Source organism: Persephonella sp., assembly GCF_027023985.1.
Lineage (GTDB): Bacteria > Aquificota > Aquificia > Aquificales > Hydrogenothermaceae > Persephonella_A.
The window spans coordinates 1-56,172 of sequence record NZ_JALVTW010000035.1; the positions used below are offsets into that span (position 1 = coordinate 1).

Annotated in this window: 68 protein-coding genes (1 of these 68 only partly in view); 21 read left to right on the plus strand and 47 right to left on the minus strand. The window is 35.2% G+C overall.

Features of this window, described 5'->3' with window-relative positions:
- Nucleotides 1-285: 285 nt before the first annotated feature.
- Nucleotides 286-450 (plus strand): hypothetical protein, encoded by a 165-nt coding sequence (locus MVE07_RS09430; protein ID WP_297456798.1) that lies wholly within the window; start codon nt 286-288, stop codon nt 448-450.
- Here the strand turns inward: MVE07_RS09430 and MVE07_RS09435 are convergent.
- The 10 genes from MVE07_RS09435 to MVE07_RS09480 form a co-directional block, all read right to left on the minus strand.
- Nucleotides 447-788 carry an iron-sulfur cluster assembly accessory protein gene (locus tag MVE07_RS09435; RefSeq protein ID WP_029519799.1) on the minus strand — a complete coding sequence of 114 codons (342 nt, stop codon included), beginning with the start codon at nt 786-788 and terminating at the stop codon, nt 447-449. The two genes, MVE07_RS09430 and MVE07_RS09435, sit on opposite strands and share 4 nt — an antisense overlap.
- A 66-nt stretch (nt 789-854) precedes the next feature.
- Nucleotides 855-1,688 (minus strand): signal peptide peptidase SppA, encoded by an 834-nt coding sequence (gene sppA / locus MVE07_RS09440; RefSeq protein ID WP_297456805.1) that lies wholly within the window; start codon nt 1,686-1,688, stop codon nt 855-857.
- 10 nt (nt 1,689-1,698) lie between these two features.
- On the minus strand, nt 1,699-1,992 hold the full coding sequence (locus MVE07_RS09445; protein WP_297456808.1) for a ribosome-binding factor A: 294 nt from the start codon (nt 1,990-1,992) through the stop codon (nt 1,699-1,701).
- The gene (locus tag MVE07_RS09450) at nt 1,993-2,274 is read right to left on the minus strand and encodes a DUF503 domain-containing protein (RefSeq protein WP_297456810.1); all 282 of its coding nucleotides are present in this window, start codon (nt 2,272-2,274) and stop codon (nt 1,993-1,995) included.
- A gap of 55 nt (nt 2,275-2,329) precedes the next feature.
- Nucleotides 2,330-3,094 carry a 16S rRNA (adenine(1518)-N(6)/adenine(1519)-N(6))-dimethyltransferase RsmA gene (gene rsmA, locus MVE07_RS09455; protein ID WP_297456813.1) on the minus strand — a complete coding sequence of 255 codons (765 nt, stop codon included), beginning with the start codon at nt 3,092-3,094 and terminating at the stop codon, nt 2,330-2,332.
- The gene (gene galU, locus MVE07_RS09460) at nt 3,084-3,965 is read right to left on the minus strand and encodes a UTP--glucose-1-phosphate uridylyltransferase GalU (protein ID WP_297456816.1); all 882 of its coding nucleotides are present in this window, start codon (nt 3,963-3,965) and stop codon (nt 3,084-3,086) included. Before galU ends, rsmA begins: the two co-directional genes overlap by 11 nt.
- The gene (gene purC, locus MVE07_RS09465) at nt 3,958-4,677 is read right to left on the minus strand and encodes a phosphoribosylaminoimidazolesuccinocarboxamide synthase (RefSeq protein ID WP_297456819.1); all 720 of its coding nucleotides are present in this window, start codon (nt 4,675-4,677) and stop codon (nt 3,958-3,960) included. The genes galU and purC overlap by 8 nt, the downstream gene beginning before the upstream one ends.
- 10 nt (nt 4,678-4,687) lie before the next feature.
- Nucleotides 4,688-5,323, minus strand: coding sequence for a tetratricopeptide repeat protein (locus MVE07_RS09470; protein ID WP_297456822.1), 636 nt, complete (start codon nt 5,321-5,323; stop codon nt 4,688-4,690).
- A 29-nt stretch (nt 5,324-5,352) separates the two neighbouring features.
- A complete protein-coding gene (locus MVE07_RS09475) occupies nt 5,353-6,330 on the minus strand; it encodes a glycosyltransferase family 9 protein (protein WP_297456825.1) in 978 nt (325 codons plus the stop codon).
- 8 nt (nt 6,331-6,338) lie between these two features.
- The gene (locus tag MVE07_RS09480; protein ID WP_297456828.1) at nt 6,339-6,659 is read right to left on the minus strand and encodes a tetratricopeptide repeat protein; all 321 of its coding nucleotides are present in this window, start codon (nt 6,657-6,659) and stop codon (nt 6,339-6,341) included.
- 129 nt (nt 6,660-6,788) lie between these two features.
- Between MVE07_RS09480 and MVE07_RS09485 the strand changes: the two genes are divergently transcribed.
- Complete coding sequence (locus MVE07_RS09485) at nt 6,789-7,277, plus strand: DUF302 domain-containing protein (protein ID WP_297456831.1); 489 nt, start codon at nt 6,789-6,791, stop codon at nt 7,275-7,277.
- Nucleotides 7,278-7,304: 27 nt separating this feature from the next.
- Here the strand turns inward: MVE07_RS09485 and MVE07_RS09490 are convergent, their stop codons facing one another.
- The 11 genes from MVE07_RS09490 to MVE07_RS09540 form a co-directional block, all read right to left on the minus strand.
- Nucleotides 7,305-8,327 carry a thiamine pyrophosphate-dependent enzyme gene (locus MVE07_RS09490; protein ID WP_297456834.1) on the minus strand — a complete coding sequence of 341 codons (1,023 nt, stop codon included), beginning with the start codon at nt 8,325-8,327 and terminating at the stop codon, nt 7,305-7,307.
- A 2-nt stretch (nt 8,328-8,329) separates the two neighbouring features.
- Entirely contained in the window at nt 8,330-9,523 is a 1,194-nt protein-coding gene (gene porA, locus MVE07_RS09495) for a pyruvate ferredoxin oxidoreductase (protein WP_297456836.1), read from the minus strand.
- A 25-nt stretch (nt 9,524-9,548) separates the two neighbouring features.
- Nucleotides 9,549-9,866: a pyruvate synthase subunit PorD gene (porD, locus tag MVE07_RS09500; protein ID WP_297456839.1), complete on the minus strand. Its 318-nt coding sequence runs from the start codon at nt 9,864-9,866 to the stop codon at nt 9,549-9,551.
- A 69-nt stretch (nt 9,867-9,935) separates the two neighbouring features.
- A complete protein-coding gene (locus MVE07_RS09505; protein WP_297456842.1) occupies nt 9,936-10,535 on the minus strand; it encodes a 2-oxoacid:acceptor oxidoreductase family protein in 600 nt (199 codons plus the stop codon).
- 139 nt (nt 10,536-10,674) lie between these two features.
- Nucleotides 10,675-10,914: a hypothetical protein gene (locus tag MVE07_RS09510; RefSeq protein WP_297456845.1), complete on the minus strand. Its 240-nt coding sequence runs from the start codon at nt 10,912-10,914 to the stop codon at nt 10,675-10,677.
- Nucleotides 10,915-10,946: 32 nt separating this feature from the next.
- Nucleotides 10,947-11,267, minus strand: a complete 321-nt coding sequence (locus MVE07_RS09515; RefSeq protein ID WP_297456847.1) for a hypothetical protein — start codon at nt 11,265-11,267, stop codon at nt 10,947-10,949.
- Nucleotides 11,268-11,327: 60 nt separating this feature from the next.
- Nucleotides 11,328-11,930, minus strand: a complete 603-nt coding sequence (recR, locus tag MVE07_RS09520) for a recombination mediator RecR (protein ID WP_297456850.1) — start codon at nt 11,928-11,930, stop codon at nt 11,328-11,330.
- Complete coding sequence (locus MVE07_RS09525) at nt 11,930-12,262, minus strand: YbaB/EbfC family nucleoid-associated protein (protein ID WP_297456853.1); 333 nt, start codon at nt 12,260-12,262, stop codon at nt 11,930-11,932. Before MVE07_RS09525 ends, recR begins: the two co-directional genes overlap by 1 nt.
- The gene (dnaX, locus tag MVE07_RS09530; protein ID WP_297456856.1) at nt 12,263-13,705 is read right to left on the minus strand and encodes a DNA polymerase III subunit gamma/tau; all 1,443 of its coding nucleotides are present in this window, start codon (nt 13,703-13,705) and stop codon (nt 12,263-12,265) included.
- 67 nt (nt 13,706-13,772) lie between these two features.
- Complete coding sequence (locus MVE07_RS09535) at nt 13,773-14,171, minus strand: secondary thiamine-phosphate synthase enzyme YjbQ (RefSeq protein WP_297456859.1); 399 nt, start codon at nt 14,169-14,171, stop codon at nt 13,773-13,775.
- Nucleotides 14,168-14,848: a phosphoribosyltransferase family protein gene (locus MVE07_RS09540; RefSeq protein ID WP_297456862.1), complete on the minus strand. Its 681-nt coding sequence runs from the start codon at nt 14,846-14,848 to the stop codon at nt 14,168-14,170. Before MVE07_RS09540 ends, MVE07_RS09535 begins: the two co-directional genes overlap by 4 nt.
- Nucleotides 14,849-14,885: 37 nt before the next feature.
- Between MVE07_RS09540 and dtd the strand changes: the two genes are divergently transcribed.
- The gene (gene dtd, locus MVE07_RS09545) at nt 14,886-15,329 is read left to right on the plus strand and encodes a D-aminoacyl-tRNA deacylase (RefSeq protein ID WP_297456865.1); all 444 of its coding nucleotides are present in this window, start codon (nt 14,886-14,888) and stop codon (nt 15,327-15,329) included.
- Here the strand turns inward: dtd and MVE07_RS09550 are convergent.
- Both MVE07_RS09550 and der read right to left on the minus strand, forming a co-directional pair.
- Nucleotides 15,315-16,769, minus strand: a complete 1,455-nt coding sequence (locus tag MVE07_RS09550) for a trehalose-6-phosphate synthase (protein WP_297456868.1) — start codon at nt 16,767-16,769, stop codon at nt 15,315-15,317. The genes dtd and MVE07_RS09550 overlap by 15 nt on opposite strands.
- Nucleotides 16,770-16,778: 9 nt before the next feature.
- Complete coding sequence (gene der / locus MVE07_RS09555; protein ID WP_297456871.1) at nt 16,779-18,122, minus strand: ribosome biogenesis GTPase Der; 1,344 nt, start codon at nt 18,120-18,122, stop codon at nt 16,779-16,781.
- A 79-nt stretch (nt 18,123-18,201) separates the two neighbouring features.
- Between der and MVE07_RS09560 the strand changes: the two genes are divergently transcribed.
- Genes MVE07_RS09560 through murJ form a run of 3 tightly spaced genes read left to right on the plus strand, consistent with a single transcriptional unit; the run spans nt 18,202 to nt 20,491 of the window.
- Entirely contained in the window at nt 18,202-18,606 is a 405-nt protein-coding gene (locus tag MVE07_RS09560; protein WP_297456874.1) for a hypothetical protein, read from the plus strand.
- Nucleotides 18,603-18,989, plus strand: coding sequence for a septal ring lytic transglycosylase RlpA family protein (locus MVE07_RS09565; protein WP_297456877.1), 387 nt, complete (start codon nt 18,603-18,605; stop codon nt 18,987-18,989). The genes MVE07_RS09560 and MVE07_RS09565 overlap by 4 nt, the downstream gene beginning before the upstream one ends.
- Entirely contained in the window at nt 18,986-20,491 is a 1,506-nt protein-coding gene (gene murJ, locus MVE07_RS09570) for a murein biosynthesis integral membrane protein MurJ (protein WP_297456880.1), read from the plus strand. Before MVE07_RS09565 ends, murJ begins: the two co-directional genes overlap by 4 nt.
- On the opposite strand, the gene MVE07_RS09575 is transcribed toward murJ, so the two are convergent.
- The 8 genes from MVE07_RS09575 to hisIE all read right to left on the minus strand — a co-directional run bounded on the left by MVE07_RS09575 (nt 20,481) and on the right by hisIE (nt 25,730).
- The gene (locus MVE07_RS09575) at nt 20,481-21,158 is read right to left on the minus strand and encodes an alpha/beta fold hydrolase (protein WP_297456883.1); all 678 of its coding nucleotides are present in this window, start codon (nt 21,156-21,158) and stop codon (nt 20,481-20,483) included. The genes murJ and MVE07_RS09575 overlap by 11 nt on opposite strands.
- The gene (locus tag MVE07_RS09580) at nt 21,148-21,498 is read right to left on the minus strand and encodes a hypothetical protein (RefSeq protein ID WP_297456887.1); all 351 of its coding nucleotides are present in this window, start codon (nt 21,496-21,498) and stop codon (nt 21,148-21,150) included. Before MVE07_RS09580 ends, MVE07_RS09575 begins: the two co-directional genes overlap by 11 nt.
- Nucleotides 21,488-22,228 (minus strand): 6-carboxyhexanoate--CoA ligase, encoded by a 741-nt coding sequence (locus tag MVE07_RS09585; RefSeq protein WP_297456891.1) that lies wholly within the window; start codon nt 22,226-22,228, stop codon nt 21,488-21,490. The genes MVE07_RS09580 and MVE07_RS09585 overlap by 11 nt, the downstream gene beginning before the upstream one ends.
- Nucleotides 22,225-22,821, minus strand: coding sequence for a ribonuclease HII (locus tag MVE07_RS09590; RefSeq protein ID WP_297456894.1), 597 nt, complete (start codon nt 22,819-22,821; stop codon nt 22,225-22,227). The genes MVE07_RS09585 and MVE07_RS09590 overlap by 4 nt, the downstream gene beginning before the upstream one ends.
- Before the next feature lie 4 nt (nt 22,822-22,825).
- A complete protein-coding gene (gene rplS / locus MVE07_RS09595) occupies nt 22,826-23,224 on the minus strand; it encodes a 50S ribosomal protein L19 (RefSeq protein WP_297456897.1) in 399 nt (132 codons plus the stop codon).
- 84 nt (nt 23,225-23,308) lie between these two features.
- On the minus strand, nt 23,309-24,526 hold the full coding sequence (locus MVE07_RS09600; protein WP_297456900.1) for a class I SAM-dependent methyltransferase: 1,218 nt from the start codon (nt 24,524-24,526) through the stop codon (nt 23,309-23,311).
- Nucleotides 24,527-24,600: 74 nt separating this feature from the next.
- Complete coding sequence (locus MVE07_RS09605; RefSeq protein WP_297456902.1) at nt 24,601-25,086, minus strand: peroxiredoxin; 486 nt, start codon at nt 25,084-25,086, stop codon at nt 24,601-24,603.
- A 14-nt stretch (nt 25,087-25,100) separates the two neighbouring features.
- Nucleotides 25,101-25,730 (minus strand): bifunctional phosphoribosyl-AMP cyclohydrolase/phosphoribosyl-ATP diphosphatase HisIE, encoded by a 630-nt coding sequence (gene hisIE, locus MVE07_RS09610; protein WP_297456905.1) that lies wholly within the window; start codon nt 25,728-25,730, stop codon nt 25,101-25,103.
- A 68-nt stretch (nt 25,731-25,798) separates the two neighbouring features.
- Between hisIE and dxs the strand changes: the two genes are divergently transcribed.
- Nucleotides 25,799-27,697 carry a 1-deoxy-D-xylulose-5-phosphate synthase gene (gene dxs, locus MVE07_RS09615; protein WP_297456908.1) on the plus strand — a complete coding sequence of 633 codons (1,899 nt, stop codon included), beginning with the start codon at nt 25,799-25,801 and terminating at the stop codon, nt 27,695-27,697.
- A 1-nt stretch (nt 27,698) separates the two neighbouring features.
- On the opposite strand, the gene MVE07_RS09620 is transcribed toward dxs, so the two are convergent.
- Genes MVE07_RS09620 through MVE07_RS09640 form a run of 5 tightly spaced genes read right to left on the minus strand, consistent with a single transcriptional unit; the run spans nt 27,699 to nt 33,572 of the window.
- Nucleotides 27,699-28,913: a M20 family metallopeptidase gene (locus tag MVE07_RS09620; RefSeq protein ID WP_297456911.1), complete on the minus strand. Its 1,215-nt coding sequence runs from the start codon at nt 28,911-28,913 to the stop codon at nt 27,699-27,701.
- Nucleotides 28,914-28,964: 51 nt separating this feature from the next.
- Complete coding sequence (gene waaF / locus MVE07_RS09625; RefSeq protein WP_297456915.1) at nt 28,965-29,957, minus strand: lipopolysaccharide heptosyltransferase II; 993 nt, start codon at nt 29,955-29,957, stop codon at nt 28,965-28,967.
- The gene (locus tag MVE07_RS09630; protein WP_297456918.1) at nt 29,958-30,902 is read right to left on the minus strand and encodes an acetyl-CoA carboxylase carboxyltransferase subunit alpha; all 945 of its coding nucleotides are present in this window, start codon (nt 30,900-30,902) and stop codon (nt 29,958-29,960) included.
- A gap of 13 nt (nt 30,903-30,915) precedes the next feature.
- Complete coding sequence (locus tag MVE07_RS09635) at nt 30,916-31,917, minus strand: sodium:calcium antiporter (RefSeq protein WP_297456920.1); 1,002 nt, start codon at nt 31,915-31,917, stop codon at nt 30,916-30,918.
- Nucleotides 31,914-33,572, minus strand: coding sequence for a S1 RNA-binding domain-containing protein (locus MVE07_RS09640; RefSeq protein WP_297456923.1), 1,659 nt, complete (start codon nt 33,570-33,572; stop codon nt 31,914-31,916). The genes MVE07_RS09635 and MVE07_RS09640 overlap by 4 nt, the downstream gene beginning before the upstream one ends.
- 166 nt (nt 33,573-33,738) lie before the next feature.
- On the opposite strand from MVE07_RS09640, the gene MVE07_RS09645 reads away from it, so the two are divergent.
- On the plus strand, nt 33,739-34,062 hold the full coding sequence (locus MVE07_RS09645; protein WP_297456926.1) for a hypothetical protein: 324 nt from the start codon (nt 33,739-33,741) through the stop codon (nt 34,060-34,062).
- A 28-nt stretch (nt 34,063-34,090) separates the two neighbouring features.
- Here MVE07_RS09645 and MVE07_RS09650 read toward each other — a convergent pair whose 3' ends face one another.
- The 7 genes from MVE07_RS09650 to MVE07_RS09680 are packed head-to-tail and all read right to left on the minus strand — an operon-like array spanning nt 34,091 to nt 39,523.
- Nucleotides 34,091-34,792, minus strand: coding sequence for a flagellar motor protein MotB (locus MVE07_RS09650; RefSeq protein WP_297456929.1), 702 nt, complete (start codon nt 34,790-34,792; stop codon nt 34,091-34,093).
- 12 nt (nt 34,793-34,804) lie between these two features.
- Entirely contained in the window at nt 34,805-35,503 is a 699-nt protein-coding gene (locus MVE07_RS09655; protein WP_297456932.1) for a flagellar motor protein MotB, read from the minus strand.
- On the minus strand, nt 35,503-36,267 hold the full coding sequence (locus MVE07_RS09660; RefSeq protein ID WP_297456935.1) for a motility protein A: 765 nt from the start codon (nt 36,265-36,267) through the stop codon (nt 35,503-35,505). Before MVE07_RS09660 ends, MVE07_RS09655 begins: the two co-directional genes overlap by 1 nt.
- 11 nt (nt 36,268-36,278) lie before the next feature.
- Nucleotides 36,279-37,334 (minus strand): PilZ domain-containing protein, encoded by a 1,056-nt coding sequence (locus MVE07_RS09665; protein WP_297456939.1) that lies wholly within the window; start codon nt 37,332-37,334, stop codon nt 36,279-36,281.
- Between the two features lie 35 nt (nt 37,335-37,369).
- Nucleotides 37,370-38,224, minus strand: coding sequence for a 4-hydroxy-3-methylbut-2-enyl diphosphate reductase (gene ispH / locus MVE07_RS09670; RefSeq protein WP_297456942.1), 855 nt, complete (start codon nt 38,222-38,224; stop codon nt 37,370-37,372).
- A gap of 11 nt (nt 38,225-38,235) precedes the next feature.
- Nucleotides 38,236-38,841 carry a lysophospholipid acyltransferase family protein gene (locus MVE07_RS09675; RefSeq protein WP_297456945.1) on the minus strand — a complete coding sequence of 202 codons (606 nt, stop codon included), beginning with the start codon at nt 38,839-38,841 and terminating at the stop codon, nt 38,236-38,238.
- Nucleotides 38,842-38,884: 43 nt separating this feature from the next.
- Nucleotides 38,885-39,523 (minus strand): endonuclease, encoded by a 639-nt coding sequence (locus tag MVE07_RS09680; protein ID WP_297456948.1) that lies wholly within the window; start codon nt 39,521-39,523, stop codon nt 38,885-38,887.
- A 94-nt stretch (nt 39,524-39,617) separates the two neighbouring features.
- Here MVE07_RS09680 and MVE07_RS09685 point away from each other — a divergent pair, with 94 nt between their 5' ends.
- The 3 genes from MVE07_RS09685 to rdgB are packed head-to-tail and all read left to right on the plus strand — an operon-like array spanning nt 39,618 to nt 41,445.
- Entirely contained in the window at nt 39,618-40,370 is a 753-nt protein-coding gene (locus MVE07_RS09685) for a YebC/PmpR family DNA-binding transcriptional regulator (protein ID WP_297456951.1), read from the plus strand.
- The gene (gene ruvC, locus MVE07_RS09690; RefSeq protein WP_297456955.1) at nt 40,367-40,831 is read left to right on the plus strand and encodes a crossover junction endodeoxyribonuclease RuvC; all 465 of its coding nucleotides are present in this window, start codon (nt 40,367-40,369) and stop codon (nt 40,829-40,831) included. Before MVE07_RS09685 ends, ruvC begins: the two co-directional genes overlap by 4 nt.
- Nucleotides 40,828-41,445, plus strand: a complete 618-nt coding sequence (gene rdgB / locus MVE07_RS09695) for an RdgB/HAM1 family non-canonical purine NTP pyrophosphatase (RefSeq protein ID WP_297456958.1) — start codon at nt 40,828-40,830, stop codon at nt 41,443-41,445. The genes ruvC and rdgB overlap by 4 nt, the downstream gene beginning before the upstream one ends.
- Here the strand turns inward: rdgB and MVE07_RS09700 are convergent.
- From MVE07_RS09700 to MVE07_RS09710, 3 genes are read right to left on the minus strand one after another with little or no spacing between them, the layout of a single operon-like run.
- Entirely contained in the window at nt 41,442-42,863 is a 1,422-nt protein-coding gene (locus tag MVE07_RS09700) for an MBOAT family O-acyltransferase (RefSeq protein ID WP_297456960.1), read from the minus strand. The two genes, rdgB and MVE07_RS09700, sit on opposite strands and share 4 nt — an antisense overlap.
- The gene (locus MVE07_RS09705; protein ID WP_297456962.1) at nt 42,839-43,612 is read right to left on the minus strand and encodes a hypothetical protein; all 774 of its coding nucleotides are present in this window, start codon (nt 43,610-43,612) and stop codon (nt 42,839-42,841) included. Before MVE07_RS09705 ends, MVE07_RS09700 begins: the two co-directional genes overlap by 25 nt.
- Before the next feature lie 28 nt (nt 43,613-43,640).
- A complete protein-coding gene (locus MVE07_RS09710; RefSeq protein ID WP_297456965.1) occupies nt 43,641-44,369 on the minus strand; it encodes an SGNH/GDSL hydrolase family protein in 729 nt (242 codons plus the stop codon).
- A gap of 129 nt (nt 44,370-44,498) precedes the next feature.
- Between MVE07_RS09710 and rpmI the strand changes: the two genes are divergently transcribed.
- The 10 genes from rpmI (at nt 44,499) to MVE07_RS09760 (ending at nt 54,303) form a co-directional block, all read left to right on the plus strand.
- Nucleotides 44,499-44,705, plus strand: coding sequence for a 50S ribosomal protein L35 (gene rpmI / locus MVE07_RS09715; RefSeq protein ID WP_029519856.1), 207 nt, complete (start codon nt 44,499-44,501; stop codon nt 44,703-44,705).
- A 14-nt stretch (nt 44,706-44,719) separates the two neighbouring features.
- Entirely contained in the window at nt 44,720-45,076 is a 357-nt protein-coding gene (gene rplT / locus MVE07_RS09720; protein WP_029519857.1) for a 50S ribosomal protein L20, read from the plus strand.
- 31 nt (nt 45,077-45,107) lie between these two features.
- Nucleotides 45,108-46,124, plus strand: coding sequence for a phenylalanine--tRNA ligase subunit alpha (gene pheS / locus MVE07_RS09725; protein WP_345781551.1), 1,017 nt, complete (start codon nt 45,108-45,110; stop codon nt 46,122-46,124).
- Complete coding sequence (gene pheT / locus MVE07_RS09730; protein WP_297456974.1) at nt 46,121-48,535, plus strand: phenylalanine--tRNA ligase subunit beta; 2,415 nt, start codon at nt 46,121-46,123, stop codon at nt 48,533-48,535. Before pheS ends, pheT begins: the two co-directional genes overlap by 4 nt.
- A 255-nt stretch (nt 48,536-48,790) precedes the next feature.
- The gene (locus tag MVE07_RS09735) at nt 48,791-49,348 is read left to right on the plus strand and encodes a 5-formyltetrahydrofolate cyclo-ligase (RefSeq protein WP_297456977.1); all 558 of its coding nucleotides are present in this window, start codon (nt 48,791-48,793) and stop codon (nt 49,346-49,348) included.
- Nucleotides 49,345-51,006: a ribonuclease Y gene (gene rny / locus MVE07_RS09740; RefSeq protein ID WP_297456980.1), complete on the plus strand. Its 1,662-nt coding sequence runs from the start codon at nt 49,345-49,347 to the stop codon at nt 51,004-51,006. Before MVE07_RS09735 ends, rny begins: the two co-directional genes overlap by 4 nt.
- A 111-nt stretch (nt 51,007-51,117) precedes the next feature.
- Nucleotides 51,118-51,591 carry a hypothetical protein gene (locus MVE07_RS09745; protein ID WP_297456983.1) on the plus strand — a complete coding sequence of 158 codons (474 nt, stop codon included), beginning with the start codon at nt 51,118-51,120 and terminating at the stop codon, nt 51,589-51,591.
- Nucleotides 51,564-52,343, plus strand: a complete 780-nt coding sequence (locus MVE07_RS09750; protein WP_297456987.1) for a hypothetical protein — start codon at nt 51,564-51,566, stop codon at nt 52,341-52,343. Before MVE07_RS09745 ends, MVE07_RS09750 begins: the two co-directional genes overlap by 28 nt.
- 13 nt (nt 52,344-52,356) lie before the next feature.
- Nucleotides 52,357-53,130, plus strand: a complete 774-nt coding sequence (locus MVE07_RS09755) for a TIGR00282 family metallophosphoesterase (protein ID WP_297456990.1) — start codon at nt 52,357-52,359, stop codon at nt 53,128-53,130.
- Nucleotides 53,131-53,136: 6 nt separating this feature from the next.
- Nucleotides 53,137-54,303, plus strand: a complete 1,167-nt coding sequence (locus MVE07_RS09760) for an HDOD domain-containing protein (protein ID WP_297456993.1) — start codon at nt 53,137-53,139, stop codon at nt 54,301-54,303.
- Here MVE07_RS09760 and metH read toward each other — a convergent pair.
- On the minus strand, nt 54,300-56,172 hold the 3' portion of the coding sequence (gene metH / locus MVE07_RS09765; protein WP_297456996.1) for a methionine synthase. The gene runs 1,688 nt beyond the window's last position; the window shows 1,873 of its 3,561 coding nt (coding positions 1,689-3,561); its start codon lies off the right edge, out of view — the gene reads right to left on this strand; its stop codon occupies nt 54,300-54,302. The genes MVE07_RS09760 and metH overlap by 4 nt on opposite strands.

Here is a 56,172-nt window from a genome sequence, read left to right on the forward strand (position 1 = left end):
TTTAGTGGAGGGAAAAGTATTATCAAGGATTTTAGAGCCTTTTTTACCTGTTAGAATGCTTATAAACTTTTGGGGTATGTTTTGGATTATATCTCTTAAAGTTCTATCAAATTTTGCCATTTATCTAATCCTGACAATTCCTATAAAGTATCTGCTAATTTTACCATATAGCAAAAATTCAACATGAAATTTAAAAGGAAAAGGGAAATTTTATTATAAAAATCATACATCTATAGCTATATTAACTTTAGATTTAAGATTGAGATTTAATCTGGAGTTATTACCTTGGAATTAAAAGAACTGTTCGAATACTTAATAGTTGGAATATTTATAGCCGGTGCGTTATTTTTCCTGATAAAAAGAATTAGAAGAAATATAAAAAGGAGGCAATGTGCCTCCTGTCCTTTGTATGAACAATGTGAAAGAAAGGATAAAGTTCCTTTAAATTAGCAAGAGAATGAGTTACCGCATCCGCAAGAGCTTGCAGCGTTAGGATTCTTAATTGTGAATCCGCCACCCATAAAGTCCTGAACGTAATCTAAAACAGCTCCACCGATATATGGTGCTGAGAACTCATCAATAGCAATTTTTACGCCGTTTTCCAGCTCAACAACTTTGTCGTTTTCTTCTATAGCTTCATCAAATCCCATTGCATATTGGAATCCTGAACATCCACCTGGAACTACTCTTACTCTGAGGATTGGATTTTCTATTCCTTGTTCATCAGCTATTCTTTTAATTTCAGCAGCAGCTGCTTCTGTTACAGTAAAGTTTACAGTTGATTGCATGATATAAACCTCCATTTTGTTTTTTTACATATTATATTCTGGCAAGTGTTTTTATTATGATTGTTATCAGAATTTCATCAGATACATAAATTGTGGAACGGTAAGTATCTGGGAAAGCGAAATTTTTGAGTCTGTTAATTTCTGGAGAAAACCTTTTTCTTTCTTAAGAAATATAATATTTACCTTTTTTCCTTCTAATTTTGCCAGTTTCTTTGCCTCATTAATTGCATCCTGAATATTCCCCAGCTTATCTACTAATCCCAGCTTTTGAGCCTGTTTTCCTGAAAAAATTCTTCCATCTGCATATTTTTTTAGTTCTTCTTTTTTGATTGGTCTGTATTTAACAATAGCATCTAAGAACTGATCGTAAACATCTTTGATTGTTGCTTCAAGGAGTTTTTTCTGTTCCGGAGTAAGCTGGTGATTTGGATAGAGAATATCTTTGTTCTGACCGCTTTTTATGTTTTCTATTTTTATTCCTATTTTATTTAGGATTTGTGAAGCATCTACATGCTGGATAATCACACCTATGGAACCGGTTATTGTTCCGGGATTTGCATATATAACATTAGCAGGTGCACTTATATAATAACCTCCTGAAGCGGCTACATTTCCCATTGACACAACAACAGGCTTGGTTTTTCTGAGTTTTTCAATGGCAGTATATATCTCTTGTGCAGCACCTACTGCGCCACCGGGGCTATCAACCAGTAAAACTACAGCCTTGATTGAGGAATCTTTTTGGGCTTTATCTATATTGGAAACAGTATCCATATAACCGGATATTACTCCTTTTACCTCAATTACGGCAATTTTAGGCGAAGATTTATAGTTTAAATAAGATAAGAACCAGAAAACTCCCAGAAATATTAAAATTCCTATTATTATTTTCTTCTTCATATTTCCCCCGTTAGATAGTTGATGAAGGAACCGGTATAAATTTTAGCATTGGTATTTTTCTTATTTTTATTCTTTTACTGAGTAAATGTCCGATATAACCCTGCTTTTGATTTAGTTCTTCGGCAACTTTTTCAACATCCTTCAGGGCTGTTATATAAACATCAGATTTGCTTAAATCAGGTGCAGTTTCCACATTTGTAATGGTAATTAGATTATCTTGCAAGGGCATATCATATAGGAATACCTCACTTAATGCTTTTCTTATTGCTGCATTTACTTTTTCTGATTTGTGGCTTTTTTTCATTTAATATATCTCCTTATAAATATTTATATGAACTTCCGGAAAATTAATCTCTACAAAGTTTATTATATTTTGCATTACTTTTTCTACTTGTTTTTGGTCCGGAGCAACTGTTACAACTGCAACCTGTGCAGACTGCCATAAATCCTGATTTCCAACCTCTGATACTGAAACATTAAATTTAGCCTTTAATTTTTCTTTCATTGAACGGATTACCATCCTTTTTTCCTTTAATGAGGTAGCATGAGGAATATACATATCAAAAACGATACTTCCTATAAACATCTTCTCCCTGAAAAAAATTTTTTTGTGAATATATATATTTTAAGGAATTTTTCAATCAGGAATTTTTAAAAAGGTTTATAAAGTCTTCTACTGTTAACTCTTCAGCCCTTGCAGTCTCAGGGATATCTGCTTTTTTCAAAACCTCAACAGGCAATTTAGTCCTGAGCATCTTTCTACGGGCTGAAAAAAGATGAGAAACAAAATTTTTATACTCTTTTATTTTGTCGATAGGAGGGTTTTCTTTTGGGATAAGTTTTACAACTGCGGATGTTACTTTAGGTGGTGGTTTAAAAAATCTGGCAGGAACACTCATAACGTATTCCACATCAAAAAATGTCTGTATGAAAACAGATAAAAATGTGTATTGCTTGGTTTTTGGTTTTGCAATTAGTTTTTCTGCTACTTCTTTTTGTAGCATGAATACGCAAAGCTGGATAATATTAAGATAAAAAGGCATATTTACCAGAATAAGAGATGCCACATTATAGGGAAGATTTCCAACTACTTTGATTTTCTGACCTTCTGCCAGTTCAAAGAGATTAACATCAAAAAAGTCTTTTTTTATTAGCTGGAAATTTTCATATCCGGAAAATTTCTCCTCTATTATAGGATAGGCCTCAGGGTCTATTTCTATTCCGTAAAGTTTTTTAGGATTTCTTTTTAAAATTTCTTCTGTTAATTGCCCTGTGCCTACCCCTATTTCAACAATAATATCTTCCGGCTTGACATCTATCTCATCTACTATTTTTTGTATTACCCCTGATGCTATTAAAAGGTGCTGCCCGAACTTTTTCTTTGTTCGGAATCCTTTATCCTTCAAGCTCTTTTGCCTTTCTGAGTATTAACTCCTTTACAAAATCCCTTGTGTCTTCCCTTTCAAGTGCAAAATCAACGATAGCCTGAATATAACCGAATTTATTACCTGTATCGTGTCTTATTCCTTCTATATCCTTTGAATAGATAACCTCATCTTTTCTCAGGGTCATCAGGGCATCTGTAAGCTGGAGTTCACCGCCTTTTCCAAATGGTGTTCTTTTTAGGGCATCAAATATATTTGGAGTAAGAATATATCTACCTATAATTGCAGATGTAGACGGAGCTTCTTCCGGTTCCGGTTTTTCCACCAGATAATTAACCAGTCTTATATTTTCTTCTATAAATGTTCCTTCCACTATTCCGTATTTGTATGTTTCTTCCTTTGGAACTTCTGTTGTTCCTATAACAGATTTACCGAATTTTCTGTAAACATCTATTAATTGTTTTAATCCGGGATATTCATGGTTTATGATTAATTCATCCCCCAGTAAAACGGCAAATGGCTCATTACCTATAGCCGGTTCAGCGGTAAGTATAGCATGACCAAGTCCAAGCTGCTCTTTTTGTCTGATATATATGAAATTTGCAAGGTTTGATACTTCTCTAACAAGCTTAACAAGTTCTTCTTTTCCTGCTCTCTCAAGAGCTTCCTCAAGGTCTGGAGCATAATCAAAATGGTCTTCTATTGCTCTTTTGTGCCTACCTGTAACGAAGATTATAGTATCAATACCTGAAGCAACAGCTTCCTCAACTATATACTGGATTATAGGTTTATCCACAATAGGCATCATCTCCTTAGGAGTTGCCTTTGTGGCAGGTAAAAATCTTGTTCCAAATCCTGCAACAGGAATAACTGCTTTTTTTACTTCAAGCATCCTTCCCTTCTCCTTCTATTTTTTCAAGTATTTTTTTGTATCCTTCTATAAGGTCTCCAAGGTCAAATCTAAATCTATCTTTATCAAGGCTTTCTCCTGTTTTGGCATCCCAGAATCTACATGTATCAGGTGATATTTCATCTGCAAGAACTATCTCACCATCTTTTCTTCCAAATTCCAGTTTAAAATCAACAAGGATTATTCCCTGTTTTGCCATAAAATCTTTGATGATTTCATTTACTTTCAGGGCAAGTTCTTTCATCTTTTGAACTTCTTCAGGTTTTGCCAAATTCATAGCATATATGTGTTGTTCACATATTATCGGGTCGTGGAGTTCATCATTTTTTAGATAAAATTCAACCAAAGGTGGATTAAATTCAGTTTTTTCCGGAATACCAAGTCTTTTTACTATACTTCCTGCTGCAATATTTCTGACAACAACCTCAACAGGTATTATTTCAACTTTGTATATAAGCATCTCTCTATCTGAGAGCTGTTTTATAAAGTGTGTTGGGATACCTTTTTCGTTGAGAAGTTTAAAGAAAAAAGAAGCTATTGTGTTGTTAAGGACACCTTTTCCTTTTATTGTAGCTTTTTTAAGTGCATCAAAAGCTGTTGCAGAATCTTTGTAATAGGCTATTACTTTATCAGGCTCGTCTGTGGCATATATGATTTTCGCTTTTCCCTCATACAGTTTTTCTCTTTTTTCCATTAAAATCCTCCTATAAATTCTCTTTAGCTAAAAGTTTAAAGTAGTCATATTTTGAAAGCTGGAGAATTTCATTAAATATATTTTTTGCTTCTGAAGAATTACCTGTTTTTTGCAGCGTGAAAGCCTTTAGAGTAAGTGCTGAAATATAGTTATAATATCTCTGGTCTATTGTTTTGATTGTATTTAATGTTTTACCATACTCTTTGTTTTTGTAATACAGATATCCTTTATACTCTGTAAGTCCTGCGTTAAGCTGCTGAGAGTTAAGCCTTACCTGTAATTTGTTTATATCTTCAGGAGTTATTTTGTTCTTGTCTTTTTTGATAAGAAGGTCATAGGCAATTGCAACTTTAACAAATGGGGAATCTGGATACTCTTTTTTTATTTTATCTATAAGTTTTTGGGCTTCTTGATATTTCTTGTCCTGATAAAGTTTGCTGATTTGATAGGCTATTGATGAGGATTTATTAAGAATTTCCTGTTGATGATGTTTGTAATAGAAAAATGCAACTATCAGCAAAATAATTAAGACTATACCTGCAATAAAAAGTTTGATATTTTTCCTGACAAAGTCATAGAACATATAGACTTTATATTCAAACTCAATATCAACATCTTGTTCAAGGGGAAGTTTTTTCTTTTCCATGTTATCTCCGGAAAAATTTTTAATAATTATTATAACTTAATTAACTGTAAGGCTTTTTCTGTAATTTCAGCAGGGGCTATACCGGTAAGACAATCCACTGTCTCAAGTTTGCATTTTTTCTTTCCGTGTATATCACAGGGCTGACAGGGAAGGTTAAGGCACATATAATCCCCTTCTTCTTTTAATGGCGCAAATCCAAAATATGGATGTGTAGCACCATAAACCATAAGAACAGGAACTTGAACAGCCCTTGACATGTGAGCCACTGCACTATCATTGCTGATTGTAAGCTTTGCATGGGAAATGGCAGCAAGGCTTTCCCTGAGGGAAAGCCTTCCCCTTAAATCAATGGTGTTTTCAGGATAGATATTAGAGTCGCTTTCTTTGTCTTCTTTGCTACCAATCAGCACAACATTAAATCCTTTCTGTCCAAGTAATTTTGCAACTTTGTCGTAGTATGGATAAGATTTATTTTGATATCTGGCTCCTGCTCCGATAGCAACAAAACTTTCAGGGAGAATTTTTTTAACTTTTTCTTTTTCTTCTGGGGTCAAGATTATCTCTGGTTTTGGTATTTCAGATAGATTTATTCCCAGTTCCTTTAAGGGCTGGCTGTAAGCCTGTAGAACATTAAACTCATCTTTTATAAATTTTCTTAAAAATGGATTTGTGTATGCCCTTCTTTTTAATACATTTTTTGGATATTTTAAGACTCTGGCATTTAAGAACTTGGTTAACAAAAAAGACCTTAGATTTCTGTGGATATCAATAACCATGTCGTAGTTTTCAAGAGAAGAGGCAAACTGTTTTATCTGTGAAAGTGATTTAAGCTGATTTTTATCAGGAGATATTAGCCTATTAATCCTGTAATCCTTTTCAAACAAAGGTGCAAAAGGTTTAAGTGTAAGAAAATCAACGGTATATCCTGCTTTATAAAGAGGGTCAAGAATGCTACTAACTAATATCACATCTCCCAATGAAGAAAATCTGATTACCAGTATTCTCAAATTTTCCCCTAAAGCATGTTTTTCAGATTTTCTATTTCAGCCTGAAACTCTTCAACCATAGAGTCGTGATGGAATTTTTTAGCCTGTTCAATACCTTTTTGATAATATTCTATAGCTTTTTCAATATCTCCAATATTCAGGTAAGATTGTGCCATTAATCTATAAGCAGAACCTTCATCTTCATGGATATCCAGATATTTTTTTAGATATAAAATTGCCTCATCATATCTTTTCTCTTTAAATAATTCCAGCGCAAGCCCGTATAATCCAAGAGGATTATTCGGGTCTTTTTCTAAAGCCTTTTTTAAGATATTTATCCTATCTGACATGACTTCCTCCTTTACCAGAAATAGATATTATATGCCATTTCAAAACAATTTCATAAATATATTTTTGTATAGACAATACTTAATTATATTTCTATATTTAATATAAAAGATATAAAGGAGGTAATTGTTATGAGAGCTATTATAATAGCTATAGCTCTTTTGATAGGCTATAGCTATGCTTACGAAGATTTTGTCCAGTATGAAAAGGGTTATTACTATGTGGTAATCAAGAAGGGCTCTTTCAAGGTGATAAATGCTAAATTGCAGGAGGAAATTACCAATCATGGATGGGATGTAATTCATACTATCAATGTTGACCAAACTGTAAAATCAAAAGTCCCTTACAAAACTCATCTGCTTTGCAAAGCCAAATATCTAAAACAGGGTGTTCAATATTTTAAACCTATCGGTGTTATTATCCCCTGTAAGATGGCAATATTTGTGGATGGGAATAATGTTGTGATTATGGTTGAGGATGTTATGGAACTTGCCAGAATTTATGCTCCGGGAAATAAAAAATTTGAAGGATTCTTGAATCAGGTTAAAGATGAGATGATAGATATTCTCAACAGAACTGCTGCCAGATTTATGAGTAGTAAATATACTCCTTATGAATAATAAAAGGGGGCAAAAGCCCCCTTGATTTTAATCTTCTGGAACTTTGAATAATTCTTCGTAGTCAATACCTTCTTCTTCTGCAAGTTTCTTAGACATTTCTTCAAGGTGAAGAAGGAGGTTCCATTTTTCATCAACTTCTTTCTGGATTCTTTCCAGAACTTCAGGATATTTAAGAACGTGTTTCCATCTTGGCTGAGCTGCAATGTATTCTTCGATTGGTTTTGGTTTTTTAGGTTTGATATTTACTTTCCAATATTTTCCGTTTATTACTTCAAATACAGGCCAGTATCTTGTTTCAACGGCCAGTTTTGCTATTCTCATTGTATCTTCCGGAGCAAATCTCCATGAGAGTGTGCAAGGTTCAAGAACATTTATAAACTTAAATCCTTCCATAGACATTGCTTTTTTGGTTTTTCTTGTAAGGTCTCTGAATATGTGTGGAGAAGCTTGTGCCACATAAGGAATTCCATGAGCAGCCATTATCATTGTAAGGTCTTTTCTTGGTTCCTGTTTTCCTACACGTTCCTTTCCTACAGGTGTTGTTTTTGTATAAGCTCCTATAGGTGTTGCAGAAGATCTTTGATATCCTGTGTTTTGATATCCTTCGTTGTTATAGCAAACGTAGAGAACATTATGTCCTCTTTCTGCTGTAGCAGATAAAGCCTGAAAACCGATATCGTAAGTTCCACCATCTCCACCGAAAGCCACCACGTGTATTTTCTTATCCTCAGGAATAACTCCTTTTTTCTTGAGAACTTTGTAAGCAGCTTCAACACCAGCTGCAACTGTTGCAGTTGATTGGAAGTTTACGTGTATCCACGGAACATTCCAGGATGTAACAGGATAAACACCTGTTGTAACCTCAAGACATCCTGTTGCATTTGCAACAATAACAGGTTCATTTATTGCAAGTAAAACTTCATTAACAATTGGTGGAATACCACAACCAATACACATTCTATGACCAGGTGCGAGAGGTTGATGACCACCAAAAGTCTCTCTATGGGAAGCTAATTCTGATAATAATGCTATAGGTCTCTTTTTTGCCATGATTACTCCCTCACTTGTAAGTATTCTACAAAGGTGTCTCTTGTATCAATGCCTTTCTCAAGGCGTTCAAGTCTATCAAATGCTTTCATAAATTCTTCTTCGTGGATTTCCCTTCCGCCGAGTCCATAGATAAAGTTATGAACCAGTGGATTATTTTCTGTCCACATAAGAGAAGTAACTATATCTTTGAATAATGGTCCTCCGATTCCATCAAAAGAATCTGCCCTGTCTAAAACAACTACTCCTTTAGCTTTAGAAAGTGCCTGTGCTACTTCTTTTGCAGGGAAAGGTCTGTAAAGTCTGATTTTTATTGCACCTACTTTTTTACCCTGCTCTCTTAATCTATCAACAGCATCTTTCAGCGTTCCAAAAGATGAACCCATTGATATTCCGATATATTCGGCATCGTCTGTTTTGTATTCCTCTATAAAGTCATAATGTTTTCCTGTGATTTCTCCAAATTCCGTAAACACTTCTTTAACAATGTCATACACCTTTAAGAAGTCATGATGCTGCTGATATTTACATTCTGTATAGTAGTCAGGTTGAGCAGTTGCACCGTAAGTAACCGGTTTTTCCACATCTAAAAGTGGATATGGAATTCTGTGTATATCAGAAGGTCCGACAAAGTTTTTAACTGTTTCGTCATCTAAGATTTCTACATCTTCTATAGAGTGAGAAACGATATACCCGTCATAATTAACAATTATTGGGAACATTGCCTTTTCAGATATTTTCACAGACATAATAATGTTATGGTAAGCTTCCTGTGCATTTTCTGAGAAAAGGGAAATCCAACCTGTATCCCTGGTTAACATAGTATCGCCATGGTCACAGTGAATAGAAAGTGGCGCAGATAATGCCCTGTTAACATCTAAAAGAACAATAGGAACCCTCATTCCAGAAGCAACATAAAGATTTTCTATCATGTAAGCAATTCCGGGACCTGCAGAAGCTGTTATTGTTCTTGCACCTGCTGCTGCTGCACCTATACAGGTTGCCATTGCAGAGTGTTCACCATCAACGGCGATTAACTCTGTATCAACCTCTCCATTTGCAACATACTCAGCAAAGAAGCCCATTAGTTCTGTTTGTGGAGATATTGGATAGACTGCTGCAACATCAAAATTTATCTGTCTCATAGCCTCTGCAGCAGCCTGATTACCTGTTAAAGCAACTACTTTTGTTTGAGCCATATTTTAAACCTCCAAAATTTTAAACTTATAGTTGTTCTTCAAGCTCTTTAAGCTTAATTTCCATTTCTGGAACCATCTCAAGAGCATTATATGGACATTCAACTGCACATATTCCGCAACCTTTGCAATAATCAAAATCAGTCTCAAATCTTTCTTGTGGAGATACAGGAATAGAATCGTCTGGACAGAAAATCCAGCATATAAGGCAGTGTGTGCATTTGTCATAATTCAGGACAGGTCTGAGCATTCTCCAGGAACCTGTATGGTTAATTTTACTTGAACCAGGTTCGGTAACTATTGAACCAATTGGTATTTCATTCCATGGTTTAAGTTCATAGCTCATTTATATAATCCTCCTTTTACTTTGATTATACATTTATTCTATTTTCAAACAGCGTTTGATTTTATGAGATTATTCAGCTTTATAAACTTCTTCATATCCTCTTTCAAGTGCTTTAAGGTTTTGAGGAAGCAGTGCTCTAAGTTTAGAAGAGGCTTCAAATGCTTCTGTGATTTCCTGTTTTAAAGCATCAAGGTCAACAATTCCTGTTGCTTTAGCAACTGCCCCAAGCATAGCTGTGTTTGGAATATTTCTTCCAAATTCCTCTAAAGCTATTTTTGAAGCATCAACAATCCATAGCTCGTTATTTGGAATATCAAGGATTTTTCGGACTTTGTCTGCAGGGAAGTTTGTGTTTACAATAAAAACTGTATTTTCATCTGTTCCGGCCTTGATAACATCTTTTATCGTAAACATAAGAGATGGGTCTGTGATAATTACTATTTCAGGGTGTTCTACAGGGGCTCTTGTATTTATATATTGGTCACTTATTCTTGTTGAAACTTTAACAGGAGTTCCTGACCTTTCAAGTCCAAATTCAGGCATCGCCTGTCCGTGTTTTCCTCTGATAATCGCTGCTGAAGCAAGCATTTTTGCCGCTGTAACTGTTCCTTGACCACCTCTACCGTGCCAGCGGATTTCTCTCATAGACTTATCTGTAGCGGTTGCCATTGCGTTGACCTCCTAAATTTTATAACGCTGTTATATAAATAATAACATAATGACATATATAAAACAAAAAAGATAAGGGAATAAAATACAAGTTAAATATAGAAGGATTAAAATAGAGGGGGAGTATGCGCAGAGTTATTTAGTTTTGTTTATAGTGCCAGTTAATATAAGGGATTAAATCTTCTTCTAAAATTTCCTGTATAACAGAATTTATTTTGTCATGAAGTTTCCAATTTCTTTTTTTATAAACATAAATATTTAAGCCTATATCAGCTCCTTCCCTTGCTTCTGCAATATCTACTTTTACAGGCAGGTTATATTTATTAAGAGCCTTTTGTATTTCTTGAATAATTTCTACGGTTGTCTTTTCTTTAATCATTTTTTAAAACCTCAAATAATCTTTCTACAAGATTAATATATACTTCTACTTCCTCTTTTTCTATAGAGTTCATAATCAGCTAATCTTCTTAGCTCATAAAAATCCCTTAATCTTTTTCTATCTTCCTTATTTAAGGTGATATCTTCCTCAAAAAGGGCTTTGAAAAAGCATTTAAGTATTCCTTTGTGTGCCCATCTACCAGATGGAGGGTCACCGCACACAGAAACCATTATAGAATATGCAGAGTAATATAATCTTGCCAGACTATCTCTGTATAGTTTATTTTCATATAAAATTTTCCCGGCAATAAAATGTTCCTTTGCTTTTGATTTCCACTTTTTGTTTTGACTCAAAATCTTATTTCCTGTTTGTTTAACTTTAAAAGATATCGTCCTTTTTATGAAGAAAGTTGATTAAAGGGGAGTTTTATGTTCAAGGGCTTTGGATAGTGTGAAATCATCTGCGTTTTCAAGGACGGCTCCAAATGGGAGTCCATATCCTATTCTGAATATGGTGATGTTTTTATCTTTGAGAAGATTATAGATATATGAAGCCGTTGCTTCACCTTCTACCGTTGGGTTTGTCGCCAGTATAACCTCTTTTACTGGTAGTTTATCTACCCTTTCTATAAGGCTATCAATATTTAAATCTTCCGGTGTTATTTCTTCAAGGGGAGATAGTCTTCCACCTATCACATGATAAAGTCCATTGAATTTTCCTGTTCTTTCTATTGCAAATGCATCAAAGCTTTCTTCCACCACACATATAACCGATCTGTCCCTGTCTTCATTTTTGCATATTGGACAAAGCTCATCTTCCGTATAAATACCACACTCTCTGCAAGGGTGAACTTTTTCCAGAAGTTGCATAAATGTTTTTATAAGGTCTAAAGCTTCTCCACGGGGCATGTTCAAAATATTCACAGCAAGTCTCTGGGCAGACTTCTCCCCGTAGCCTGGAAGTCTGGATATTTCTTCTACTACTTTTGAAAGTGTTTCAGGAATTATATTTTCCATTAGAGTAAGTTATTCAACCCCGGAATATTCCCAAGCATTCCTGCAGCTTGAGATAGCTTTTCTGTCATAACTTCTTTTGCCCTTGCATTTGCTTCATTTATTGCTGCAACAAGTAAATCCTGCAGTATTTCATGGTTGTCTTCTGTTAAGAGGGATTTATCTATAAAAACATCCTTTGCTTCTCCAAGACCATTAACTACTATCTTTACCATTCCACCGCCAACTTCAACAATAATCTCTTCATTTCTCAGTTCCTCTTTTGCCTTGGCCATATTTTCCTGCATTGTTTTCATCATCTTCATCATATCGCCTAAATTTCCTAAATTAAACATTTACTCCTCCTTATAGCTAATTAGTTTTCCTTGAAACAAATCCAGCACCTTGTCTACTGATTCATCTCTCTTTTTGCTCTTTTTTTTCTCAGGCTTTATCTCAATCTCTTGTATTTCCACAGTTTTTGGGAAATATTTCTGTATTATATCTAATTTGCTTTTTAAAAGATCTGCTATTGTTTTTTCAACCAATATCACAAATTTATCGTTTTCTTCTTTTATGCTGGCGTTTTTCAGTGCTCCTGATACTATTCCACCTGCTTCTTTGCCTATTTTTAAAATTGCCTTTTGAATATCAAACTTTTCTTCTTTAGGTTTTGTTTGCTGGGTTTCCTTTGTCTGCGGTGTTGTTTGAACAGAAATTCCTTTTTCCAGCAGTTCTTTTATTGGAATAAGATTTTTCATAAATTTAAGCTTTAAAACTGCAAGCTGATAGATATCCTTTTTCTCTGTAAAATTTCTTGCTTCAAGGTATGTCTTTTTGAATATATCAAGTGTATAAATCAGAAGTTCTGTATCGTCTTCTGAGAATATATCATCTTTTTGTCCCAGTGCAATGGATACCATTGCTTTATGGAGTTTTTCCATTATTTGCTGCCAGAATACATTCAGGTCATATCCTTCGCTGTCAAGGGTTTCTATGGTTTTCAGCATATCTTTTAAAGATTTTTCTTTAAGATCTGTTAAAAATTTATTGACTATATTCTCTGGAATTACGCCAAGTAGTTGTCTAGTAGTTTCTACTTTAACAGAACCATTGCCGTATATAACAGCCTGGTCTAATATGCTTGCTGCATCTCTGACTCCACCTTCGCTTGCCTCTGCTATCAGATAAAGTGCTTCCTCCTCATAAGGTATATTTTCATTTTCTAAAATCCATTTCAGGTATTCCTTAATCTGCTCCTTTGTCGGTGGCTTAAAGATAAAAGTCTGACATCTGGAACGGATTGTATCCGGTATTTTGTGAAGTTCAGTTGTCGCCAGTATAAAAATATTATTAGATGGTGGTTCTTCCAATGTTTTCAAAAGTGCATTAAAGGCCTCTCTGGTAAGCATATGGGCTTCATCTATTATATAAACCTTGTATCTGCCTTTTATGGGGGCATAAGAAACATTATCTCTTAGTGCTCTAATATCATCTATTCCACGGTTTGAGGCTGCATCTATTTCATACATATCAGGGAAAGAGCCTTTTTCTATTTCCTGACAGTTTTCACATACTCCGCAAGGTTCAGGGGTTATTCCCTTTTCACAGTTGAGGCATTTTGTAATTATTCTGGCTATGGTTGTTTTTCCAAGTCCACGGGAACCGGCGAATATATATGCATGGGATATTCTATCCAGCTTTATAGCATTTTCCAGAGTCTTTTTAACAGTTTCCTGTCCTACAACCTGACTGAAGTTTTTAGGTCTGTATTTCCGTGCAAAAGATTGGTAAGCCATAAAAATGCTCCATTTTTCAAATATTTATAAAATATTTTATGTCAATTTAATGTTTTATTGGGAAAAATCAACCTTCCATGATTTTTACAATAACTTTTCTGGTTCTGGGACCATCAAACTCAGCAAAGAATATACCCTGCCATGTTCCAAGCATAAGCCTGCCGTCTTTTATTGGAATAAATGTATTTGTGCCTACTAAAACAGATTTGATATGGGCAGCTGCATTTCCTTCTATATGTTTGTAGTTATTTTCCCATGGAATTAATTTTTCAAGGGTCTGTTCAATATCCCATTTTACATCTGGGTCTGCATTTTCATTAATAAAAATCCCTGCTGTTGTATGTGGCACATATAGATAACATATTCCTTCTTGAACTCCGCTTTCATCAACTACTTCCTGAACTTCGTCTGTTATGTCTTCAAAATGTGTTCTTTTCTGGGTTACAACTTCAAGAAATTTAATCATTCTTTCTCCTCCTTTAGATAGTATAAAACATCTTCATTAGTAAGGTCATACCAGTTTTTGTAAGCATCTGCAACAGCATAAGGATAAAAATCCCGATAGTTTAGGCAAACAATAGCATCTACTTCAGGAAGAAGTTTATCCACTGCAGATTTTGAGCAGGTAGGCACCGCTACTATTATTTTTTTGGGATTTTTCCTTTTAACCATTTGTATAGCTGTAAACATTGTATATCCGGAGGCAAGACCGTCATCTACTATAACAACCGTTTTTCCTGTTAAGTTTGGAAATGGTCTGTTTTTTCTGAAAATCTCGTTTCTGTGTTTTAGTGTCTGAATAGTCTTTTCTTTCTGTTTTTCTATTATCTCATCTGTAAGACCTGTATACTGAACAGCCTCTTTATTTAGAATATAATCCCCTTCAATGCTTACAGCACCGAACCCTGCCTCGGTATTCCATGGGTAAGTAATTTTTTTAACAAGAATCAAATCAAAGGGGATTTTTAATTTCTGGGAGATTTTTTTACCTACTGGAACTCCACCTGATGGAATTGCAACAACAATACTATTTTTATCAACCAAATCTTTTAAAAATTCTGCCAGTCTTTCCCCTGCCTCATCCCTATCCTCAAAAACAAATACCTTATTTTTAAGATTTTCATCCTGAATAAGTTTTCCCATACAATAAATATATAAACCAAAAGTAGAGAGGTTCAAATTGAAGGCTGTTATACAAAGAGTGAATAAATCATGGGTTGAGGTTGATGGTAGAATAGTAGGCAGCATAGATAAAGGTTTGAATATACTTCTCGGTGTTGAGAAAGGAGATACAGAAGAGGACATAAAGAAAATGATTAATAAGATTCCTTACCTCAGGATTTTCGAGGATGAAAATGGAAAGATGAATTTATCCCTAATTGATATAAACGGTAAAGCTCTTGTAATCTCCCAATTCACTCTGGCAGGAAATATAAAAAAAGGTAGAAGACCTTCTTTTGATACTGCAGAAGAACCTGAAAAGGCTAAAAAACTTTATGAAAAATTTGTTGAGGAACTGGGAAAAATTGTTCCTGTTGAAACCGGCATCTTTGCAGCACATATGAAGGTTTTTATTGAAAATGATGGTCCCGTAACATTTATAGTGGATTCACGGCAGTTGTAGTATTTCGTGGAGTGGAAAGTCTTCCTCAAGGACAGGGAAATCCTCTATTTTCCTGTCAAAAGCCGCTTCCAAGAATGCATTACTCCACCAGTTTATATCATATTTTTGGATATGTTTTCTTAAGTTTTTCATTCTTTTGGATTTCTGGTTATCTTTCATTGTCAAAGCTTTATACAGGGTATAAGCTGTTCCCTCAAGGTCATAAGGATTTATAAGTAAGGCATCTTTATATAGCTCTGTGGCAGCCCCTGCAAACTCACTCAAGAGTAATACCCCGTTTTCATCAATATTTGCCGCTGCATACTCTTTTCCAACAAGATTCATACCGTCTTTTATCGGATTAACCCAGCACACATCTGAATATCTGTAATAGGCGATTAGTTTCTCAAAATCCAGTCTACCTGCGATATACCTGACAGGTGTCCATCTATCTGTCCCGAATTTTCCGTTAATCTCACTTACAAGATGTTCAAATTCAATCTTTAGCTGGTCGTATTCCGGAAGTTTTTTGATATTAGGGGCTACTGCCTGAACAAGCTGGACTTTGCAGTGAAATTCCGGATATTTTTCAAGGAAAAGTTTAAATGCTCTAAGCTTATGTATCAGACCTTTTGTATAATCAAGTCTATCTATTCCCAGTATAAGTTTTCTTTTTTTATCCAGAGATTTTACCTGTTTTGCAAAGGAGTTATACTTTTCAAAATCAATACTTATAGGGAATACCCCTACCTTAATGGTTTTACCTTTGTATTTTATCTGGGTTATTGGCTCTTTTACTTTAATCTGGATACCGTCTATAAGCTCATCAAGGCAGTCAAGGAAATTTTTCCTGTCTATGTATGTATGAAATCCAATAAGGTCGTAATGGAGCAGTCCTTCAAGCAGTTCTATTCGCCATGGGATTTTGAAAAACAGTTCAGGATTTGGAAATGGAATATGAAGGAAAAAGCCTGTTTTGTTTTTGACCCCTGATTCTTTTAGATATTCCGGCAGCAAGAAAAAGTGGTAATCATGCACCCAGATTAAATCGTTTTTGCTGACTAATTTTTTTATATAATTTGCAAACTTTTTATTGACTTTTTTATAGGCCTGCCAGTATTCCGGCTCAAATCTGGTATAAGCGGGAAATGTATGGAAAAGCGGCCATATAATTCCATTGGAAAAACCATCAAAGAAGTTTTTCCTTTCTTCTTCTGTAAGGGAAACAGGATAAAGGGCAAATCCTTCCTTTTTCCCTGTTTCAAGGATTAATTGTTTCAACTCTTTGTTTATCTGATTGGTTCCTGCCCAGCCAAGCCATATTGCCTGTCTTTTGTAAAGTGCCTGTTTTAATGCTGTAACCAGTCCTCCGGGACTTACCTTAACTGAATACTGTTTATCCTTTTTTTCAACATGAATAGGCAGTATCGCCGAAACAACAAACAGCCGCTCTTTTTCCATTTCCACCTCTTATTCTCTATCTCTACCTCTAAATATTAATTTAATAGGTGCTTTTTCAAAGCCAAGTATTTCTCTAAGGTTATTTTCCAGAAATCTGACATAATGTTCTTTGAAGCCTTCCGGATAGTTTACGAACATAAGGAAGCAAGGGGGTTTCCCTTCAAGCTGTGTTGCATAGTAAATCTTGAGAGGCTTTCCTCTATATGCCGGTGGTTGTCTGAGGGATAAGATTTGCTGTAGTGCCCTGTTAAGCTGCCCTGTTCCAACCCTTTTCCATGCCTGATTATAAACCTCAACTATTTCTTGAAGCAGCTGTTTTATTCCTCTTTTCTGCTTTGCTGAGGTTAAAACTATCGGAGCATAAGGCAGAAAATATAATCTCTCTCTAACCTGATTTTTTATTCTGTTTAAAACTTCTTTTCGCTGAGGGAGTGTATCAATTTTGTTTATTACGATAATAGCTGGTTTTGAATACTTTTGTATAAGATGGGCTATTTTAGTGTCCTGCTCTGTTGCTCCTTCTTTTGCATCTATAACATGAACAACAACATCTGCTCTTTTTAATGCCTCAAGGGTCCTTCCTACGCTGAAAAATTCTATTCCGTAATCAACTTTGGACTTTTTTCTTAGTCCTGCTGTGTCAAGGAAAAGAAATTTATGTCCATTCCATTCAAAAAGGGTGTCAATAACATCTCTTGTTGTTCCGGGAATGTTTGATACTACTGCCCTTTCCTCTCCTAAAATTGCATTTAATAGTGAAGATTTTCCGGCATTTGGTTTTCCTACAATAGCAACTTTTATGACCTCATCTTTTTCTTTTTTCTCTTGTTTTATTTCCTCTTTGGCAGCTTCTACTTCATAATCAGGTATATGTTTCACAACCTCATCAAGCAAATCTCCAACGCCGTATTTCTGGATAGATGAAACAGGAAAAACCTTATCAAATCCAAGCTCATAAAATTCATAAATCCTGTCCTCATGAGAAGGGTCATCAATTTTGTTTACCGCTACCAAAACAGGTTTTTTTGTTTTGTGGAGTATTTTTGCTATATCTTTGTCTGTCGGTGTTAAGCCTTCTTTCCCATCAACAACAAATATAAACAGGTCAGATAAATCAAGCTCTTTTTCAATCTGTTTTCTAATATAAGGTGCAAATTTATCCTCATCTCCTTCTATGTATCCGCCTGTATCAACAACTTCAAAAGGCACACCAAGCCATTCGGTTTTTGCAACAACTCTATCCCGGGTTACACCGGGGATATCTTCCACTATTGCCTTTCTTTTTCCTATTATCCTGTTAAAAAGGGAAGACTTACCGACATTAGGTCTTCCGACAATGGCTACTCTAAACATTTTTTCTCCTTGATTAGATTAGATTTTTGTATAAAATTTTTAAAAGATATTAAATATTCTATAACTAAAGGGGTATAAAATGTTAAAAAAAGTAGTTCCAGTTTTTTTAATCTTTAGCACATTCTCTTTTGCTGCCCTATCAGCAGGGAAGATAGAATTTAAGCCAGAAAAAACAATTTTCAAGAAATCAGAAAAAGTTTGCTTTTTTCTGAAAAATGACTCAGACCAGAAGATATATCTTCCTTCATCTGCTCCATGGGCAGTATTCAAAGATAAAAAATATGAAAAAGTTGTTTATTCTCCAATTGCAACACAATCAATAGTGGAAATTAAACCATCAGAAGAAAAGAAATGGTGCTGGAATCAGAAGGATTTCAAAAATGAGCAGGTTCCATCTGGAGAATATACAATCAGATTAACAGCATTTCAAAACGGTAAAAAAATATTTTTAAGTTCTTCTGTGCAGATTAAAAACTCACAATGAGGATTTTTTTATTAGGTTTAGCCCTTATCTTTCTGTTTTCCTGTGCAGAAAAGAAGCATTACCATTATCATAGTAAATGCCCTTCTACGTTTAAAGGACTGGCCTCCTATTATGGCAAAAAATTCCATGGCAGAAGAACCGCCAGTGGTGAGATTTATAATATGTATAAATACACTGCAGCCCATAGATATCTGCCCTTTGGGACAATATTACTGGTAAAAAATTTAAAAAATGGTAGAACGGTAAAAGTTAGGATTAATGATAGGGGACCCTTTGTAAGAGGAAGGGTTATTGACCTGTCCTATGCTGCTGCCAAAAAATTAAGAATGCTAAGGGCAGGGGTTGTTCCCGTAATCGTTAGAGTTCTAAGGTGCGGCAGGTGAAAAAAACACATTTTGTTAAAGGAACCCTTTTATTTTCTTCTGCAACCTTTATAAGCAGGATTTTAGGCTATCTCAGGGATGCCACCATAGCTTATGTTTTCGGGGCAAATCCTTTAACAGATGCCTTTTTTGTAGCATGGAGAATTCCCAATACCCTCAGGCAGCTTGTTGCAGAAGGTAGCTTTAATGCTGCTTTTATTCCTATTTATACTCAGCTAAACAAAAATGACCCTGAATATGCAAAAAAATTTGCTTCTTCAATGTTTTCCTTTTATACACTTATACTGGCAGCTATTACCGTTATTTCTATTGTTTTTGCAAAATATATTGTCGTTCTTATTGCACCGGGGCTTGCTGAAAAGGGGACTTTAGACACAGCTGCATCACTTTTAAAAATTGTTTTTCCTTATCTGGTGCTTGTTGGATGGGTTTCATTTTTTATGGCCTTGTTGAATACAAGGGATAGATTTTTTATCCCTGCTGTATCTCCGGCATTACTTAATTTATCCTTTATATTTTTTGCGCTGCTATTATCTGATAGATATGGCATATATGCCCTTGCTTATGGGGCAATTGTAGGTGGCGTTTTGCAGGTAGTTCTCCAGATACCACTGCTAATAAAAGAAAAGATGATGCCTTCTGTATCATTTGAATTTTTACCTGAAATTAAAGAAACTATAAAAAGACTTGCTCCTGCTTTTGCATCCTTTGGTGTCAGTCAGTTTGGATTTGTGGTTGATACCATTATTGCATCATTTTTGATTGGCGGTGCAATATCCTATCTTTATTATGCAAATAGAATTTTCCAGCTTCCTATTGGGCTGTTTGCAATAGGGCTGGGTAATGCTTTGCTTGTTTCTTTGTCAAGGCATTTTTCCGAGGAAAATATAAAGGAATTTAACAAGGATTTAAATAACGGTCTTAGATTTGCATTTTTTATATCAATCCCTGCAGTGGTAGGAATGATAGTTCTGGGACAGGAAATTATAAAAATTCTGTTTGAAAGGGGTGCATTTTCCCAAAAAGATGGTCTGTGGACTTATTATGCCCTTGTTGGATACTCAATAGGGCTGGTAGGATATGCTGCGTCAAGGCCGCTAAAAAGTGCATTCTTTGCTATGGGCAATACAAAAATTCCCCTTTATTCAACTATTGTAGGTGTTCTGGTCAGTATTATTCTTGCAATTATTTTTGGTTTTATTCTTAACTGGGGAGTGTTTGGTCTTGCATTTGCTTCATCAATTGGCGGAATAATGAGTTTTGTTTATTTATATCTAATCTCAAAATTTGAAATTGATAAAAAGGAAGTTTTTGAAACCATTTTAAAATCTGTTTTGTCTGCTGTTTTGATGGCAGCTGCCGTGTTTGGTGTAAAATTTTTAGCAGAAAATCTGTATATTCAGGTTTTTGGTGGAATAACCATTGCAATTATAGTTTATTTTGGTGTGGCCTATCTGCTAAAGGAAAATTCTGTTTTAATGCTTAAAAAACTCAGGAAATAATATTTTTTATCAAATCTTGTGTATTCTTTTCCAAAAATGGTGCATGGTTAGAATTTGTCAGATAAAGCTGAGAGTTTTTAATCTGCTGTGAGGCAAAAACGCTACCCTGATAATTGATTATTTTGTCTTTTTTGCCGTGGATTAAATAAGCTGGGATAGGAATATCCTTCATTTTTTGTGTCAAATCCAGCTCTATAAATTCCCGCAACAGTTTAATACTGCCTTCTTTCTCCGGCAATGGAATATCTCTAAATGTATCCCCTGCAGCTGTTTTACGAAAGTTGTAAATCGTATCCGAGAAATCAACCTTTAGTGCGACCATAAAGGCCTTTACAAAAACAGGATTGTGTCCCAGATTTTTGTCTTTGAATTTAGGAGAAAATCCGATTAAGACAAGCTTTTTCAAATTTGATGGTTTTTTTAACGCTGTTAAAACGGATATTGAAGCACCCAGTGACCAGCCTATTAAAACAACTTCTTCCTGTGATTTTTGTATCTGATGGTATATATCCTCTGAAAAATTTTCCATTATGTTTTGGCCTGTGTAGTCTTTATTCTGACCGTGGAATGGAAGGTCTATAAACTGGCTATCTGGGATATCAAAAAACCCTTTCCATATCTGAGAGGAAAAGCTCCAGCCGTGGATAAATATCTTTTTAATCTTCAAACTCCTTAAATATTCTTTTTAACTCATTTTGCCAAAATTTTAGTTTTTCTTCATCATTTTTAAATTTTATGTTGTAAAGCTTTTGGGCAAATTTAAAAAATCCCTCAGATGGAATACCTGATTTTTTACTTACAACAAGGCTACCTATCATTGCTTTTCCATCTTTTACATAGCTTTTGCATAGTTTGTGAAGATATTTTGACAGAACTATGCCCATTAATTTTCCTGATGGAATTTTTTTGTCAGAAGTTTGATTTATCTGTTTTGCAAGCTCACTGTAGGTTATTGTTTTTTTATTTTTTGCACAATCAATCAAAATTTTTTCAATTTTATTTAACATCTTTGATTAAAACCGGAGTTTCCTGCAAAAATTTATAAAGACTATCTATATCAACCTGATTTTTTACAAAATATATCCTGCCGCCTTTTGTGTTTCCTTTTTCTTTCAGGGGGGTAAATCTGTAATATTTTTCCTTTGTCGCTACATAGCCGGTCAGATAATCAGGCTCATCTGATATACAGTATTCTGCAACTATATCAGGATGAAGCATATTTTTCGTGGCTAAGGCTAAAGCATCTGCTGTTCTTTCTGTCCAGCCTTTTTGTAAAAGTTTCTGAACTACCTTTTCCCTGTCCATGAAATCCACATCTGTTGTCCTCACTCCCCTGAAACTATCTTTTTCTATTCTTTCTCCTTCTAAATTTACTATCATGGCTCCACGCATATTACTGCCGTCAGGTGCAGCTCCAGAGTGTATTAGAGTGATAAGTTGTTTGAGCTTTTTTTCAGATAATCCTGTTACTTCCTTTAAGAGCCGAATAGCCTTTTGGTTAGCCTCAATATAATCATCAAACTGTAGTTCTTCTATTGGCAGTGTTTTTTCTACTATTAAAGGTTTTTCTTTTACAGACTGGATTTTTATATTTATATCATCGTGTTCTTTTGAAGCAACACGATTATATAAATTGGACAGGGTTTGCTCAATTTTTTCTTCAGGAACTATCCTTTCGGCTCCTGAAACATGCTTTCCCTCTAAGGAAGCCCTAAGTTTTATACTAAAAAGTTTCATAGCTCAAGATGATGTTGAATTCCCAGATTAAAACTTCTTCTATGTATTGGAGTTAAACCGTATTTTTGGATTTCCTGTTTATGTAGCTTTGTTGGATAGCCTTTGTGTTTTTCAAAGGAATGGGGAAAGACCTTCCCAAACTCTTCCATTATTTTATCTCTTGTAACCTTTGCTATTATTGAAGCTGCTGCAACAGACAGGCTTTTTTCATCAGCTTTTTTTACGGAAATATGGGGATATGGTTCAAATCTAACATAATCGGTAATTAAAAAATCATAATCTGTTTTAAGGTCTTCAAGGGCTCTTTCCATTGCCAGTTTTGTGGCATTGTAGATATTAATTTTGTCTATTATATTGCTGTCAACTATGCCTATGCCAATTGCTATGGCTTTTTGTTTAATTTCTTCTATCAGATTTTCCCTTTGTTTAGGGGTGAGTTTCTTTGAGTCTTTGAAAATAAAAGGTTTTATATCAGGTGGAAAAATAACAGCGGCAGCAACTACGGGGCCTGCCAGAGGGCCCCTACCTGCCTCATCTATTCCTACAACTTTTGAATAACCTTTTTCCCAAAGGCTTTTTTCAATTTCAAGCATTAACCTACTGATTTTCTTTAGCAGCAGCAGATTCTTCTGCTCTTTTTCTGAGTTCCCACTCTTTGATTTCTCTAATCTTAGCAGCTTTACCTCTTCTTTCTCTGAGGTAGTAGAGTTTAGCCCTTCTAACTTTACCTCTTTTGGAGAGTTCAATTTTTTCTATTGATGGACATGCAAATGGGAATGTTCTTTCAATTCCTACACCATAAGATTCTTTTCTTACAGTAAAGCTTTTTCCTGTTCCACTTCCTTTAATTCTAATTACAACACCTTCAAAAACCTGAATTCTCTCTTTGTTTCTTTCTTTAACTTTTACATGAACTTTTACTGTGTCACCAACTCTAAATTCAGGAATGTCCTGCGGGATGTATTTTTGCTCTATTTCTCTGATTAACTGGTGCATTTCTTCCTCCTCAAGCTAATTTAGCAAAACAATAGTTTACTATAATGTTTAAAAAAAATAAAGTATCCTTAAAGTAAGCCGTTATTAATTATGTTGAAGATCAAATTTTTCTTGGGCTAAAGGAATAAATTTCCTTTCTATCACTGGATAATCGTTGACTACGCCTTTTGACAATAAGATTTGGAACACATAATTTGAACCCACCCAAAAAGAAACAGCAGAAGCTATAAGGTATAAATCCCACATTCTGATAAATTTTTCATCAAACATTTCCCGAATTTTATCTATGTTTTTCCAGAAATTTTCCCTCCATTTTTTCAATGTATAGTAGTAATGCATACGCCAGTTATCAAAATCCACAAGAAAATACTTAAACTGAAATGAACATAAAGAATCCATTATTTCACTAATTGAAGGTAGATAACCTCCCGGGAATATATATTTCCTTATCCATCTGCTCTGGGTATCTGTGTGCATTTTACCTATTGTGTGAAGGAGAAATAATCCACCCTTATCAAGCACTTGATATACCTTATCGAAAAAGTCACGGTAATGTTCCCTTCCCACATGTTCAAACATTCCTACAGAAACGACCTTGGTAAACTTTTTGTTTAAGTCAGGAAGCTGGGTATAATGCATAAGATATACTTCAACTCTATCTTCTAAATTCCTATTTTTAATTTCTTCTTTCACATGCTTATATTGATTTTCTGAAAGGGTTATTCCAACTGCTTTTAAACCATATCTTTCTGCACTTTCCAGTATAATTGAGCCCCATCCACAACCAATATCAAGTAAAGTATCATTTTCATTTAATTGAAGTTTGTCATATATTATTTTTCTTTTTAATTTTTGAGCATCTTCAAGACTCATATCGGGACTTTCAAAAAAGGCACAGGAGTAAGTCATACTATCATCAAGAAATAGTTTATAAAAGTCATCTCCAATATCATAATGATACTGGATATTTTCTTTATCCCGGGAAACGCTCCATCTAAATATATTTTTAATTAATGTGGTGGCTTTATTTTTCTCCATCTGATTTGCAAGATAAAATCCTCTTTTTAGTATTTCTTCCAAATCTCCCTCTATTTCTATATCACCATTCATATAACCTTCCCCAAATCCCATTTCAATATCTTTTAATACATTATTAAGAGCAGTTTCTGTTTTGAATTTAATAAGGTAGTCTGGCTTTGAAGACGATATTATTTTTCCGGATGGTAATTGAATACCGATGATTTTATCTTGATTTTGATTGATTTGGGAAAGGAATTTTTCTATTATCTTTTCTTTAATCAATGGGAGCCCCTCCGGGAGAAAGATACAATAAAAATATATGCGCTGTAATTTTATTTTCCAGAGGGGCTAAATATTTATTTATTTAACAATTTATCCAGTTCTTCTACTACTTTTGCAACATGACCTTTGGCCTTAACATTTCTCCATTTTTTGACTATTGTTCCATCAGGGGCAATTATGTATGTGGAGCGAATAACACCTTTTGTTACCTTGCCATACATTTTTTTCTCGCCATAGGCATCATAAGCTTCTAAAACTTTTTTATCTGGGTCTGAAAGGAGATAAAAGTTCAGATTATACTTCTCTTTAAATTTTTTGTGGCTGTTCATACTATCCGGGCTAACTCCTGCAACAACTGCTTTGTCTCCAATTACATTAAGATTATCCCTGAAATCGCAAGCTTCTGTGGTGCAACCTGGAGTATTATCCTTCGGATAAAAATATAAAATGAGATATTTACCTTCAGAAAGTAAGTCTTTAAGGCAGATTTCCTTTTCTTCACCTTCAGGCGTTAATCCCTGCAGACAAAAATCTGGTGCTTTATCTCCTTCTTTTAACATTGTTTTCCTCCTTTTTATTTATATCTTCTTAGTAACTCTTCCTGAATATCTTCTAATTTTATTCCTGTATCGGCAAGTGCAATAATCAAATGAAAAATAAGGTCTGCAGTTTCATAGACAATTTCGTCTTTATCTTTATTTTTCAGGGCTATTACAGTTTCTATAGCTTCCTCTCCTACTTTTTGGATAATTTTGTCTGAACCTTTTTCAAATAATTTTGCAACATAAGAGCCTTCAGGTTTTGTTGTTTTTCTTTCTAGGACTTTTTCATATAAAGCGTGGAATATCTCATAGGCATCAGGTTTTTCTTCTTTTTTCAGGTTTATATCCCTGTAAAAACAGCTTTCTTCCCCTGTATGACAGGCCACTCCGTAATCTTTTACAAGATATAAAACACTATCTTCATCACAATCTATTTTTATTTTTACTACTTTTTGCTTATTTCCAGAGGTTTCTCCCTTTACCCATAGTTCCTGTCTGGAACGGGAATAGTATGTGGCATAACCGGTTTCAATGGTTTTTTCTATAGCTTCTTTATTGGCATAGGCCTGCATAAGAACCTTTCCTGTGTAATAGCTCTGGGTTACAACAGGCACAAGTCCATGGGAGTTGAATTTTATTTTTTCCAGAATAGATTTATCCAATAGAATTACCTCTTAATAATTTGTTATATAATTAAGAAATTATACTTAAATTAAGTGGGAAAGAAAAAATGTTAAGTAAATATAAAGTTTTAAATAAAATAAATGATTATAAAGACCTGAAAAATCTTTCTGATGAAGAGATAAAATCTCTAATAGAAGAAATCAGGGATTATATCATTGAGGTAACCTCCAGAAATGGTGGTCATATTGGGCCTTCCCTTGGTGTCGTTGAGTTAACAGTAGCACTTCTAAAGGTATTTAACCCTGAGATGGATAGAATCGTCTGGGATATAGGTCATCAGGCCTATTCATGGAAAATCCTAACAGGTAGAAAAGAGCAATTTAAAACACTCAGACAGTATAAAGGCATTTCAGGATTTCTAAAAAGGACTGAAAGTCCCTACGACCATTTTGGTGCAGGACACAGTAGCACCTCAATCTCTGCTGCCCTTGGAATGAGAATGGCAAAAGACCTGAAAAAAGAGGAAGGCTGGAGTATTGCCGTTATCGGTGATGGTGCAATGACAGCCGGTCAAGCTTTTGAAGGTCTAAATAATGCAGGATGGTTAGACCCAAGCAAGTTTATCGTCATTCTTAATGATAATCAGATGTCTATATCTCCAAACGTCGGGGCAATTTATACATATTTCAACAGAATAATAACAAATGAAGTATTCCAGAAATCAAGACAAAAACTAAAAGATGTAATAAAGAAAGTTTTTGGTGAACAAGGTGCAAAGGTTGCAAGGAAGTTTGAAGAATACATAAAAGGGCTTTTTGCCCCAGGTGTCATATTTGAGGAACTTGGTTTCACATACGTGGGACCTGTTGATGGACACAATGTTTTTGAACTAGAAAAAACACTGGAAAATATCAAAAAAATGAGAGGTCCTATAATTCTGCATATACTCACCCAAAAAGGAAAAGGATATAAACCTGCAGAAGAAAACCCAACTCCATTTCATGGAATATCTCCTTTTGACAAAATAACAGGAACACCAATTAAGAAAGTCGGTGCTCCACCTTCCTGGAGTAAAGTTTTTGGTAAGGCTCTGACAGAGATTGCAGAAAAGGATGAGAAGGTTGTAGCAATTACGCCGGCTATGAAAGAAGGCTCAGGGCTTACCGAATTTGCAGATAGATTTCCGGATAGATTTTTTGATGTTGGTATAGCTGAACAGCATGCTGCCACATTTGCTGCAGGACTTGCAGCAGAAGGAATGAAACCTGTTCTATCTTATTATTCAACATTTCTACAAAGGGGATATGACCAGGTTATCCATGATATTGCCCTTCAACATTTACCTGTTGTAATTGCAATTGATAGGGCAGGACTGGTAGGAGAAGATGGACCAACACACCATGGAGTTTATGATATAGCATTTTTAAGGGCTATTCCTGATATCGTTATATCTGCCCCTAAAGACCAACAAGAGTTAAGAAATCTCCTTTATACTGCAATAAACTCTGGCAAAACATTTGCCATAAGATATCCCCGAGGTTCAGCTATAGGAGAAAAAGCAGAAGGATTTGAGGAAATTCCTATAGGTAGTTGGGAAGTTTTAGATGAAGGAAAAGATATAGCTATCCTTGCTGTTGGTAAGTATGTAGAAAAAGCTAAAGAAACCAAAAATCAGCTTAAAAAATATGGAATAAATCCGACTATTGTTAATGCAAGATTTATTAGACCTCTGGATAAAAAACTCCTAAATGAAATTCTAAGCGCCCATCATTTTGTTATAACTATGGAAGATGGAACTGTAAATGGTGGTTTTGGAAGTGCTATAGCCGAGTATATTCTGGATAATAGATACTCCAACGAACTGCTGAGATTTGGTATTCCTGATAGATTTGTTCAACACGGAAAGATAGACAAATTAGAAGAGGAACTGGGACTGTTACCGTCCCAAATGGTTGTTAAAATCATGGACTTTATAAAAGGAGAAAACTACAAAGTAGTAGGTTAAATTAGGAGTGCTCTTCAACCCATTTGTATGCCAGATAAGCCATTACTGATACGCCTATAGGTAGGACATCCTCATCTATATCAAACAGTGGACTGTGGAGAGGTGCTGTTATTCCTTTTTCCTCATTTCTAATTCCAATTCTGATAAATGTTCCTGGAACTTTCATAAGATATTCAGCAAAATCTTCGCCACCCATACTTGGATTTTCCAGCTCAACCACATTTTCTTCTCCAAGTAAATCCTTCATCATACCAAGGGCAAATTTTGTTGTTTTCTCATCATTTATTACAGGTGGAGTTCCATGTTGATAATCAAATTCATAAGCAGCTCCATAGGCAAGGGTTACACCCCAGATAGTATGCTCCATCCATTTTGGTATCTGATCTCTAAGCTCAAGGCTAAGAGTTCTAACTGTTCCTCCCATCTCAATTTCATCGGGAATAATGTTATCTGCATATCCGCCTTTTATCCTTCCGATAGTTAAAACTGCCGGATGCAGCGGATCAACTTTTCTGCTAACTATATGATGGAGGGAGTTTATAACCTGTGCTCCTACAAGAACAGGGTCAACTCCAAGGTGTGGTCTGGAGGCATGGGCACCTTTCCCTTTAATTTTTATATGGAATATATCGGAGGAAGCCATCATATGACCTATCTTTGTTCCCACTTTTCCTGCAGGAAGTTCAGGGAACATGTGGGCTCCAAAAATAGCTGATACTTTCGGATTATCTAAAACTCCTGCTTCTACTAATTTTTTTGCTCCATCACAATCATGTCTTTCTTCACAGGGCTGGAATATAAGTTTTACATTCCCCTGAAGATGTTCCTTTAATTCAGTTAAAACCTTGGCAGCCCCTAATAAGATGGTAGTATGAGCATCATGGCCACAGGAATGCATAACATTTGGAACTTTTGAGGCATAGGGTTTTCCTGTTTTTTCCTGCATAGGCAGGGCATCCATATCAGCCCTAAGGGCTACGGTTATATCATGTTTTCCTTTAATAAGACCGACAACTGCTGTAGTTCCACCGAAATTTTCTATTACTTCATCAACTCCAAATTCTCTTAGTTTTTCTGCAACAAATTTTGCTGTTTTATGCTCTTGTGCAGAAAGTTCAGGATACATATGTATATGTCTTCTCCACTGGATAAGTTCATCTTTTATCTGGTTTGATAATTTTTTGATTTCTTCTCTGGCGTCAATATGAATAGACATTAGACCCTCCTGTGATATAGTTATAAATACAATATATTGCTATTAATTATTTTATTCCATGAGATTTTTCAGGCCATTTAAAACCATATCAGGAGTTATATCTTGCATGCACTCAAATGTGCCTGTTGGACATTCGTTGTGACCATGAAGTCCGCAAGGTCTACATTTTAGGCCTTTAACTTCAACAACAATACCGTTTCTGTATGGATAAAACCCAAAATCTGTTATTGTGGGACCATATATATCAACCACAGGGGTATTAAATGCAACTGCCATATGAACAGGTGCCGAATCATTTGATATAAGGGCTTTTGCATGTTTTATCAGAGAAAAACTTTCCCTTAAATTTGTTTTGCCAACGAGATTTAAAGGTTTATTTTTCAAAAGAGATATTATTTTTTGAGTAAAAGGTAAATCCTCTTCTCCACCAATCAGCACAATATTTTCATTTTCCATAAGAGCTTTTATTACTTCCCTGAAACCCTCTACCGTCCATCTTTTTGTATTCCATTTTGAACCGGGAGCTATTAGGATATAGTCTTTATCTTTTAATCCATATTTTTGATAACTTTTATCTTCCTCTTCAGTTAAAAACAGTTCCGGGATTTTATGGAGTTTATCCTCAGAATATTCAGGAAAAACCTTAAGCAAAGATAGATTTCTGTCTATCTCATGGGTTCCATCAAATCTATGGGGAATCGTTTTTGAGTATAAAAAAGAGAAGCCTGCTTTATCAAAGCCTACCCTGAACGGAATTCCTGATAAAAACAGAGAATAAGCTGCCCTATGGGAACGATGGGGAGATATTGCTATATCAAATTTTTCCTTTCTTAATCTTTTGATTAAAGAAAAGGTTGAATCTTTTGATTTATCAAAAATAATAAGCTCATCTACATACGGATTATTCTTTAAGACTTGTTTCCCAAATGGTTTTGCAATTACATAAAGTTTGCTATCAGGAAAGAGATTTTTTATTGAATGGAATAGGGGAGTAGAAAGGATTAAATCCCCCAAAAAAGCTGTCTGCCAGACTACTATCTTCATTTATTTTTCTATAAACCTGCCCATTGAGTAGAATTTGGATTGTCTTTCCTCTACAAGCTGGTCAGGTGGAATATCTATTATTTCTCTTAATGCTTTTCTAAGTGCTCTTTTTAAAAGTCTGTATGTTTTTTTAGGTTGCAGGTGTGCTCCTCCCGGTGGCTCAGGAACTATACAGTCTATAATTCCGAGCTCTTTTAAATGTTTTGCGGTTATTTTCAGATTTTCTGCTGCTTCAGGGGCTTTTTCCTGTGATTTAAACAGAATTGCTGCACATCCTTCAGGGGATATTACAGAGTATATAGAGTTTTCAAGCATCAGTATTCTATCCCCAACACCAAGGGCAAGTGCTCCACCGCTTCCGCCTTCTCCAATAACAGTAGCAACAATAGGAACTCTTAAACCACCCATTGTCATTATACTTTCTGCAATAGCCTGTGATTGTCCTCTTTCTTCTGCTCCAATTCCCGGGTATGCTCCTGGTGTATCTATAAATGTAAAAACAGGACGGCCAAATTTTTCTGCCAGTTTCATAATTCTTATAGCTTTTCTATATCCTTCTGGGTGTGGCATACCAAAATTTCTTTCTATTTTTTCCTTTGTATCTTTCCCTTTCTCATGACCTATAACAGCAACAGGTATCCCTTCAAAAAATGCAAATCCTGCAATTATAGCTTTGTCATCTCCAAATCTTCTATCCCCGTGCAGTTCAACAAAATCTGTAAATAGATTATTTATATAATCACTGGTATGTGGCCTTTTTGGGTGCCTTGCCAGTTGAACTCTTTCCCATGCAGAAAGCTCTTCTATTCTATTTCTTGTAAGCTTTCTAAATTCTTTTCTTGCCTGTATTAATTCTTTTAATTTTTCTTTATTTCCTTTCTTAACTTCCTTTCTTAAAAGCTCTATTCTTTCTGATAAAGACTGTATATCTTTGTTTCCTTCCATACTCCCAAGCCCTTTAAAAATTTTGTTTTATTACCAAAAAGATATAAATAATATAAAACATTCCTCCCAGTGTAAGCCCAAAGGGAATTAATTTCTTTTCGACATAAGATGTTACCAATGCAATAAATCCTGCCATAATTGTGAAAATTCCTGACACAAAAGCAAGCCCTGTAATGTCCCATTGTGTAAAAACAACCCCTATAGAAACCGGTATTGTGCTCTGGAAAACCATTGCTCCGCTTATATTACCAACAGCGAGGGTGTCTTTCCCCCGTAAAATCCATAAAACACTGTTTATTTTTTCAGGCAGTTCTGTTGCTATAGGTGCCACAAGCAGTGAAAAAATAAGCGCAGGAAAACCAATTGCAATACTTATATTTTCAAGACCTTTTATAAAAATGTTTGCCCCTGTAATCATAATAATAAGGGATACAATTACTTGCAGAAGTATTATTAATATAGAAGGCTCCGGATTTTTGGGTGCAAAATATAGATGTTCCACTTCTTCCATTTCTTGACTTTCGCCTTTAAGCGTAAGGAAAACATACAAAATATAAATTCCTAATAAAAATAATGCTGTAAAAATCCTTAATAAATGGTCTTCAAAAGGCACTATAAATAAAGCTACTGAATATGCGAAAAGGAAGAATACAAGGTCTCTTCTAAAGCCTATTGTTTCTATATTTATCTCAAGGCTTCTTTTTTTCAGAAGAAAATATCCTATTAGGACGGTTATTCCAACAAGTGGAAATGCCAGAGTTGATAGCATAAACGGTGCTCCGAGTATTGCCCCGACACCTATATCATGTCCGTGATTATGACCAAAAAAGAATATAGCTATTATAGGCAAAATAGTCTCCGGTAGAGCCGTTCCAATTGCAGCCAGAATACTGCCTGTAAAATTCTGGGATAGATTAAGCTTGTCCCCTAAAGCCTCTACGCCGTTTGTAAAAAGCTCTGCAGATATCAGAATAAATACAAGACCTGCTATAAAAAGCAGTATATCTATAATCACTTATTTTTCAGCTCCTTAAGTTTGTCTTTAAGTAGTTCTCCAAGGGTTCCAAGTCCTTCTCCGGAAGGCTTAACCTTATTCAGAACCTCTTCTAATTCTTTTTTCTCTTTGTCTTTTTCCAGTGCTTTTATACTAAGGATTATATCCTTGCCTTTAATTTTAATTATTTTAGCCTCAATTTCCTGTCCTTTGGATAATTTATCACTTGGAATTTCTATTTTTTCTTTTGATATCTGATTTACAGGGATAAATCCTTCTACTTCATCTGCAAGCTCAACAAATGCTCCCCTATCTATCAGTTTGATTACTTTTCCTTTTACCACATCTCCAACTTTATGGGTCTTCAGGAATATTTCCCACGGATTTTCTTTAAATTGTTTTAGGCCGAGTTTTATTCTATTTCCTTCTCTGCCGAGGACTTTAAACTTTTTGATATTTTTACCTTTTAAAACGGTAGAAATATTTTTAACTTTTGGGTTCCATGTGGCATCTATGAGATGGAGAACACCTTCCAGTTCATTTCCAAGGTCTATAATTGCCATTTTTGTTTTGATTTCTTTAATCTTTCCTTCTATTTCTGAACCTTCAGGATTTTCTTCAAGGAATTTATCAACAGGATGAGGCTGTGCCTGTTTTATACTAAGTTTGAGTTTTCTATTATCCCTGTCTAACTCAATAATCTTTGCTTGAACTTTTTGTCCAGGCTTGAATTTTTCTTTATATGCAAGGGGTTTTATATGGTCTGTTTCCATTTTATAGATAAATCCTTCTAAATCCCCGACTTTTACGACAAGTCCGTAATCATTTATTTCTTTAACAACTGCTTCAACTACATCTCCAACTTCTTTATCAAATTCTATCCATGGATTTGGTTCAAGGTCTCTTTTAGAGAAAACAACCTTTTGGTTTTCCCTGTCTATGCTTTTTACTTTAACTTCTATTTCGTCGCCAACAGACAGCTCATCCTGTAATTTTTTGTTTTTGTCCCAAGAATATAAAGCCTGTGGCAAGAAGCCAAAAACCACATTTTCAAGGGATAAAACTGCTCCTTTATCTGTGATTTTTACAACTTTTCCACGAACAACCTGTCCTTCTTGGAGAAGGTCAAATATTTCTTTTCTTTTTTTCTCCTCTTCTTCCTGAATAACCTGTTTTCTGGAAACAACTATGTTAGGAGTTTTTCCTATTTTTTCAAATTTCAGGACATATACATCAAATTCTGCAGGTGGAAATTCTTCCCCTTTTTTCAGTCCTGATTCTGAAAATGGTAGATAAGCCCTTACTCCTCCGAGGTCTAACAGGAAACCTTTTGTGGCTTTCTTAATTAGTTTTGCTTTTATTTTAGAGTTTGTATTAAATGCGTTCTCAACATTTTGTAACGCCTGCTGATATAGGATTGGTTTTCTTGATATTACTGCATAACCTTCTTTATTTCTTTTGCCCAGGTATACGGCTTCTATCTCGTCCCCTTCTTGTAATCCCTGAACTTCGGAGGGATCTATAACAACTTCAGTTTTTTGTCCAATATCAACAAATGCAACATCATCCTGAATTTTTACAATTTTTCCTTTTATTACTTCACCTTTTGAATAATGGTGAATATTGGCTGATTCTTCTTCAAGAAGTTTTTCAAATTCTGACTGGAAATTTTCCATAATTTAAGACCTCTAATTTGATATTAATAGCTAAACTAAAATTTTATCATTTTTTTAGTTAACTATGAAATACGATTTAAATCTAAGATGAACTACAAAATCAAAATTTGTCTATAGATTGATGGTGATTTATAATATTATTAGCAATAATTATAGGAAGATGACTATGAAGAAATACCTCTTATTACTACTAACTATTATCTACTTAATTCCTGGAATGGCGAATGCGAATTGTGCAGAAGGAGATATTTGTATAATATCAAAGGAATGTATTGGATTTGTAAACAAAAACTTAATTACCGACGATTCCAATAGACAAAAGGAGCTTGTGGAACAGAAATTAGCCAGAAAATTTAAACCTGGAGAACTTGTAAAAGTTTTATCAACTAATTTTTTCTGGTATAGAACATTTGTAGAACCTCTTGAGCCAAAAACAAAAAACAAAATCAAATATTGGATAGATAGTAGATGTTTAATACCAAATAAATAACCTAAAATCTTTACTAAATTTGAAAGGACTATTTTTGTAAACTCTTACTTTCCTTCATCAAATCATCTCGCTGGGTTTTGACTTTTATTATGATTTCAACTCTGTCGTTCCGTCTTCTCAAAAGTGGATGGTTCCATGTATATAAGGGCTTTGTATTCCCATATCCTGTGGCTGATATTTTTTTTGGGTCTACGCCATTTTTGATTAGAAACTCAGCCACGTTTACAGCCCGCTCAATTGAAAGTTTCCATGGGTCAACACCTTTTGGAACTTCAATATCTGTATGTCCTTCCACTAATATTTCTGTTTCATTCTTAGATAAACCTTTTAAAACCTTTGCTATTTGCTTTAAAGCTTTTTTAGCTTCATTTGTAAGCTCAGCACTTCCTGGTTTGAAAACAACATCATTAAACAAACGGACTATAACATAATCCTCAATTACTTCTATCTGGTATGCATGAACAGGTAAAACTCTTTTAATTCTCTCTTTAAGGGATAAAGCCATATCCTTAGGAAGTAAACTTATTGGAGGTAGCAAAGCTGTTGTTTTTGTATATTGAAGAACTCTTTCACCCTGAAAATACCACAGGAATTTCATTAATTTTTTTATATCAAGGACAGACATTGAATACAAAAGAATAAAGAATGTCAGCAGCAGAGACATTAAATCACTAAAACTTATTAGCCAAGCCGGTGCACTGGGACATTCCTCTTTTTTCTTTCTTGCCATTTTTAATCCTTTTTATGAAGCATTTATAACAAATTCAACCCTTCTGTTTTTAGCCCTGCCCTGTGGTGTGTTATTTGGTGCAATAGGTCTATAAGGGCCATAACCTCTGGCAGCCATATCTTTTTCTGGATAGCCACACTGTCTAAAAAGTTTCAAAATACTTAAAGCTCTAAGGGCAGAAAGCTCAAGATTTGATTTATATTTACCACTTCTTATTGGAATGTTATCTGTATGTCCTTCAATTATTACCGTAAAACCAGCCTGTTTAAGACTTTTACATATTTCAAGTATAAATGGCACAACTTCTGGATAAGGTGTTTCGCTTCCTGGAGGAAAAACTTTATCTGTATTTAATCTAAATCTGATAATACTTCCATGTTTGATAATATCTGCTTCTATACCTGCTTTTTTCAGTTTTTGCTGTATATCTAATAACGCCTTTGTAAGCATTTTTCTTCTTTTGATTTTTGGATACATATTTGGAAATTCAACAGGCACATTTGATTGATTAAGGAGTTTTTGCTCCAAAAATATCTTCCTTCCACCTAAACTCTCTGTAACACCTTTTATAACCATATGAAATTTTTCAAGGGATATTGTTCCCATAGAGAATAGAAGAATAAAGAATGTAAGAAGCAATGACATAAGGTCGCCGAAGCTTATTAGCCAGCCAGGTATTTTTTTACATTCCTCTTTTTTTTTACGTGCCATTATCCTTCTTCTCCGGCTTTAACGCCAAGCAGGGACATAAGTTTTGCCCTGAGGACATTAGGGTTTGTTCCGCTGTTTATAGCTTCTATGGTCAGGATGTAACTTTCTTTCATAAGCAGGGATAGGTCTTTGTAATATTTCAGCTTTTTGGACACAGGCACACACAAAACGTTTGCAAGAACAGCACCGTAAAGGGTTGTAATCATAGCAACGGCCATACCGGGGCCTAATGCAGATGGGTCGTTCAAGTTTTGTAACATCTGGATAAGACCAATCAATGTTCCTATCATACCGAAAGCAGGGAATAATTCTCCTAAAGCCTCCCAGATAGCAACTTCTGTAGATAAATCCTGGTCTATTTTCATAAGGGCTGTATCTGCATTACTTTTGATTTCTTCAATATCCTGACCATCTATAAGCATTCTCATTAAATCCCCAAAAAATGGGTCTTTTTCATAGAAATTATCAATATCTGATTCCAGTGCCAGAATTCCATTTTTCCTTGCTTTGTTAACCACATCAACCAGAAAATCTATATGCTCAACAGGGTCAGGAAGACCGGGTTTAAAGGCTTTTAGAACAGCTTTGAGGCCGTTTATCATTTCTTTAAGGGGATAGGATGCAAGGGATGCTGCAAGTCCTCCACCTACAACTATAAGTAATGAAGGTATATTTACGAAAGCAAGGGGACTACCACCTAAGGCTATTGAGATTACCAGTAGAAGCGTCGCACCAACAATACCAATGACCGTGGCTATGTCCAAGGTTATCCTCTCTATTCAAATAGTTTAAGTCTTTTGTATTCCTTAAGTAATTTCTGTTGCTCGGCCTGAACGAATTTTATAATAAAGTTTTTATTTTCACCCTTAAGGTCTTTGAATTCTGCCCCGTAACATATGTTCTTGCCCATTTCCCTTATATTTTTAATAACTGCCTGAACAGGTATTTGGGCATCTTCAAACTCAAGCACAAGATTTATCTCTGCCCCAATATTCATTTTCAAATTCCGTGCTTCTTTTATTGGAATACAAAAACCTACTCCGTCAATACTAATATCGGTTGTTTTGAACTCTTTTTTTACCTTATTTCCGTTAATGTCGTAAGTCTCTAAAATTAAAGGAATTTCTTTTTTGACCCGGAAATCTTTTCTCCTTTGAATCTGAAGGAATTTAAATGTATGGGGGATTTTTATTATGTATTTTCCATCTTCTTCAAAGATTTCCTCAATATTACCATCAATTAGATATATTGCATCATCTTCCCTTATAAATTTTATTTTCACATTATCTCCTTCTTTAAAAGGAAAAGGAGGTTTCTGGTCTATAAGATACCAATACATATATTTTTCATCCTTATCATAAAGGGCAACGGGATAGGTTCTATTTTGATACATAAAGTTTCCAGTCTGGAAAAGGTCTATATCTTTGGTTGATATAAGAGGCATGAATGGCGGTATTTTGTCAAATCCTAATTTTTTACGCATATTTTTTATAAGTTTTTCATCAAAATCAGGATTGTCTTCTATGTATGCCTGAACTACCTTTTCAAATGGTGCTTTATATTCAAGAACAAGAAATGGGTCCTTATGGGTTTTATGGGAGTATTCCCAGAGAATTTCCAGCTCTCGTCTTGTTAAACCATAAGCTTCTCCATTTCTAAAAAATAATCTTTTCATATATCTCTGGGAGATAAACTCCTCAAATTTCTCCCAGAAAAACAGAAAAAAAGCAATTAAAACAAAAATAAGGACTACTATAAAAACTGCTATCAGATTAACATGCTCTATTGTTGTTCTAAATGCATCAACAACAATATTTACCCTTTCATCCACATTTTACTCCAGACTGGTAAGAAATAGGTTTTTAACTATTTCGTAATTTCCTGAATTTTCTCAACAACTTCCTTTATTATCCAGTCTGGAGTGGATGCTCCTGCTGATACACCTATATTTTCAGCATTTTCAAACCATTCAGGTTGAAGTTCATCCGCCTTTTCTACGTGGTATGTATTTGGATTTAAGGCCTTTGATATCTGTGTCAGTCTTCTGGTATTTCCGCTGTGCTTTCCGCCAATAATAATCATTACATCAACTTCTTTTGCCAGTTTTTTAACTTCTTCCTGACGGACAGATGTTGCGTCGCATATAGTATTGAATACTTTGAGTTCCTCAACATTAGAAGCTATATATCCAACAGCTTCTTCAAAAAATTCTTCATTTTGGGTTGTTTGAGCTACAACACCTACTTTGTTCCTTTTGGGAAATTTTCTAATCAGGTCTTCCATATTCTCCACTACAATTCCTTTTCCCCCAACCTCTTCAAGATGTCCAAGAATTCCGATGACTTCAGGGTGTCCTTCTTCTCCGATAATAATTACATAATATCCTTCCTCAACAAGCTGACGCACCTTTTCATGAACTTTTTTAACAAATGGACAGGTGGCATCTATAACATTAACACCCAGCTCTTGTAGTTTTCTTTCTGTGGAAGGTGGAACACCATGGGAACGAATTAAAATCGTATCCCCTGCTTTTAATTCATCATAGCTGCTTAGTTCCCTTACATTCAGGTTTTCAAGAAATTGGACAACCTGCTTGTTGTGGATTATTGGACCATTTGTGTATGCTTTACCATATTTTTTTCCTGCTTCTATGGCACTATCAACAGCAATCTTAACACCAAAGCAAAATCCTGCTGTTTCTGCAACTTTTATATTAGCCATTTTGTTTCCTCCTAAAGTTTTTTAATTTCTTCCATTATATACTCTGCAATTTCCATATATTCTTTATTTTTGTCTATTTTTAATGGTTTTCCAAACTTTATCTGAACAGGACTTTTCCATATTTTTGGAAAGCTGCTTCCCACAGGCATAATAAGGTCTGTTCCCTCTATTCTAACAGGGACAACTTCTCCTGAAGTTTTGGATACAAGAAGTCCAACACCACTCTGGGGTTTCCTAAACTGTCCGGGTTTTGCCCTTGTTCCTTCAGGGAAAATACCAATGCAATAGCCATTATTAACCAGTTCTATAGCCTTCTTTAAAGCTCCTATATCTCTTGTTGTTCTTTTTACAGGAATTGCACCTGCTTTTCTGATAATCCAGCTTAAAACAGGAATTTTAAACAGTTCATGTTTTGCCATAAAAAATATAGGCCGTGGAGATACCGTATTCAGCACAAAAGGGTCAAGATTACTCCTGTGGTTTGCAGCAAGGATACATCCGCCTTCCTTTGGAATATTCTCTATCCCTTCTGCTGATATTCTAAAAATCAGCCTAAATATCGGCCTTATTAAAAACCAGAGTTTATATCCAAATTTAGAATATTCAAAGTTTTCCATTTTTCCTGAACCCTTTGCCTTAAAATTATATTAATTATATTTTTCATTTCAAATTCTGCTGGCATATATTCTTTATAGGACAGTTTTCACATACAGGTTTTTTCTTACAATAATTTTTCCCAAGCTCAACTATAAGTGCATGATACTCTTTGTAAACTTCTAAATCCTTCGGAATATTATCTGTTATTAATTTTTGTAGCTGGGAATATCTGATTTTAGGGTTATCTATAATACCAGCACGATAAAACAGCCTTTTTGTATATGCATCAACAACAAAATAAGGTCTATCCAGTCCATAAAGGAGAATACTGTCTGCAGTTTCTTCTCCTATGCCTTTAAGGGATAATAAAAACTCCCTTGTTATCTCTTCCCTTGGCTTATTTTTTATAGCATTCACAAAATTTTTGATATATCTGGCCTTTTGTCTGTAAAATCCTGCCGGTTTAATCAGTTTTTCAAGTTTTTCTGTTTCTATATTTGCAAGGGCATTCCATTCAAGCAGATTTTCCTTTATCAAGTTTTCAATGGCTTTTTCAACATTTGACCAGTTCGTATTCTGGGTCAGGATTGCCCCTATAGAAACTTCAAGAAATCTATCTACACCCTGATGAACAGGCCACCAGTTTTGATAACCAAAAGCCTCTAAAAGTTTTTCATAAATAGTAAAAATTTTGTTTTCCATAAGCTAAAAATTTATAATAGTTTTATTGCATATTGCAATATTCAAAATAGAAATAAATTAATGACCGTGAACAATTCAAGGAGGTGTTTCTTAAATGGCTGGACATAGTAAATGGCACAATATAAGACACAAAAAAGCAAAACAGGATGCTAAAAGAGGACAGCTTTTTACAAAGCTTCTCAGGGAAATAACAGTTGCAGCAAGACAGGGCGGTGGTGACCCTGAATTTAACCCAAGGCTCAGAATTGCCATCGAAAAGGCTAAAAAAGCAAATATGCCAATTGAAAATATTGAAAGAGCAATCAAAAGAGGAACAGGTGAATTAGAAGGTGTAAACTACGAAGAGGTTGTTTATGAAGGATACGGTCCTGAAGGTGTCGCTATTATAGTTGAATGTCTCACAGATAACAGAAACAGAACAACGTCAGAGGTAAGACACCTGTTCACAAAACACGGTGGAAATCTTGGTGCATCCGGTTGTGTATCATTCCTTTTTGAAGAAAAAGGAGTAATTCTTGTCCCTAAGGACAGCATCTCTGAAGAAGAACTCTTTGAGAAAGCAATAGAAGCAGGTGCAGAAGACCTTATAACCGATGATGAAAACTACTATGAAGTCAGAACAGAACCAAAAGACCTGTATGCTGTTAAGGAAGCCCTTGAGAAAGAAGGAATTTCCATAGAAAAAGCAGAAATAACAAGAATTCCAACAACAACAGTTGAAATAAAAGACCCTGAAACAGCACAAAAACTTCTTAAACTACTTGATGCCCTTGAGGATAATGACGATGTTCAAAAGGTTTACTCAAACTTTGAAATGTCAGATGAACTGATAAATCAGGTGGCATGATAAAAGTTCTTGGTATAGACCCGGGGAATTATTCCACCGGGTTTTCTATTTTGATAGGCAAAGGAAATAATTTTAAGGTTGAACGTTCAGGAACAATAAAATCCAGAAAAAGACCTGACAATCTTAAAAATATATTTAATAGCTTACAGGAAATTATTGACAACCATTCTCCAGATGAGATAGCTCTTGAGGCTGCATTCTATGGGAAAAATCCCCAGTCATTAATCAGACTTGGGGAGGTAAGAGGTATAATTCTTTTAATCTCTTCAATAAATAATATCAAGTTGTTTGAATATACACCCCAGCAGGTAAAAAATGCTATTACCGGATATGGCTGGTCTAAAAAAGAGGAAGTTTCTCTAATGGTAGAAAAAATTCTGGGAGTCAAAACCCAGACCCATGATGAAGCTGATGCTATTGCCGTTGCATTTTGTCATCTTTTATCAAGGGGGAAAATATGATTGATAAAGTTCTGGTAGCCACAACAAATAAAGGAAAATTAAAGGAATTCAAGCAGCTTTTATCAAAATACGGAATACAGGTTTTATCCCTTGAAGATATGCCTGAAAAATTTGAAGTAGAAGAGGATAAAGAAACATTTTTAGAAAATGCGATTAAAAAAGCCAGAGAGTATGCCCAGTTTTACAAAATACCTGTTATTGCTGAGGATGCAGGTTTAGAGGTAAAAGCCTTAAACGGATATCCCGGTGTGTATTCTGCAAGATTTTATGATATTGAGTTTGGAGGCAAACAGCCTCTAGAGGAAAATAAGGATAAAGCCAATATTAAAAAGCTCCTCAGACTTATGGAAGGTGTTGAGGATAGGGAGGCCAGATTTGTCAGTGTTGTTGTTTTTTATAATCCTGAGGATTTCGGTCTATGGACAGAAGGATACTGCTACGGGAAAATAACAGATAAGCCTATCGGGGATAAAGGCTTTGGATATGACCCAATTTTTGTTCCTGAAGGATATTTGGTAACAATGGCACAGCTTACACCTGAAGAAAAAAACAAAATATCCCATAGAGGAAAGGCAGTTAGAAAATTAGTGGAAAAACTTCAAAAACTCCTCTAAAAACTTTCATACAAAAATGGTGAAACAGCAACCTTATAGTTAAGTAAGAATATAGCTATCAAAAACAAAATAGAAGATACTGCATAAAATCTATATGGAGGAAGATTTACAATAAATTTCTCCTTTAGCCAGCTATCTATGAAGGCTATCCCAAAACCAATGATTAAGGGAATAACAATATCTGTTCTGAAAACAATAAAAGAAGCCAGTCCTACAGGATTAAAACCTGTAACCATTGTCACAAAATAATCCTTTAAAGTTGATATATCAGTAATCGCAAAAACAATCCATAACACAGCAATTAGATTAAATGTCAAAAACCACATCAGATATCTTTTTATTCTGCTATCTTCCTTTAAATCCCGCGTAAAAATCACACCAAGTCCATGGGAAAATCCCCAGATAATATAGTTAAAGTAATTACCATGCCATATTCCACTTAAAATAAAGGCAATCAATATATTGATATATGTCCTGATTTTTCCCTTCCTATTGCCACCTAATAAATCAATATAAACATAATCCCTTATCCACTGATAAAGTGTTATATGCCATCTTCTCCAAAATTCCCTGAAACTTTTGGAAAGATATGGCGACCTGAAATTTTCAGGGAGGTTAATTCCCATAAGCAAAGAAGTTCCCCTTGCAATGTCTGTATATCCCGAAAAATCCAGAAATATATAAGCTGTATAAACATAAATATTCATAAATAACTCTTCACCACCAAAGCCTGCAGGATTTGAAAAAATAGCCGAGGAATACTGGAACAGATAATCAGCAAACCATTTTTTTATAATACCCAGTGCCAGTAAAAAAACACCAAGATTTAGCTCATTAAAAGTTTTATTTTTGTAATTCCAGTTAACCTGCCTGATAAATTCCCTGTATCTAACAAGGGGACCTGCAAATATTTTTGGAAAATATATTGAATAAAGCAGAAAATCTATCAGGAAAAACTTTCTAAATTTCTTTTTATAAAAATCAACAAACATTGAGATTGCATTTAAAGAAAAGTAAGAAAGACCTATAATCTGAATAAAATAATTAGGCTCTGTTTTTAAAAGTGGCAGATAATCCTTCATCATAATTAGAGGGATAAGATTTATAACAATAGCAACAATCAAAATAGCTTTACGGACAGAGGGCTTATTATCAAATAAATCCATATTCCTGAGCAGGAGATAGTTAATAGCAATAAGGTTCATAAATATAAAAAGTGCAGGCAGGTTTCCCTTGAGAATCAGTAGATAATAAATAAATCCAATAAAAACCTGAAAAAGTTTATAGCCTGTAATGCTCAGTCTGGAGGAAAAATAACTCAGCAAAAATAATGGAGGAAGTAACAGAAAAAACAAAAAATTACCGATTCTCAGGTGGTCTATACATCCATTTATTAGCTCTTGCATACTATTTCCCATCTTTTTTTAAGTTTACCTAATATCTTTTCCCAAAGGATTTTGTAACCGCCTTTTTTAATGGAAGGATGTATTTTGTCTTTTTTCAGAGGAATTTCATCTATAAACTCATCCATTGCAATGGTTCTGTCTCTGCCTATTGTATCTTCAATAATAGTCTTTAGATTTTTATTCTTTACAGCAGGGACAACCCAATATATATCTATATTTGGGTTTATCTTATGTATTTTTTTGTAAAATTTTTTGATGGAAACAAGCATGCTAACCCTGTCCATTTTCCATTGATTAGCTCCAAGAACAACCAGAAGCAGCTTGTATTTAGGTTTTTTTAATTCTTCTAAAAAATCCTTATCAGACATCCATTTATATGTGGTTGTAGAATGTTCAACAAAAAATTTGATATTTTTGAAACAATGTTCTTTCCTTACGTGTTTTACATACTCAAGATAAAGGCCTTCTCCAAGGGAATCACCAACCACCAAAATACCATCAAGAGACCTTTTATTTTCCGGCTGGATATCAATATTTAAGATGTTTGACAAATTCAGATTCAGTTCCAGATTCTCAGGGGGTTCCGTTTTAGCTATTTTCTTATCTTTAGGCTCTTCTTCCGGCTGTAATTCTGTTATTACAGTTTTTTTATTATCTAAAACAATTTTTGCCAACTGAACACATTTATTTGATGGCACAGGAGGCTCTAATTCAGAACTTTCCACAACCCATGAATAAACAATATTAAGCCATGCTGCCATTAAGGTAATAAAGATAAGAAGAATACTTTTATTTTGCATCTACCGACGGAATTGCTTTTTTTAGTATTATTTTCGCCCAGATTTCACTGCTTTTGATATCTGGATGAACTCCATCCCACAGTGAAAAATCATAATACTTAGACAAAATTAGTTTGATATTCCTACTGGAAAACTTCCTTACAAGATATTCGTTCAAATTGTTATCATTTGGAATAGGAGGTGCCACCAAAACAATCTGGGGTTGTTTATGGTAATGACGAGAAACCTTCTTAATAAAGTTTATAAGCTGAACCAGCTCTATATAAATCTTTTCATTACTTTCCTTGTTATATATATCATTTGTCCCTGTTGATATAACAACAATATCAGGCTTGTGGATATGAAGGGAAAAAAGAAGATTTTCCTTATAAAGTTCATCTTCTGTCCATTTTTCTGTTCTTAAACCTCTTTTGAATACATACGCACACTTAATTCCTTTTTGGATACATAATTTTTTAGAAGGATTTTTTATGGCTTCAACCATACTATCGCCAACAAAAAGGATACTTAGCTTTTTAGGTCTATAGAAAACAGGTTTTAGCTTTACTGCTTTTGAGGGTTTATTTTCTAGTTTGTGCTTTATTTCTTCGGTCTGGATTACTGTTTTATCAGGGGTATAAGGCTTTTTGTCTTTTTCTACAGAACTTTTCTGGGCGCAAGAAATAACAAAAAAACCGAAAAACAAAACAAATGCAAGTTCTATAATTTTTATATTCATTATGAAAATTCCCCCATATATGACCTGCAACGAGTAATTATATACTACAATTTGATTATTTTCCAAAAACTTTTTATACTATTAAGTCTATTTCCTGATATTTTCCTGCAATAAAAAAGGAGGTTTATTATGGCTAAAGTTAAAATGAAAACTAACAAAACAGCTGCAAAAAGGTTTAAAGTTACAGCTAAAGGCAAAATAAAGTATTGGAAAGGTGGAGTATCCCACTACAATACTAAGAAAACAAGAAAAAGAAAAAGACAGGGAAGAAAAGCACAATACGTTCCTGAAAATCTCAAGGACAAAGTCGCAGCTTTAATCCCTTATCAAGTGTAAAAGGAGGAAGATAAATGAGAGTAAAAGGACCATCATCTAAAAAACATAAGAAAAAAATTCTTAAACTTGCAAAAGGTTATTACGGAGCAAAACACCGCTCTTACAGAAGAGCTAAAGAACAGGTTTTAAGGTCTCTTCAGTATGAATACAGAGATAGAAGACTTAGAAAAAGGGACTTTAGAAAACTCTGGATAACAAGAATTAATGCAGCAGCAAGATTAAATGGCCTTTCTTACAGCCAGTTTATACACGGGCTCAAGCTTGCAGGTGTTGACCTCAATAGAAAAGTGCTTGCTGATATCGCTGTTACAGACCCAGAAGGGTTTGCAAAATTAGCAGAAACAGCAAAATCTGCACTGGCATCAAAATAAGCAGAGGGTAAACTTGAGCCTGAAAGAAGATATAAAAAGCTTAGGAGAAGAGGCAAAAGCCCTTATCCAGAAAGCAACTGATCTAAAACAGCTTAATGATATAAGGGTAGCGTTTTTAGGTAAAAAAGGTAAGCTAAAAAATATCCTGAAAACTTTAGGGAAACTATCCCCTGAGGAAAGAAAAGAGATAGGTCAGCTTGCCAATAAAATAAAAGAAGAATTAGAAGAGCTTTTAAAGTCTCAGGAAACAACTCTAAAACAAAAGGCTTTAGAGGAAGAACTTCGTAAAGAAAAAATTGATATAACTCTTCCGGCAAGCTGGATAGATATTGGTTCTTCCCATCCTGTTATATCAACATTAATTGGGATTTCCGAGATATTTATATCTATGGGCTTTTCTGTTGCCGAGGGTCCAGAGGTTGAAAAGGAAGAGTATAACTTCGATATGCTAAATATCCCTAAAGACCATCCGGCCAGGGATATGCAGGATACATTTTTCCTGAACAACGGGGATATCCTAAGAACGCACACATCCCCTGTTCAGGTTAGAACAATGCTTACAAGAAAACCACCAATCGCAATAATTGCACCTGGCCGTGTTTACAGAAAAGATGCAGACCCAACCCACTCACCGATGTTCCACCAGATAGAAGGTCTACTTGTTGATGAAAATGTGACATTTAGAGACCTGAAAGGTATCCTGAAAATATTCTTAGAATCTGTATTCGGCAAAGACGTAGGCATAAGATTCAGACCAAGCTATTTCCCATTTACAGAACCATCAGCAGAAGTTGATATAAGCTGCACAGTTTGCGGTGGAAAAGGATGCCGTGTCTGCAAAGGAACAGGATGGCTTGAGATACTCGGATGTGGAATGGTTGACCCTAATGTATTCAAAGCGGTAAATATAGACCCTGATAAATATTCAGGATTTGCATTCGGGCTTGGTATAGAAAGGATTGCAATGCTTAAATACAGAATTACCGATATCAGACTACTATTTGAAAACAACATGAGATTTAACCATCAGTTCAAGGGGATAAGATGAGAGTTCCTTATTCATGGATAAAAGAGTTTCTTGATATAGATGAACCTGCAGAGAAGGTAGCAGAAAAACTTAATGAAACAGGTATTGAAACAGTTGTAGAAAAGTTTGGACAACCGATAGGCAATATTGTTGTTGTAAAAATACTCTCTGTTGAAAAACATCCTGAAAGGGATAGACTTCTTATATGCAGAGTTACCGACGGAGATAAAGAGTATCAGGTAGTAACAGCAGCCAAAAATGTATTCACAGGTGCAAAGGTTATACTGGCAAAGGAAGGAGCCCAGATAGGTGATATCACTATAAAACCTGTAAAATTCGGCTCCTTTCAATCTGAAGGAATGTTCTTATCCCTTGAGGAATTAGGTCTTGCAGAAAAAGCAGAAGGGGTTTTGATACTTCCTGATGAAGTAAAGGAAGGCACAGACCCAAATAAACTCCTTGGACTTGGTGAGGATTACATATTTGAGATTGAGATAACCCCAAATAGAGGAGATGCTCTCAGCGTTAGGGGTTTAGCCAGAGAAATAGGGGCTATTTTCGGTATTAAAAGAAAAGAAAAATATCCTGTTGTTTCAATAGCACAGGAAAATCCACCACAGATAGAACTCCAAACAGACAAAGTAAGCAGATACAGAGGAATAGTAATCAAAGGGGTAAAAATCCAGCCTTCTCCATTTGACCTGCAGCTGAAACTTATAAAATGTGGACAAAACCCAATCAATAATGTGGTGGATATCACCAACTATATTCTCCTTCAGGAAGGGCAACCTTTACATGCCTTTGATTTAAATAAAATTAAAGGCAAGGTTATAGTTAGAAATGCAAAAGAAGGAGAAACAATTATCACCCTTGACGGAGAAGAGAGAAAACTAACAACTGAAGATATTGTGATAGCAGATGAAGAAAAACCAATTGCAATAGCCGGTGTAATCGGCGGAGAAAACACAAAAGTTGATGAAAACACAACAGACATTCTCCTTGAGGCTGCAGTTTTTGATAATATCTCTGTCAGAAAAACAGCAAAAAGACTGGCTATCAGCACAGAGTCTTCATACAGATTTGAAAGGGGAGTGGATATAGAAAATCTCCCAAATGCTCAGGATAAAGCAGTTGAACTTATTGTGAAACTTGCAGGTGGAGAGGCTGTAGGTGAAACAGATATATACCCTAAACCATATCAACCTGCAAAAATAAAACTTAGAGAAAAAACTACCAGCAGAATTTTGGGAATAGATATCCCCAAAGAAAGGGCAAAAGAATTACTGGAAAGACTTGAAATCCCTACAGAAATTGTAGAAGATGGAACAATCTCAGAAATACCGGCATTCAGAGCATTTGATTTAGAAAGGGAGATAGACCTTGTTGAAGAGGTTGGCAGATTAGAAGGCCTAAATAAACTGGAAGAAACATATCCATCAATATCTGTAAAAAGCTATAAAAAAAGTGATAGCTTTCTGTTTGAGCTGAGAACAAGAGATTTCTTCAAAGATAACGGCCTTGATGAGGTCGTAACCTATACCTTTGTTGATGAGGACATTTACAACATTTTAGGACTTCCTGTCCCTCAGATACAGATTAAGAACTATCTACTAAAAACACAGAGTATAATGAGGGACAACCTTGCAGTTAGTTTGATAAAAACTCTGCAGCATAACTTAAGATTCCAGAATAGAGACCTGAAAATATTTGAAATATCATCTGCTTTCTTTGAAGACCATGAGGAGGTAAGGGCAGGAATTCTGGCAACAGGTAGATATATAAAAGGATTTAACTACACAAAAGGTGATAAAAAGTTCTCCACAACTGAAAAATGGGATTTCCTTAAGCTGAAAGGTATTATAGAAAGTTATCTACATGGTTTAGGTTTTACAGATGTTGAGTATAAACCTTCAGAAAAGCCGTTCCTTAATCCTTACGAATCTGCCGAAATTTATGTAAATAATCAAAATATTGGGTATTTAGGCAGAATACATCCAGAGAAAGCAGATAAACTGGAAATTCCTAAAGATGTCTATATTGGAGAGCTAAAACTGAGATATGTTTCAAGAAAACTACAGGAAGACACATTAAACAAAACAGGTTATCTGTTTAACCTGTATTTAACAAGAAAACTTCCTGAGTTTAAAGAACTTCCTAAATATCCATCTGTTAAAAGGGATTTTGCATTTGAAGTTGACGAAAATCTGCAGGTGGATAAATTATTAAAAGCTATAAAAGATAGCTCAAACCTTGTGGAAAAGGTTGAGCTGTTTGATGTTTACTTTATTGATAAAAACAGAAAAAGCGTTGCTGTTTCTGTTGAATTCAGAGCAGAGGACAGGTCTCTGTCTGATGAAGAGGTAAATAAAATTTCTGAAGAAATGATTGAAAAGCTTGAAAAAACTTTTGAAAACCTGAAACTTAGAGCATAGGAAGGCTAAAGCGGTAATAATGGAATTTTATATAGATTTTTATAAAAGAATACGTTTCCTGCGGGGCTCGATAGGGATGTGACGATAGTTTCTGGGCTATAGCTACTGGAAAGGGAGCCCTATATCCCGTGTATCCCGTGGGAACACGGTGCGGGCACCCACCTTTGATTTGGGTCCAGAAAGGGACTCACCATCCCGTCGGCCCTCCGCGGGGTTTTATACCGCGTTGGCCTTCCATGTTAATGGGAGGTCAGATTGAAAGAGAGTATTAGAAAAGAGATTTTAAGTAAGAGATTAAGCCACAGGCAGATTGAGGAGCAGTCTGCCAAAATAGCAGAAAAATTCTGCTCCCTGCCTGATGTAAAAAATGCAAAGAATATACTTCTTTACTATCCTCATAAAAATGAGGTAGACACAAGACCTCTTATTGAAAAACTTCTAAAAAAATCAGATATTTCTGTCTTCCTCCCTAAAGTTTCAGGTGAAGATATTTTACCTGTTCATGTCAAAGACCTGTCCTCACTAAAGTCAGGCTATGCAGGAATTAAAGAACCGGAAGGATTACCTGTAAATCCAGAAGAACTTGATATTGTTGTTGTTCCGGCTATTGCATTTGACAAAAGAGGGCATAGACTTGGATATGGCAAAGGATATTACGATAGGTTTTTAAAGAAAACTAATGCACTGAAGGTGGGGTTTGCATTTGATTTTCAGGTGATTGATGAGCTACCAGTAGAAGAACATGACATTCCTGTGGATTTAATCATAACCCCTACCAGAGTAATAAAGACAAAGGAGGAAGAGAAAAGATGATAGAGATAATAGTTGGAGTTTCAGCTTTAGCAGTAGGAGGCGCTGCAGGATTTGCAGCATGCAAGACAACTGTAGGAAAAGCACTTCAAGAAAAAGAAAAAGAAGCAGAAAGGATAATTGCTGAAAAAAATAGAATTGAGTCAGAAGCAAAAAGAAAAGCTGAGGAAATCATCAGACAGGCAGAAAAAGAAGCAATGATTAAGGCAAAAGAGATTGAAAATGAAGCTTTGCAGCTGAAAAAAGAGCAGGAAATTATTATTGAAAAAGAAATTCTCAAAAGAAAACAACAACTTGAAGAAGAACTTAAAAAGGAAAGGGAAGAACTTCAAAATCTTGAAAAAACCCTTATGACAAGGGAAGCTCAACTTGAGAAAAGAATTGCAAGAATAGAACACAGAGAGGAAGAACTTGAGAAAAAATGGGACGAGGTTAAAAAGTTAGAGGAAGAAATCAAGGCTATCCAGAAAGAGATTGAAGAAAAAGAACAAAAAATCAAAGCTGCAGAGGAGCAGTATATCCTTGAGCTCCAGAGAATCGCTTCTATGACTAAAGAGGAAGCCAGAGAAGAGCTTATGAAAAAAGTTGAAGAAGAAGCAAAATTAGAAGCTGCTAAACTGATGAAAGAGATAGAAGAAGAAGCAAGAAAAGAAGCAGAAAAAGAGGCAAAATGGAATCTGGTTACAGCAATACAGAGACTTGCACCAGAAGTAACAACATCATATACAATCTCTGTTGTTGACCTGCCTTCCAACGACCTAAAAGGTAGAATTATTGGAAGGGAAGGTAGAAATATCAGAGCATTTGAGATGGAAACAGGAGTTGACCTGATTATTGATGATACCCCTGACATTGTTACGATTTCATCATTTGACCCTCTTAGAAGGGAAATAGCAAAAGAATCCCTTGAAAGATTGATAGCAGACGGAAGAATACATCCAGGAAGAATTGAAGAGGTAGTATCAAAAGTAAAAGAAGAAATGGAAGCAAAGGTCAGAAAACTTGGTGAAGAAACATGTCTTGAGCTTGGATTTACAGATGTCCATCCTGAACTTTATTACTACATAGGAAAACTATACTATAGAACATCCTATACACAAAACGTTCTGCTGCATACAAAAGAAGTTGCATACCTTGCAGGAATGATGGCTGCTGAACTGGGACTTGATGAAAAAGCAGCCAGAAGAGGAGGTTTAATGCATGACATTGGAAAATCTATTTCCCACGAAGTTGGGGGTTCCCACTCTAAAGTCGGAGCAGAACTGGCAAAAAGATACGGAGAACCTGATGTGGTTATAAATGCAATTCTTTATCACCATAATGATGAGCCTGCAAGATATCCGGAAGCGGTCTTAGTAGCTGCTGCAGATGCTTTATCAGCAGCAAGACCAGGAGCAAGAAGAGAAGCTCTCCAGTCTTATATCAACAGACTGGAAAAAATTGAAGCCATTGTTAACTCATTTGAAAATGTTGAAAAATCATTTGCTATACAGGCAGGAAGAGAAGTTAGGATTATAGTAAACGCAGAAAAATTATCAGATGAAGAGGCATATCTTCTGACAAAAGAAATCGCAAAAAGAATAGAAAAAGAAGTAGAATTCCCAGGACAAATCAAGGTAACCACAATCAGAGAATCAAGATTTGTAGAAGTTGCCAAGTAATAAATTTAAAGGGGCTATATATTAGCCCCTTTCTTTATTTCCTCCTTTTTCTCTTTTGATTTATAATTTTCAGGTTATCCTCATCAATAATAAGGTTAGGAGGAGCAAAAAATGAAAATCGCCCCTGCAGACAATGTCTGGATTTTAGTTTCAACAGCCCTTGTTTTACTGATGTCTATTCCGGGACTTGCTATTTTTTACGGAGGTCTTACCAGAACAAAAAATATCTTAAACACAATTATGATGGTTTTTGGAACCTTTGGTGTTGTTAGTCTGCTGTGGATTTTATTTGGATACTCTTTAACGTTTGGAAATGATATCGGCGGAATAATAGGAAATCTGCAGTATTTCCTATTATCAGGAATAAAACCTTCTGACCCTGCACCTGCAGCAGAAAATCTTTACCATTATTTATTTATATTCTTCCAGATGACATTTGCAGCAATTACCGTTGCCCTTATGGCTGGTGCTTTTATTGAAAGAATGAAATTCTCTGCATGGCTAATTGTATCTGCATTATGGGGAATTTTTGTTTATTTCCCTGTAGCCCACTGGATATGGGGTGGAGGTGGCTTTCCAATTTAGGAACACTGGATTTTGCCGGTGGTCTTGTCGTTCATGAAACATCAGGATTGGGTGCACTGGTTGGAGCGTTTATATTAGGCAAAAGAAAAGAGCCTATAATGCTACCTGCTAATCTTGCACTTGTTGCAATAGGAACAGGGCTATTGTGGTTTGGATGGTTCGGATTTAACGGTGGTTCTGCACTTGGCATATCTGCACAGGCCGTATCAGCAGCATTTACAACATCTATTGCTGCATTTATGGGTGGTTTAACATGGATGTTCCTTGAATGGATATTATTCAAAAAACCAACCTCCCTTGGTATGTTTACAGGAATAATAGCAGGACTTGCCACCATTACCCCTGCTTCAGGTTTTGTTGATCTTGGGGCTGCTTTAATTATAGGAATACTTGCAGGTATCGTATGTTTTACAGCTGTTGTATATGTAAAAAACAAAGTTGGATATGATGATTCTCTGGACGTATTTGGTGTTCACGGTGTAGGTGGAATGCTTGGGGCTTTATTACTGGCCGTATTTGCAAATCCAGATATAGCTGATGTTGCCGGAATTATTTATGGAAGTGCTTCACAATTAATGCCACAGATAATTGGTATTATCGCCGTTGGTATTTATACAATTATTGTTTCTGCAATCATATTTAAAGTAGTTGATGTTATTATTGGCCTCAGAGTTCCTAAAGAATATGAGATAGAAGGCCTTGATGAAAGAATTCATGGTGAAAGGGTTATGAACGAACCTATAAAATTTTAGGTAAGGAAAGAAAATGAAATTTTTATGTATTGGCGATGTTATAGGAAGAACAGGGAGGAACGCATTAAAACGCTTCCTCCCTGAAATTAAAGAAAAATATAAACCGGATTTTGTAGTTTTAAATGGAGAAAATGCAGCAGGTGGTTTTGGTTTAACAAAAAAGGTTTATGATGAACTTCTGTCTATGGGAATTGACGTAATAACCTCAGGAAATCATATCTTTGATAAAAAGGAGATTACCCAGTTTATTGACCAGGAAGAAAAACTTCTTAGACCTGCAAACTATCCCCCCCAAGCCCTTGGCAGAGGATACGGCATTTATGAAAAAAACGGCAAAAAAATAGCTGTTATTAATTTGATGGGAAGGGTTTTTATGGGAATTCCATTAGACTGTCCATTTAGAAAATTTGATGAAATTTATGAAAAAATCAAAGATGAAGCTGACTATATAATCGTGGATTTCCATGCAGAAGCAACTTCAGAAAAGACAGCCTTTGGATATTATGTTGATGGGAGAGCCGATATTGTTTTTGGCACCCATTCCCATGTGGCAACTGCTGATGAAATGATACTACCAAAGGGAACAGCCTATATTACAGACGTAGGCCTTACGGGACCCAAATACTCTGTAATAGGGATGAAAATTGAAGAACCAATCCAGAAATTTACAACAGGAATGCCTGTTAAATATGATGTAGCAAAAGGTCCATTGTTATTTCAGGCATTATTTGTTAAAAAAACAGAAGAAAAAACCGAAATTATAAGACTAAAGCTTGAAGAGGAGTGAAAAAATATGGCTTTCTCCGGAGAGTTCTACCTTACCAAAGTTCCTATACTGGATAAACACAAAAAAATTTTTGGATATTTTTTGTCTATAAAAGATTATGAAGATAAGCCTGTATCGGTAAAAGAATTAGCAGATATCCTGGTTCATACAGACCTGAAAAAACTCTCCGGAAACTATCCTGTGTTTTTGAAAGTTGAACCTGAAATACTTACCCATGACATCCTTGATTATCTTCCTGCTGACCAGATTATATTTTTACTTGATACTTTTTCCCTGAGTGATGAGCTAATCGCAATTATCAAAGAGTTAAAAAAAGAGTTTTTTAGATTTTCCTTTGTTTATGATTCGGATTTTGAAAAAGTTAAAGACCTCGCTGACTATATATTCGTAAATATTGATGATATAGATTCACAGATATATATGCTAAAAGACAAAGCTATAATCACAGAAATATATACCATGGAAGAATTCAATGACCTTGTTAATGAAGGATTTAAGTATTTTAAAGGGGATTTTATATTTAAACCTGCCACTATTGTTGAAAAAAAGATAAATCCATCAAAACTTGCTGTAATGGAACTTTTTACAAAGGTAAGGGAGAATTTCAATCCTAAAGAGATTGAGGAGTTAATAAAGAGAAATCCTGATTTGAGTATAAGTCTTTTAAGATACGTTAATTCGGCAGCTTTCAGTTTTCGTAGTAAGATTACTTCTATCAGGCATGCTATATCAATACTGGGTCAGAGAAATCTGCTCCAGTGGTTATTGTTATTTTTATACAGGACAGGAGAAAGTGAGCCTTTTGCAGAAACATTACTTGAAGTTTCTGCAGAAAGGGGAAAAACAATGGAAATTTTAGCCCAACAAATAGGTCTTCCTGATGAAGAAACAGAAAAAGCCTTTCTGGTTGGAATCCTATCCCTTGTTGATAAATTACTCGGAGTATCCCCTGAAAAATTAGGTAAAGAATTAAATCTTGATGAAGAAATTGTAAACGCCATCTCCCAAAAAGAAGGTATATTAGGAGAACTTTTATTTATAGTTGAAAAAACAGAAGAAGGGAAAATAGGAGAGGCCTCAGATATTATTGAAAAATTAGGCCTCCACCTTAATGATGTTATGTCTGCCCAGTTAAAAGCATTCGCCTGGTTTGAAGAAATAAATCTTGTTTAAACTGCAAAATAGGTTGCCTCTGGGTGATAGACCACTATAGCATCTGTTGATTGTTCTGGCACTATCAGGTAGTTTTCTGTCAGGGATATTCCCAGCTCTTCAGGTTTCAGGAGTTCAAATATCTTTTCGTTCAAGCTAAGGTCTGGGCATGCCGGATAACCGGGAGAATATCTTGCTCCCTGATAGTTCCTAATCTGCCAGTTTACGTCTTCAAGGCTTTCTCCTTCATTTTTTGCTATTCCAAGCTCTATTCTAATCTGTTTATGGACTATCTCTGCAAGTGCTTCTGCAAGTTCTACACCAAGACCATGTATAAGATGGTATTCCTTGTATTTTCCTTCTTTGAAAAGCTGGTTTTCATACTCAGATAGCTTATCCCCTGCAGAAACTACTGTAAAAGCCACAACATCATGTCTGTCATTGTGGAAATAATCTGCAAGACATCTGTAAGGTGGTTTTGTTGAACGGGGGAAGTTCATAACAAGCTCTGCTGTGCCTATTATATTCTCAAGGGGTTCCCTATTTGCATCTTCGTCTCTTTTCCAGCCTTCTGTTTCAGGGAATATAATAAGGGAACATTCTCTATTTTCTTCATTTTCCTCAGGAAAATCAGACCTACAAGGCCAGTATCCATATATAATTTTTGGCTGGAACAGGTCTTCTTCTATTAGTAGTTTTTTTAGTCTTTCAAATGCTGGGAGTATTTCTTCTTTTTTCAGCCTTTCATACTCTTCTTTTGTTTTTCCAGACCTTGTGTATCCCCATGCTCTTTTGAATAGCCCGCCTTTATTTATCCATTTAAAAGCAAGTTCCTGTATATACCTGTAAAGTTTTTTATCTTCCATCTCAGGATAAATCCATATCTTTCTTCCCCAGAATGGAGGAACAGGGACAGGAACGCTTCTGTCTGGCATTTTAATCTGGCTAATAGGAGGTATTTGGACTTCTTCTTTAGGTTCTTTTAGTTTTTCTTCTATCTCTTCTTCCTCTTTGTCATATCCCAGATCTGTATCAAGGGGAGATACACCGTCCCATTTTTCAATCCTTGTCATTGCCTCTATTCCATCAAAGGCATCCCTGCAGTAAAAAATTGGACCATCATAGATAGGTCTGCAATATTCATCAACAAAGGCTTTATTTAGGGCAGCTCCACCAAGGAGAACTGGGACTTTAAGTCCTCTTTTTTGCATCTCTTCAAGGTTATTTTTCATCTCAAGGGTTGATTTTACAAGGAGGCCGCTCATTCCTATGGCATCAGCGTTATGCTCCTTATAAGCCTTTAGGAATTCTTCAAGCTCAACTTTTATCCCAATATTCACAACCTTAAATCCGTTGTTAGTCAGAATAATATCCACAAGATTTTTCCCAACATCATGAACATCCCCCTTGACTGTTCCAAGGATAAGGGTTGTTTGTTTGTCCTTTTTCTTTTTAGGTAGATACTGGTTTAGATAATCAACGGCAGCTTTCATAGCCTCTGCAGACTGGAGAACAAAAGGAAGTTGCATTTTCCCTTCACCAAATAGGTCTCCTACAACTTTCATCGCATCAATCAGAATTTCATTAATGATTTTTTCAGGGGGTATTGTATGCCTTGCCTCCTCAACAGCCTGTATTAGCTTTTCCTTTTCTCCGTCTATAAGAAGTTTCTTAATTCTTTCTTCAATAGGTAGTTTTTTAAGCTCATCTTCTTCCGCTTTTAAGTCTCTATCTTTTGCATTTGAAAAATGCTGTATAAATTTAAACAGTGGGTCTTCCCCATTTTCCCATCTATTGAAAAGCAGGTTTTCACATACCTTTCTGTCTTCCTCTGATATTTTGTGATAAGGGATAAGATGTTTTGGGTTTACTATTGCCATTGTAAGACCG

Coding starts and splice junctions, on each gene's coding strand:
- MVE07_RS09645 (WP_297456926.1), top strand. CDS start 33,739: ATGAAGAAATACCTCTTATTACTACTAACTATTATCTACTTAATTCCT.
- MVE07_RS09750 (WP_297456987.1), top strand. CDS start 51,564: ATGGGGTGGAGGTGGCTTTCCAATTTAGGAACACTGGATTTTGCCGGT.
- MVE07_RS09450 (WP_297456810.1), bottom strand. CDS start 2,274: ATGTTTATAGGAAGTATCGTTTTTGATATGTATATTCCTCATGCTACC.
- rpmI (WP_029519856.1), top strand. CDS start 44,499: ATGGCTAAAGTTAAAATGAAAACTAACAAAACAGCTGCAAAAAGGTTT.
- MVE07_RS09700 (WP_297456960.1), bottom strand. CDS start 42,863: ATGGGAAATAGTATGCAAGAGCTAATAAATGGATGTATAGACCACCTG.
- rplS (WP_297456897.1), bottom strand. CDS start 23,224: ATGCACCAGTTAATCAGAGAAATAGAGCAAAAATACATCCCGCAGGAC.
- MVE07_RS09655 (WP_297456932.1), bottom strand. CDS start 35,503: ATGGCACGTAAAAAAAAAGAGGAATGTAAAAAAATACCTGGCTGGCTA.
- rplT (WP_029519857.1), top strand. CDS start 44,720: ATGAGAGTAAAAGGACCATCATCTAAAAAACATAAGAAAAAAATTCTT.
- MVE07_RS09710 (WP_297456965.1), bottom strand. CDS start 44,369: ATGAATATAAAAATTATAGAACTTGCATTTGTTTTGTTTTTCGGTTTT.
- MVE07_RS09540 (WP_297456862.1), bottom strand. CDS start 14,848: ATGGGAAAACTTATTCAGGATGAAAATCTTAAAAATAAGGTATTTGTT.
- MVE07_RS09755 (WP_297456990.1), top strand. CDS start 52,357: ATGAAATTTTTATGTATTGGCGATGTTATAGGAAGAACAGGGAGGAAC.
- MVE07_RS09685 (WP_297456951.1), top strand. CDS start 39,618: ATGGCTGGACATAGTAAATGGCACAATATAAGACACAAAAAAGCAAAA.
- MVE07_RS09630 (WP_297456918.1), bottom strand. CDS start 30,902: ATGGAAGGAAACAAAGATATACAGTCTTTATCAGAAAGAATAGAGCTT.
- MVE07_RS09640 (WP_297456923.1), bottom strand. CDS start 33,572: ATGGAAAATTTCCAGTCAGAATTTGAAAAACTTCTTGAAGAAGAATCA.
- ruvC (WP_297456955.1), top strand. CDS start 40,367: ATGATAAAAGTTCTTGGTATAGACCCGGGGAATTATTCCACCGGGTTT.
- MVE07_RS09620 (WP_297456911.1), bottom strand. CDS start 28,913: ATGTCTATTCATATTGACGCCAGAGAAGAAATCAAAAAATTATCAAAC.
- dxs (WP_297456908.1), top strand. CDS start 25,799: ATGTTAAGTAAATATAAAGTTTTAAATAAAATAAATGATTATAAAGAC.
- MVE07_RS09510 (WP_297456845.1), bottom strand. CDS start 10,914: ATGATTAAAGAAAAGACAACCGTAGAAATTATTCAAGAAATACAAAAG.
- MVE07_RS09565 (WP_297456877.1), top strand. CDS start 18,603: ATGAGGATTTTTTTATTAGGTTTAGCCCTTATCTTTCTGTTTTCCTGT.
- MVE07_RS09560 (WP_297456874.1), top strand. CDS start 18,202: ATGTTAAAAAAAGTAGTTCCAGTTTTTTTAATCTTTAGCACATTCTCT.
- waaF (WP_297456915.1), bottom strand. CDS start 29,957: ATGAAGATAGTAGTCTGGCAGACAGCTTTTTTGGGGGATTTAATCCTT.
- MVE07_RS09480 (WP_297456828.1), bottom strand. CDS start 6,659: ATGTCAGATAGGATAAATATCTTAAAAAAGGCTTTAGAAAAAGACCCG.
- MVE07_RS09760 (WP_297456993.1), top strand. CDS start 53,137: ATGGCTTTCTCCGGAGAGTTCTACCTTACCAAAGTTCCTATACTGGAT.
- der (WP_297456871.1), bottom strand. CDS start 18,122: ATGTTTAGAGTAGCCATTGTCGGAAGACCTAATGTCGGTAAGTCTTCC.
- MVE07_RS09585 (WP_297456891.1), bottom strand. CDS start 22,228: ATGAAACTTTTTAGTATAAAACTTAGGGCTTCCTTAGAGGGAAAGCAT.
- MVE07_RS09470 (WP_297456822.1), bottom strand. CDS start 5,323: ATGGAAAAGAAAAAACTTCCCCTTGAACAAGATGTTGATATTGAGTTT.
- MVE07_RS09580 (WP_297456887.1), bottom strand. CDS start 21,498: ATGTTAAATAAAATTGAAAAAATTTTGATTGATTGTGCAAAAAATAAA.
- MVE07_RS09605 (WP_297456902.1), bottom strand. CDS start 25,086: ATGTTAAAAGAAGGAGATAAAGCACCAGATTTTTGTCTGCAGGGATTA.
- galU (WP_297456816.1), bottom strand. CDS start 3,965: ATGCTTGAAGTAAAAAAAGCAGTTATTCCTGTTGCAGGATTTGGAACA.
- MVE07_RS09490 (WP_297456834.1), bottom strand. CDS start 8,327: ATGGCAAAAAAGAGACCTATAGCATTATTATCAGAATTAGCTTCCCAT.
- dnaX (WP_297456856.1), bottom strand. CDS start 13,705: ATGGCTTACCAATCTTTTGCACGGAAATACAGACCTAAAAACTTCAGT.
- recR (WP_297456850.1), bottom strand. CDS start 11,930: ATGGAAAATATAATTCCTGAAACACTTTCAAAAGTAGTAGAAGAAATA.
- MVE07_RS09675 (WP_297456945.1), bottom strand. CDS start 38,841: ATGGAAAACTTTGAATATTCTAAATTTGGATATAAACTCTGGTTTTTA.
- rdgB (WP_297456958.1), top strand. CDS start 40,828: ATGATTGATAAAGTTCTGGTAGCCACAACAAATAAAGGAAAATTAAAG.
- MVE07_RS09745 (WP_297456983.1), top strand. CDS start 51,118: ATGAAAATCGCCCCTGCAGACAATGTCTGGATTTTAGTTTCAACAGCC.
- MVE07_RS09550 (WP_297456868.1), bottom strand. CDS start 16,769: ATGGAAAAAGAGCGGCTGTTTGTTGTTTCGGCGATACTGCCTATTCAT.
- MVE07_RS09445 (WP_297456808.1), bottom strand. CDS start 1,992: ATGAAAAAAAGCCACAAATCAGAAAAAGTAAATGCAGCAATAAGAAAA.
- purC (WP_297456819.1), bottom strand. CDS start 4,677: ATGGAAAAAAGAGAAAAACTGTATGAGGGAAAAGCGAAAATCATATAT.
- MVE07_RS09535 (WP_297456859.1), bottom strand. CDS start 14,171: ATGATTAAATTTCTTGAAGTTGTAACCCAGAAAAGAACACATTTTGAA.
- MVE07_RS09435 (WP_029519799.1), bottom strand. CDS start 788: ATGCAATCAACTGTAAACTTTACTGTAACAGAAGCAGCTGCTGCTGAA.
- porD (WP_297456839.1), bottom strand. CDS start 9,866: ATGAGCTATGAACTTAAACCATGGAATGAAATACCAATTGGTTCAATA.
- MVE07_RS09525 (WP_297456853.1), bottom strand. CDS start 12,262: ATGTTTAATTTAGGAAATTTAGGCGATATGATGAAGATGATGAAAACA.
- MVE07_RS09705 (WP_297456962.1), bottom strand. CDS start 43,612: ATGGCAGCATGGCTTAATATTGTTTATTCATGGGTTGTGGAAAGTTCT.
- sppA (WP_297456805.1), bottom strand. CDS start 1,688: ATGAAGAAGAAAATAATAATAGGAATTTTAATATTTCTGGGAGTTTTC.
- MVE07_RS09590 (WP_297456894.1), bottom strand. CDS start 22,821: ATGCTTGAAATTGAAAAAAGCCTTTGGGAAAAAGGTTATTCAAAAGTT.
- rny (WP_297456980.1), top strand. CDS start 49,345: ATGATAGAGATAATAGTTGGAGTTTCAGCTTTAGCAGTAGGAGGCGCT.
- ispH (WP_297456942.1), bottom strand. CDS start 38,224: ATGGCTAATATAAAAGTTGCAGAAACAGCAGGATTTTGCTTTGGTGTT.
- MVE07_RS09680 (WP_297456948.1), bottom strand. CDS start 39,523: ATGGAAAACAAAATTTTTACTATTTATGAAAAACTTTTAGAGGCTTTT.
- porA (WP_297456836.1), bottom strand. CDS start 9,523: ATGGCTCAAACAAAAGTAGTTGCTTTAACAGGTAATCAGGCTGCTGCA.
- MVE07_RS09485 (WP_297456831.1), top strand. CDS start 6,789: ATGAGAGCTATTATAATAGCTATAGCTCTTTTGATAGGCTATAGCTAT.
- MVE07_RS09650 (WP_297456929.1), bottom strand. CDS start 34,792: ATGGCAAGAAAGAAAAAAGAGGAATGTCCCAGTGCACCGGCTTGGCTA.
- pheT (WP_297456974.1), top strand. CDS start 46,121: ATGAGAGTTCCTTATTCATGGATAAAAGAGTTTCTTGATATAGATGAA.
- MVE07_RS09505 (WP_297456842.1), bottom strand. CDS start 10,535: ATGGCAACCGCTACAGATAAGTCTATGAGAGAAATCCGCTGGCACGGT.